General features: G+C 36.7%; 49 protein-coding genes, 1 tRNA gene and 5 pseudogenes (1 of these 55 running past the window's edge). 26 read left to right on the top strand and 29 right to left on the bottom strand.

Annotation, left to right across the window (positions count from 1 at the left end; genetic code table 11):
* The 3 genes from H6G44_RS10945 to hisB all read right to left on the bottom strand — a co-directional run.
* On the bottom strand, window positions 1-1,034 hold the 5' portion of the coding sequence (locus H6G44_RS10945; RefSeq protein WP_190386540.1) for a polysaccharide biosynthesis/export family protein. The gene continues 400 nt to the left of window position 1, outside the view; 1,034 of the gene's 1,434 nt are visible here — the first part of the coding sequence; its start codon is at window positions 1,032-1,034; its stop codon lies off the left edge, out of view.
* Window positions 1,035-1,412: 378 nt separating this feature from the next.
* Complete coding sequence (locus H6G44_RS10940; protein WP_190588979.1) at window positions 1,413-2,396, bottom strand: ABC transporter ATP-binding protein; 984 nt, start codon at window positions 2,394-2,396, stop codon at window positions 1,413-1,415.
* Between the two features lie 66 nt (window positions 2,397-2,462).
* Complete coding sequence (gene hisB, locus H6G44_RS10935) at window positions 2,463-3,065, bottom strand: imidazoleglycerol-phosphate dehydratase HisB (RefSeq protein WP_190386542.1); 603 nt, start codon at window positions 3,063-3,065, stop codon at window positions 2,463-2,465.
* Between hisB and H6G44_RS20065 the strand changes: the two genes are divergently transcribed.
* Window positions 3,056-3,199: a hypothetical protein gene (locus tag H6G44_RS20065; RefSeq protein WP_190386543.1), complete on the top strand. Its 144-nt coding sequence runs from the start codon at window positions 3,056-3,058 to the stop codon at window positions 3,197-3,199. The two genes, hisB and H6G44_RS20065, sit on opposite strands and share 10 nt — an antisense overlap.
* 116 nt (window positions 3,200-3,315) lie before the next feature.
* Here the strand turns inward: H6G44_RS20065 and fabI are convergent, their stop codons facing one another.
* Window positions 3,316-4,092 carry an enoyl-ACP reductase FabI gene (fabI, locus tag H6G44_RS10930; protein ID WP_190386544.1) on the bottom strand — a complete coding sequence of 259 codons (777 nt, stop codon included), beginning with the start codon at window positions 4,090-4,092 and terminating at the stop codon, window positions 3,316-3,318.
* Window positions 4,093-4,468: 376 nt separating this feature from the next.
* Between fabI and ntcA the strand changes: the two genes are divergently transcribed.
* The 3 genes from ntcA to H6G44_RS10915 all read left to right on the top strand — a co-directional run bounded on the left by ntcA (window position 4,469) and on the right by H6G44_RS10915 (window position 7,515).
* On the top strand, window positions 4,469-5,140 hold the full coding sequence (gene ntcA, locus H6G44_RS10925; RefSeq protein ID WP_190386545.1) for a global nitrogen regulator NtcA: 672 nt from the start codon (window positions 4,469-4,471) through the stop codon (window positions 5,138-5,140).
* A gap of 327 nt (window positions 5,141-5,467) precedes the next feature.
* The gene (locus H6G44_RS10920) at window positions 5,468-6,916 is read left to right on the top strand and encodes a DUF3084 domain-containing protein (RefSeq protein ID WP_190386546.1); all 1,449 of its coding nucleotides are present in this window, start codon (window positions 5,468-5,470) and stop codon (window positions 6,914-6,916) included.
* A 176-nt stretch (window positions 6,917-7,092) separates the two neighbouring features.
* Window positions 7,093-7,515, top strand: a complete 423-nt coding sequence (locus H6G44_RS10915) for a pre-16S rRNA-processing nuclease YqgF (RefSeq protein WP_190386547.1) — start codon at window positions 7,093-7,095, stop codon at window positions 7,513-7,515.
* A gap of 1 nt (window position 7,516) precedes the next feature.
* On the opposite strand, the gene H6G44_RS10910 is transcribed toward H6G44_RS10915, so the two are convergent.
* A complete protein-coding gene (locus tag H6G44_RS10910) occupies window positions 7,517-7,780 on the bottom strand; it encodes a DUF3146 family protein (protein WP_190386548.1) in 264 nt (87 codons plus the stop codon).
* Between the two features lie 305 nt (window positions 7,781-8,085).
* Here H6G44_RS10910 and H6G44_RS10905 point away from each other — a divergent pair, with 305 nt between their 5' ends.
* The 3 genes from H6G44_RS10905 to H6G44_RS10895 all read left to right on the top strand — a co-directional run bounded on the left by H6G44_RS10905 (window position 8,086) and on the right by H6G44_RS10895 (window position 10,809).
* Window positions 8,086-8,337: a hypothetical protein gene (locus H6G44_RS10905; protein WP_190386549.1), complete on the top strand. Its 252-nt coding sequence runs from the start codon at window positions 8,086-8,088 to the stop codon at window positions 8,335-8,337.
* A gap of 48 nt (window positions 8,338-8,385) precedes the next feature.
* The gene (locus tag H6G44_RS10900; RefSeq protein WP_190386550.1) at window positions 8,386-9,300 is read left to right on the top strand and encodes a tetratricopeptide repeat protein; all 915 of its coding nucleotides are present in this window, start codon (window positions 8,386-8,388) and stop codon (window positions 9,298-9,300) included.
* A gap of 141 nt (window positions 9,301-9,441) precedes the next feature.
* Window positions 9,442-10,809 carry a DNA cytosine methyltransferase gene (locus tag H6G44_RS10895; protein WP_190386551.1) on the top strand — a complete coding sequence of 456 codons (1,368 nt, stop codon included), beginning with the start codon at window positions 9,442-9,444 and terminating at the stop codon, window positions 10,807-10,809.
* A gap of 76 nt (window positions 10,810-10,885) precedes the next feature.
* Here H6G44_RS10895 and H6G44_RS10890 read toward each other — a convergent pair.
* Window positions 10,886-11,051, bottom strand: a pseudogene (locus tag H6G44_RS10890) (sigma-70 domain-containing protein); the annotation flags it as partial.
* A 346-nt stretch (window positions 11,052-11,397) separates the two neighbouring features.
* Here H6G44_RS10890 and H6G44_RS10885 point away from each other — a divergent pair.
* A complete protein-coding gene (locus tag H6G44_RS10885; RefSeq protein ID WP_190386552.1) occupies window positions 11,398-11,631 on the top strand; it encodes a hypothetical protein in 234 nt (77 codons plus the stop codon).
* A gap of 52 nt (window positions 11,632-11,683) precedes the next feature.
* Here H6G44_RS10885 and rpoD read toward each other — a convergent pair whose 3' ends face one another.
* Together rpoD and gyrB are read right to left on the bottom strand one after the other, a co-directional pair.
* The gene (gene rpoD / locus H6G44_RS10880) at window positions 11,684-12,856 is read right to left on the bottom strand and encodes an RNA polymerase sigma factor RpoD (RefSeq protein WP_190386553.1); all 1,173 of its coding nucleotides are present in this window, start codon (window positions 12,854-12,856) and stop codon (window positions 11,684-11,686) included.
* A gap of 1,196 nt (window positions 12,857-14,052) precedes the next feature.
* Entirely contained in the window at window positions 14,053-15,990 is a 1,938-nt protein-coding gene (gyrB, locus tag H6G44_RS10875; RefSeq protein ID WP_190386554.1) for a DNA topoisomerase (ATP-hydrolyzing) subunit B, read from the bottom strand.
* Window positions 15,991-16,200: 210 nt separating this feature from the next.
* On the opposite strand from gyrB, the gene miaA reads away from it, so the two are divergent.
* Window positions 16,201-17,091 (top strand): tRNA (adenosine(37)-N6)-dimethylallyltransferase MiaA, encoded by an 891-nt coding sequence (gene miaA, locus H6G44_RS10870; protein ID WP_190386555.1) that lies wholly within the window; start codon window positions 16,201-16,203, stop codon window positions 17,089-17,091.
* A gap of 53 nt (window positions 17,092-17,144) precedes the next feature.
* Here the strand turns inward: miaA and H6G44_RS10865 are convergent, their stop codons facing one another.
* The 8 genes from H6G44_RS10865 to rpmH form a co-directional block, all read right to left on the bottom strand.
* Entirely contained in the window at window positions 17,145-17,546 is a 402-nt protein-coding gene (locus tag H6G44_RS10865) for a helix-turn-helix domain-containing protein (RefSeq protein WP_190386556.1), read from the bottom strand.
* Complete coding sequence (locus tag H6G44_RS10860) at window positions 17,530-17,829, bottom strand: type II toxin-antitoxin system HigB family toxin (RefSeq protein ID WP_190386557.1); 300 nt, start codon at window positions 17,827-17,829, stop codon at window positions 17,530-17,532. The genes H6G44_RS10865 and H6G44_RS10860 overlap by 17 nt, the downstream gene beginning before the upstream one ends.
* Before the next feature lie 334 nt (window positions 17,830-18,163).
* Window positions 18,164-18,667: a YceD family protein gene (locus H6G44_RS10855; RefSeq protein ID WP_190386558.1), complete on the bottom strand. Its 504-nt coding sequence runs from the start codon at window positions 18,665-18,667 to the stop codon at window positions 18,164-18,166.
* A 200-nt stretch (window positions 18,668-18,867) separates the two neighbouring features.
* Window positions 18,868-19,383, bottom strand: coding sequence for a Jag family protein (locus tag H6G44_RS10850; protein WP_190386559.1), 516 nt, complete (start codon window positions 19,381-19,383; stop codon window positions 18,868-18,870).
* 2 nt (window positions 19,384-19,385) lie between these two features.
* Entirely contained in the window at window positions 19,386-20,537 is a 1,152-nt protein-coding gene (gene yidC / locus H6G44_RS10845; protein WP_190386560.1) for a membrane protein insertase YidC, read from the bottom strand.
* Window positions 20,538-20,759: 222 nt separating this feature from the next.
* A complete protein-coding gene (locus tag H6G44_RS10840) occupies window positions 20,760-21,146 on the bottom strand; it encodes a PH domain-containing protein (RefSeq protein WP_190386561.1) in 387 nt (128 codons plus the stop codon).
* Window positions 21,133-21,522 carry a ribonuclease P protein component gene (gene rnpA, locus H6G44_RS10835; protein WP_190386562.1) on the bottom strand — a complete coding sequence of 130 codons (390 nt, stop codon included), beginning with the start codon at window positions 21,520-21,522 and terminating at the stop codon, window positions 21,133-21,135. The genes H6G44_RS10840 and rnpA overlap by 14 nt, the downstream gene beginning before the upstream one ends.
* A gap of 27 nt (window positions 21,523-21,549) precedes the next feature.
* Window positions 21,550-21,684, bottom strand: a complete 135-nt coding sequence (gene rpmH, locus H6G44_RS10830; RefSeq protein ID WP_015209090.1) for a 50S ribosomal protein L34 — start codon at window positions 21,682-21,684, stop codon at window positions 21,550-21,552.
* A gap of 1,780 nt (window positions 21,685-23,464) precedes the next feature.
* Between rpmH and hetF the strand changes: the two genes are divergently transcribed.
* Both hetF and H6G44_RS10820 read left to right on the top strand, forming a co-directional pair.
* On the top strand, window positions 23,465-25,960 hold the full coding sequence (hetF, locus tag H6G44_RS10825) for a cell division protein HetF (RefSeq protein WP_190386586.1): 2,496 nt from the start codon (window positions 23,465-23,467) through the stop codon (window positions 25,958-25,960).
* 133 nt (window positions 25,961-26,093) lie between these two features.
* Window positions 26,094-26,432 (top strand): P-II family nitrogen regulator, encoded by a 339-nt coding sequence (locus H6G44_RS10820; RefSeq protein WP_190386563.1) that lies wholly within the window; start codon window positions 26,094-26,096, stop codon window positions 26,430-26,432.
* A gap of 117 nt (window positions 26,433-26,549) precedes the next feature.
* Here the strand turns inward: H6G44_RS10820 and H6G44_RS10815 are convergent, their stop codons facing one another.
* Window positions 26,550-27,017, bottom strand: coding sequence for a hypothetical protein (locus H6G44_RS10815; RefSeq protein WP_190386564.1), 468 nt, complete (start codon window positions 27,015-27,017; stop codon window positions 26,550-26,552).
* Window positions 27,018-27,145: 128 nt separating this feature from the next.
* Here H6G44_RS10815 and H6G44_RS10810 point away from each other — a divergent pair.
* The 6 genes and pseudogenes from H6G44_RS10810 to darG all read left to right on the top strand — a co-directional run bounded on the left by H6G44_RS10810 (window position 27,146) and on the right by darG (window position 32,521).
* A tRNA-Arg gene (locus H6G44_RS10810) sits at window positions 27,146-27,218 on the top strand.
* A gap of 362 nt (window positions 27,219-27,580) precedes the next feature.
* Entirely contained in the window at window positions 27,581-29,254 is a 1,674-nt protein-coding gene (gene ribBA / locus H6G44_RS10805; protein ID WP_190386565.1) for a bifunctional 3,4-dihydroxy-2-butanone-4-phosphate synthase/GTP cyclohydrolase II, read from the top strand.
* Between the two features lie 194 nt (window positions 29,255-29,448).
* A pseudogene (locus H6G44_RS10800) lies at window positions 29,449-29,960 on the top strand (transposase); the annotation flags it as partial.
* 104 nt (window positions 29,961-30,064) lie between these two features.
* Entirely contained in the window at window positions 30,065-30,418 is a 354-nt protein-coding gene (locus tag H6G44_RS10795) for a hypothetical protein (protein WP_190386566.1), read from the top strand.
* 192 nt (window positions 30,419-30,610) lie between these two features.
* A pseudogene (gene darT, locus H6G44_RS10790) lies at window positions 30,611-31,240 on the top strand (type II toxin-antitoxin system toxin DNA ADP-ribosyl transferase DarT).
* Window positions 31,241-31,447: 207 nt separating this feature from the next.
* Entirely contained in the window at window positions 31,448-32,521 is a 1,074-nt protein-coding gene (darG, locus tag H6G44_RS10785) for a type II toxin-antitoxin system antitoxin DNA ADP-ribosyl glycohydrolase DarG (protein ID WP_190386567.1), read from the top strand.
* A gap of 331 nt (window positions 32,522-32,852) precedes the next feature.
* On the opposite strand, the gene H6G44_RS10780 is transcribed toward darG, so the two are convergent.
* The 3 genes from H6G44_RS10780 to H6G44_RS10770 all read right to left on the bottom strand — a co-directional run bounded on the left by H6G44_RS10780 (window position 32,853) and on the right by H6G44_RS10770 (window position 35,619).
* Window positions 32,853-33,800 (bottom strand): polysaccharide deacetylase family protein, encoded by a 948-nt coding sequence (locus tag H6G44_RS10780; RefSeq protein ID WP_190386568.1) that lies wholly within the window; start codon window positions 33,798-33,800, stop codon window positions 32,853-32,855.
* 362 nt (window positions 33,801-34,162) lie between these two features.
* Window positions 34,163-34,531, bottom strand: a complete 369-nt coding sequence (locus H6G44_RS10775; protein ID WP_190386569.1) for an EamA family transporter — start codon at window positions 34,529-34,531, stop codon at window positions 34,163-34,165.
* A gap of 143 nt (window positions 34,532-34,674) precedes the next feature.
* Window positions 34,675-35,619, bottom strand: coding sequence for a glycosyltransferase family 2 protein (locus H6G44_RS10770; protein WP_190386570.1), 945 nt, complete (start codon window positions 35,617-35,619; stop codon window positions 34,675-34,677).
* A 117-nt stretch (window positions 35,620-35,736) separates the two neighbouring features.
* Between H6G44_RS10770 and H6G44_RS10765 the strand changes: the two genes are divergently transcribed.
* Together H6G44_RS10765 and H6G44_RS10760 are read left to right on the top strand one after the other, a co-directional pair.
* On the top strand, window positions 35,737-36,009 hold the full coding sequence (locus H6G44_RS10765) for a type II toxin-antitoxin system Phd/YefM family antitoxin (protein WP_390802821.1): 273 nt from the start codon (window positions 35,737-35,739) through the stop codon (window positions 36,007-36,009).
* A 239-nt stretch (window positions 36,010-36,248) separates the two neighbouring features.
* Complete coding sequence (locus H6G44_RS10760) at window positions 36,249-36,557, top strand: PIN domain-containing protein (RefSeq protein ID WP_190386587.1); 309 nt, start codon at window positions 36,249-36,251, stop codon at window positions 36,555-36,557.
* Window positions 36,558-36,620: 63 nt separating this feature from the next.
* Here the strand turns inward: H6G44_RS10760 and H6G44_RS10755 are convergent.
* Window positions 36,621-36,767, bottom strand: a pseudogene (locus tag H6G44_RS10755) (glycosyltransferase); the annotation flags it as partial.
* A gap of 56 nt (window positions 36,768-36,823) precedes the next feature.
* Between H6G44_RS10755 and H6G44_RS10750 the strand changes: the two are divergent.
* Window positions 36,824-39,283, top strand: coding sequence for a hypothetical protein (locus tag H6G44_RS10750; RefSeq protein ID WP_190386572.1), 2,460 nt, complete (start codon window positions 36,824-36,826; stop codon window positions 39,281-39,283).
* Between the two features lie 3 nt (window positions 39,284-39,286).
* On the top strand, window positions 39,287-40,813 hold the full coding sequence (locus H6G44_RS10745; protein WP_190386573.1) for an ArnT family glycosyltransferase: 1,527 nt from the start codon (window positions 39,287-39,289) through the stop codon (window positions 40,811-40,813).
* 82 nt (window positions 40,814-40,895) lie between these two features.
* On the opposite strand, the gene H6G44_RS10740 is transcribed toward H6G44_RS10745, so the two are convergent.
* A complete protein-coding gene (locus H6G44_RS10740; protein ID WP_311138791.1) occupies window positions 40,896-42,278 on the bottom strand; it encodes a DUF2079 domain-containing protein in 1,383 nt (460 codons plus the stop codon).
* A 6-nt stretch (window positions 42,279-42,284) separates the two neighbouring features.
* On the bottom strand, window positions 42,285-43,490 hold the full coding sequence (locus H6G44_RS10735) for a hypothetical protein (RefSeq protein ID WP_190386574.1): 1,206 nt from the start codon (window positions 43,488-43,490) through the stop codon (window positions 42,285-42,287).
* A 237-nt stretch (window positions 43,491-43,727) separates the two neighbouring features.
* On the opposite strand from H6G44_RS10735, the pseudogene H6G44_RS10730 reads away from it, so the two are divergent.
* Window positions 43,728-44,171, top strand: a pseudogene (locus tag H6G44_RS10730) (Uma2 family endonuclease); the annotation flags it as partial.
* A 95-nt stretch (window positions 44,172-44,266) separates the two neighbouring features.
* Here H6G44_RS10730 and H6G44_RS10725 read toward each other — a convergent pair.
* Together H6G44_RS10725 and H6G44_RS10720 are read right to left on the bottom strand one after the other, a co-directional pair.
* Window positions 44,267-45,487, bottom strand: a complete 1,221-nt coding sequence (locus H6G44_RS10725) for a HetZ-related protein (RefSeq protein WP_190386576.1) — start codon at window positions 45,485-45,487, stop codon at window positions 44,267-44,269.
* Between the two features lie 387 nt (window positions 45,488-45,874).
* Complete coding sequence (locus H6G44_RS10720) at window positions 45,875-46,534, bottom strand: L-threonylcarbamoyladenylate synthase (protein ID WP_190386589.1); 660 nt, start codon at window positions 46,532-46,534, stop codon at window positions 45,875-45,877.
* 85 nt (window positions 46,535-46,619) lie between these two features.
* Between H6G44_RS10720 and larC the strand changes: the two genes are divergently transcribed.
* Together larC and H6G44_RS10710 are read left to right on the top strand one after the other, a co-directional pair.
* Window positions 46,620-47,888: a nickel pincer cofactor biosynthesis protein LarC gene (larC, locus tag H6G44_RS10715; RefSeq protein WP_190386577.1), complete on the top strand. Its 1,269-nt coding sequence runs from the start codon at window positions 46,620-46,622 to the stop codon at window positions 47,886-47,888.
* Window positions 47,889-48,091: 203 nt separating this feature from the next.
* Window positions 48,092-49,024 (top strand): lysylphosphatidylglycerol synthase domain-containing protein, encoded by a 933-nt coding sequence (locus tag H6G44_RS10710; protein WP_190386578.1) that lies wholly within the window; start codon window positions 48,092-48,094, stop codon window positions 49,022-49,024.
* 72 nt (window positions 49,025-49,096) lie between these two features.
* On the opposite strand, the gene H6G44_RS10705 is transcribed toward H6G44_RS10710, so the two are convergent.
* A complete protein-coding gene (locus H6G44_RS10705) occupies window positions 49,097-50,437 on the bottom strand; it encodes a TldD/PmbA family protein (protein ID WP_190386579.1) in 1,341 nt (446 codons plus the stop codon).
* Between the two features lie 102 nt (window positions 50,438-50,539).
* Window positions 50,540-52,012 (bottom strand): TldD/PmbA family protein, encoded by a 1,473-nt coding sequence (locus tag H6G44_RS10700; RefSeq protein WP_190386580.1) that lies wholly within the window; start codon window positions 52,010-52,012, stop codon window positions 50,540-50,542.
* A 299-nt stretch (window positions 52,013-52,311) separates the two neighbouring features.
* Here H6G44_RS10700 and H6G44_RS10695 point away from each other — a divergent pair, with 299 nt between their 5' ends.
* Both H6G44_RS10695 and H6G44_RS10690 read left to right on the top strand, forming a co-directional pair.
* Complete coding sequence (locus H6G44_RS10695) at window positions 52,312-53,499, top strand: AAA family ATPase (protein WP_190386581.1); 1,188 nt, start codon at window positions 52,312-52,314, stop codon at window positions 53,497-53,499.
* 1 nt (window position 53,500) lies between these two features.
* A complete protein-coding gene (locus H6G44_RS10690) occupies window positions 53,501-54,235 on the top strand; it encodes a hypothetical protein (protein ID WP_190386582.1) in 735 nt (244 codons plus the stop codon).
* On the opposite strand, the gene H6G44_RS10685 is transcribed toward H6G44_RS10690, so the two are convergent.
* Both H6G44_RS10685 and H6G44_RS10680 read right to left on the bottom strand, forming a co-directional pair.
* On the bottom strand, window positions 54,203-54,559 hold the full coding sequence (locus tag H6G44_RS10685; protein WP_242031718.1) for a hypothetical protein: 357 nt from the start codon (window positions 54,557-54,559) through the stop codon (window positions 54,203-54,205). The two genes, H6G44_RS10690 and H6G44_RS10685, sit on opposite strands and share 33 nt — an antisense overlap.
* 350 nt (window positions 54,560-54,909) lie before the next feature.
* Complete coding sequence (locus tag H6G44_RS10680; RefSeq protein WP_190386583.1) at window positions 54,910-57,126, bottom strand: hypothetical protein; 2,217 nt, start codon at window positions 57,124-57,126, stop codon at window positions 54,910-54,912.
* Window positions 57,127-57,671 lie beyond the last annotated feature (545 nt).

Genomic DNA, 57,671 nt, shown 5'->3' with positions numbered 1-57,671 from the left:
ATGTCAGTAGCCGTAGGCACAATGATAGTATCGCCATCTTGTACCACTACGTCTTGATTGAGATCACCACTTTGTAGTAGTTGCCATAGGTTAATATCTATATTTTGTTCTGTACCAATGCGGGTAGGACGGCGTAATTTAATCTTCCGAACATCGGCAATGGACGTAATTCCCCCGGCTAGTTGTAAACTCCGCATCACAGTAGGTAAACCACCACCGGCACCACCACCCTCTGCGCCTCCTGCATTTCCAGCGGTGACAAGATAAGAACCTGGACGGTAAACTTGGCCAATTACTACCACCGTACGGGGTGAAGTTTGAGTAGCGGCAAAGTTAGCTGCAAATAAGTTCCGGGCTTCAGCCACATTCAGACTGGCAGCAGTGGGAACAATGATGGTATCTCCATCTCGTAAGGTAATTTCCTGAGATATTCTGCCTGTTTGAGTCAATTCCTTTAAATTTAGGGAAACTGTCTGCTCTCGAGAACCTCCTATCTTGCGGCGTAATTGCACTTGAGTTACATCTGCTGCTAGGGTTACACCTTGGGCACTAGTTAGCGCGGCTAATACCGTTGGGTATTGGACACCAGGGTTATTTCCTGCTCCCCCTTCCAAGCTGAGGGTATAAGCACCTGGTCTTGTTACTTCCCCAGCAACAAAGACATTGATGGGACGAGATGATACTAAGTTAACAGAAATCAGTGGACGTTTGAGAAAGCGAGCATATTCTTTGGCAATAGTATCAGCAGCCTGTTCAGTGGTTAAGCCCGAAATAGAGATACTGCCAATTAAAGGCATATTAATTGAACCACCAGGAGGAACTTGATATTCACCCGTATATTCTGGTACTTCAAATACATTAACACGGATGCGATCTCCGCCTCCTAATAAGTAATCTGTGGCAATACTGGATGTTGATTTTCCTGGCTGTTTTTGCGCCAAACTCACAGAGGGAAGCGTGATATTTACTGTTGTTAATAGTGCTAAACCCATGGTTAAATTGGTGAGAAATTTACGCAAATCTTTATTAAGCATATTTACCTGAGAATTGGAAATGACGATATTTACAGTTATTCTGAAACGTTTTAACATCGAGTATACTGAAGAATCGTGGTGACTCAACAATCTTATTTTCTAATAAATCCTTTGTTTTCCGGACATAAATAATTTGTTGCGTAAAGATATTGATTTTATATTTTGTCTAAAGTTAGGAAACATTTTACATAATTTTCACCAGTTGTGATAACAATTTTTAATTCTATATTTTCCTGACATATAGAATTCATAATTTGATTTAAAACTCAGTTATACTGCCTACAAATAAGTAAGCAACTGAGTTTTAGTATTCCCAAGTAATTTTATATAATTACTACTTATGGGCAATTTATTATTCTTGTATTCTTGTAGTTTGTACTAATTAAGGGGATGATTGAGGATTTGAATTTGATGGATGAAAAACTCTTCTAGGGATTGACGTGATAGATTCATAGTGATAATTTTCCCTCCCATTAACTGGAGACTAGAGAGAAAATCATAATAATCTTCTTGGAGTGTACCTTGCCAAGAACCATCCGCCCCAAATTCCAAATTACTTATCCATTTTTTCAAAATTTCCCCATCTCCTCCTTGACCTTTCACATGATATGTATTTTGGTTACCTAAAAGTTGATTGAGAGAACCACAACAGATTAATTCTCCTTGAGCAAGAATAGCCACACGGTCGCAAATTTGTTCCACTTCACTTAATACATGACTATTAAAAAATATGGTTTTACCAGATGCTTTCAGAGAGAGAATAATTTCTCGCATTTGGTAACGTCCCAGAGGATCAAGCCCAGACATAGGTTCATCTAAAAAAACCAAATTGGGATCATTAATTAATGCTTGAGCCATGCACACACGCTGAAGCATCCCCTTAGAATAACGTCGCAGTTGCTTTTTGCGAGCATCAGCTTGAGATAATCCGACTAATTCCAATAATTGGGGAATGCGTTGACGTTGTAACTTTTGGGGAATTTGAAATAAACCCGCTGTCAACTGCAAAAATTCCCAACCGCTCAGATATTCATATAAATAGGAATTTTCTGGGAGGTAGCCAATATGCTGCTTGACAGAGCGATCGCCTATGGGTTTACCTAGTAATAATCCTCGTCCAGATGTAGGACGAATAATACCCAATAACAATTTTAACAGCGTGGTTTTACCCGCACCATTTGGACCCAACAGACCAAAGGTTTCTCCTGGGTACACTTGTAAAGAGCAGTTTTTGAGAGATACAACTTTTTGATTGAGCCAAAATCCCGTACGATAGACCTTTCGCAATTCAGAAGTCAGGACTACAGGTTGTTTATCTAGGGGATTTTGTTGAGAATTAGAGTTGTCTACAACAGAATTCATGGCAATGAAACTACCAACTACTGACCATTTAGAACTAACTAATAGATTAACCGATGCTGATAATTTTTATAACACACCTTTAGAACTAGGAATTGTTGTCCCCCGACGTGGATCAATTTCCACGGCTATTCGCATGGCTCTAGCAAAGGCTTTAAATGTGGCCTCAATAATATGATGGGAATTAATTCCATCTAATTGGCGAATATGTAAAGTCATTTGGCTATGATTTACCAAGGCCACAAAAAACTCCCGCACTAATTGTGTATCATAAGTTCCCACCCGTTGAGTAGGAATTTCTAAACTATAACTGAGATGAGGTCTACCAGAGAAGTCTAAGGCCACTTGCACTAAGGCTTCATCTAAAGGAGCGAGAAAATTACCAAAACGCACAATTCCTTTTTTGTTACCCAAAGCTTGGCCTAAAGCTTGTCCTAAAGTAATCCCCACATCTTCGTTTGTATGGTGGTCATCAATTTCCCAATCACCTTTAGCTTGAATATCCAAGTCAAACAACCCATGGGAGGCGATTTGATGGAGCATATGATCTAAAAAGGGAATACCTGTAGATACTTTACATACACCCGTACCATCCAGGTTAATGGTGACATAAACATTTGTTTCACCAGTGGTGCGTTGAACTGAGGCTATCCGAGGAGTTTGTGTTGTCATTTGTCGGTTGTCAGTTGTCAGTTGTCATTTGTCGGTTGTCGGTTGTCAGTTGTCATTTGTCGGTTGTCGGTTGTCAGTTGTCGGTTGTCAGTTGTCGGTTGTCGGTTTTCAGTTTGTTACTTCTGACTTCTTAATTGTGCCGTATTACCAAAAGCTTGGGTCTAAAGCCTACTAGATTAGACACTGCAAGATATCTAGTTTAAGTGATATCGTTGAACCAAGAATCCTCGCGCCTTTAGGACCAGGAGTGTTACATTCCCATAATTTCATATCCCCCATCGACATACAGGATTTGTCCAGTAATACCGCTTGCCAAATCACTACACAAGAAAGCCGCAGTATTACCTACCTCCAATTGAGTAACAGTGCGACGGAGGGGGGCTACCTGCTCAACATGATGAATCATATCTAAAATACCACCAACTGCGGAAGATGCTAAAGTGCGGATTGGACCTGCGGAAATACCATTAACACGAATATTTTCCGGACCGAGTTCTGCGGCCAAATAACGAACACTAGCTTCTAAGCCAGCTTTAGCTACACCCATGACATTATAATTAGGAATTGCCCGAACTGCGCCCAAATATGTAAGAGTAATAATACTTCCACCTTCAGTCATTAAAGGTCTGGCTGCACCGCTTAACTGTATAAGTGAATAAGTGCTAACTTCTAACGCCGTATTGAAACCAGAACGAGAAGTTTGACTAAAACCCCCGGTCAAATCTTCTTTTTTGGCAAAAGCCAAACAATGCACTAAAATATCTATTTTCCCCCATTCCTGCCGGATGGTTTCAAAAGTAGATTGAATTTGCTCCTCATTTTCAACATTACAGGGCAAAAACAGGCTCGGAGCAAGAGGTTCTACCAATTCAGAAACTTTTTTTTCCATTTTACCCTTGTCATCTGGCAAGTAGGTAATGCCCAAATTGGCCCCGGCTTTATGGAGTTGTTGGGCAATTCCCCAAGCGATAGAACGGTTATTGGCAATACCTGTAACTAGAGCATTTTTTCCAGATAGATTCAGCATAAAAATTGCTAATGTAATTCATCATTAGGAGCATACTAGAATCCGAGCCTAGTTGGACTATGTTGGACTAGGAATTTTTTCAAATACTCCCAGACCAGTCAGCAAGGATCAAAAAATTATGACCATATTTATAAAAATTCTCAAGAAACAGAAAATTTCTAGAGGCAAAACCTTTGACTCTAATTAGTGAAATTACTTATGAATAATAATTAACTAAACTGAACAACAATTGTGTATCATTATAAACGAAGAACTAACAATTTTACCTTTGAGTATAGAAAAAAACAGCAAAGTCCATGGTGATTTATTGATTTTTCAGGTGTATTCTTAGGTAATTAGTTTTTGTTTTTCTGGCATTGGGTAGGGGAAGGGAGAAATGATAGTGACACAAGATAAAGCCCTAGCAAGTGTTTTTCGTCAAATGGCGACGGGGGCATTTCCTCCGGTTGTGGAAACATTTGAGCGGAATAAGACGATCTTTTTTCCGGGAGATCCTGCTGAACGAGTTTATTTTCTTCTCAAGGGTGCTGTGAAACTGTCAAGGGTATACGAAGCAGGAGAAGAAATAACGGTAGCACTACTGCGGGAAAACAGCGTCTTTGGTGTACTGTCACTGCTGACAGGAAATAAGTCTGATCGATTTTATCATGCAGTGGCCTTTACTACTGTAGAATTGCTTTCAGCCCCAATTGAACAGGTAGAGCAAGCACTGAAGGAAAATCCAGAATTATCAATGTTGATGTTGCGAGGTCTTGCTTCACGGATTCTTCAAACGGAGATGATGATTGAAACTCTTGCTCACCGTGATATGGGTTCTAGGTTAATTAGTTTCTTATTAATTCTTTGTCGAGATTTTGGCGTTCCTTGTGCTGATGGCATTACCATTGATCTGAAGTTATCCCATCAGGCGATCGCTGAAGCAATTGGCTCTACTCGTGTTACAGTCACTAGACTACTGGGAGATCTCCGCGAGAAGAAAATGATTTCTATTCATAAAAAGAAGATTACTGTACATAAACCTGTTGCTTTAAGTAAACAATTTACCTAAGCATCAGCCGTCAGCAGGTTGCCAAAAAGTAGATCTAAACCCCACTTCCACAAAATTCTGTCTGTGGAGGTAGGGAAGTTAAACTCAAATTTAGCTAAATGCTAACAATTTATTCAAGTTATAGGTAAATGGAGTTGGCAGGACTTCTATTTTTGAAGTGCTGTGTTTTTGGAGACTCTGTCAATAGCATCACTATGATCACGATTAAACTATTAATTTGGAGGAAGGTCTTTAATTGTCTAATTCTTTCTTTAGCCTCACTCTCTTTACCCACAGACAATGGTTAAACGTGATAGGCTGTATTGATCACTATTGCATTAGTTAAAAATGGCCACCGGGTACATCCTGATTGCAGCAATTCTCATTTTGGGAGGCGTAATTGCTACCGTGGGTGACCGCATCGGCACTCGGGTGGGCAAGGCCCGTCTCTCACTCTTTAATTTGCGTCCGAAAAAAACTGCTGTCATTGTCACTATCTTTACGGGTGGTCTGATTTCTGCTTCAACTTTAGCAATTCTCTTTGCTACTGACGGTGGACTACGGAAGGGTGTATTTGAATTGGAGGATATTCAAAGAGATCTAACCAATAAGCGGGAACAACTAAAAACCGCAGAAGCTCAAAAAAGCCAGGTGGAGGTTGAGCTAAATCAGGCTAAACAAGAAAAGGTTCAGGTACAACAAGAATTACAAGCAATTAATAAGTCATTACAGGCAGTAAATACTAAACAAAAGGCAACACAAGCTCAACTTAATCGTACTCTTAATCAGCAAGCTAAAACTCAAGCACGACTAAAGGAAACTCAAAGTCGTCTTGGTGGCATCATGATTCAGTATCAACAAGCTAGAGGTGAATTACAAACTCTTTATCATCAGCGACAGACTCTCCAAACTGCTGTAGAAGATTTAAAGGCAGAACGTGAGAAGTTGTATACTCAAGCTAAAGAGGCTATTGATGAAGCAAAGACGGCAATTGAAAAACGCGATCGCAAAATTGCTAAATTAGATAAACTTATTCAAAATCGTAATCTAGAAATTAAACAGCGAGAGGAAGTCATTATCACTAGAGAATCTCGCTTGAAGGAATTAGAGGAACAACAACAATTTTTAGATCGGGAAGTGGCTAGACTAGAAAAATATTATCAGTCCTATCGTGACCTCCGCTTGGGTAAATTAGCTTTGGTCAAAGGTCAAGTAATAGCGGCAGGATTAATTACTGTTAATAAAACTAATACCTCACGTCAGGCTATTATGAAAATTCTCGAAGCAGCTAATCATAATGCCAATGTTCAGTTAACTGAACCTGGTGAGATATCAATGAATAAAAAAATACTTCGTCTCACGAAAGATCAGGTTGAATCCCTAATCGCACAAATTAAAGATAGTCGAGAATATGTTGTTAGAATTTTCTCGGCAGGTAATTATGTCAGAGGCGAAAAGCAAATAGAATTTTTTGCAGACGCAGCCCGAAATCAACTTGTATTTTCATTAGGGGAAATTCTGGCTACTACTACGGCAGATTTAAAAAATATGACTCCTGAACAAATGCGTCAACGCTTAGATTTACTAATTTCTGCTTCTCAATTTCGCGCTCGAAATGCAGGAATTGTGGAAAGTGTAGAAGTAGATGGGACTTTTGTTCGCTTTGTGACTCAATTACAGCAAATGGAGCAGGAGGTGGAAATTAAAGCTATAGCGGCAGAAAATACTTATACTGTCGGTCCGTTAAGAATTAAATTAGTAGTTATATCAAATGGAGAAGTTCTTTTTAGTACGTAAGCAAGAAAGTTTAATTGTAAGATGTTCTATTGGTAAAGTAGATAGTTACAAAGTTACTGAATTACCTAACAATAACAAAAGATTGCCTAACAATATTAATTGATAATTAACAACTGACAACCGACAACTGACAACTGACAACCGACAACTAACAACTAACAACCGACAACCAACCAATGACAAATACACAACCTGCAATTTTAGGATTTGATCCTGGCCGTGATAAATGTGGTATTGCAGTAATGGGATTAGATAGACAACTGTATTATCATCAAGTTATCTTAGCAGAAGAAGCGATCGCTAATATTGAAGTACAATTGCAAAAATTTCCTGTATCCTTAATAGTGATGGGAGATCAAACAACAGCGAAAAAGTGGAAACAGCAACTTAGTCAAGAATTAAGTAAACTCACAAATATCATTTTAGTTGATGAACGTTATTCTACCCTAGAAGCACGCGATCGCTATTGGCAAATGTATCCACCCCAGGGTATAATTAAGTTATTACCCAAAGGAATGCGTCAACCTCCCAGGGCAATAGATGATATTGTGGCAGTGCTTCTGATTGAAAGATACCTCAATAGATTAACTGACAAATAATTTACAGTTCAGCCCGAATTGTGAAAGCATAATCTCCCCCAGGTTCTAATTGATAATCTTGTTGTTCTAGAAACCGCCCTAGAGGTTCTTTGATTAAAGCACGACCTTGAGAAGGCTTTACAGAAAGTTCCCCCCGACGAAAATGCCACTGGAAATGCCATTGAAAATTACCAGCGCTGACTTCACCTTCGAGAAAGCCCTGTTGCCAAGATTGGCGGATAATCTTAACATGGGCAGTAGTTTCTGGCAGACGTTTTGCACTCACGCTTATTTCATGTTAGATATAGGATAAAAGCCAATTATTTATGTAGGCTATTTATTTTATGTACTAAAAATAGCTTAAGTCAACAAACTAATAAAGACAACATAAGTTAGTAAAGTCTAGGTTCTTAACTACTGATTTGTGGTGAAATAACAATAAATGCGAGATAATAATGTAATAACTGCATTAAAGAATTAATTTTGTTACGAAAATAACAGATAATAAGAACGACATTGTTTATTACTGTTATTTCCCACTACAAAATATACAAGGTAGTGGGTTTTATCTCAATTTGAGGATTATTAACCATGTCAGTCTCTATTGACTTACAGCCAATATTACATAAAACTATTTGTCAAGACTGTGCTTTTTATGTTAAATTAGATTGTACTCACCCTGATGAGTTAGATGTTAATTGTGTTACCGTGAATTTTTGTAGTTCATTTACTCCAGCGGTAGAAATTGATAGTCCTTGTGTTTCTTTTGGTAATGATGATAAAGTGGGTTGGGTTGATACAAAGAAACCCAACAATAACCAGAACAACATTGATTTTTCCTGATCTTCCTTTGCGTCTTTGCTCCTTTGTGCCTTTGCGCGAAATAAATCTATGAAATTATCATTATTAATTAAATATCCTATTTTAGGGATAATCAATTTTTTATTATTAAGTATTAATATTCAACCCGTATTTTCCAGTTCTCCCCCGACTCTAATACTGGCACAAAATAGAAATACTAAAGCAGCTACAGAGGCTTTAAATCAAGGATTACAGGCGATTCAGTCGGGAAGAATAGAAGTAGCAATTACCGCTTTTCGTGAAGCTATTAAACTAGATCCTAAATTAGCAGCAGCGCACTATAATTTAGGTTTATCACTACGACAATTAGGAAAATTACAACCTGCTGCGGATGCTTTTTATCAAGCTACTCAAGCGGATTCTCAATTTGCTTTAGCTTTTGCAAATTTAGGTGGGGCTTTATTAGAAGGAAATAATTTAAAATTGGCTCAAGATTACTTAAATAAGGCCTTAGAATTAAATCCCAATTTAGGTTTTGCCCATTATAACATGGGGTTAGTTAAAGAGCAAGAAAAAAATTGGCAAAGTGCGATCGCTTCTTTTGAAAAAGCTAGAACCTATAGTAAAAATGCTCCAGAACCAGCTTATCATTTAGGGATATGTTATTTACAACTAGGGAAAATTGAACAAGCAAAAGCTGCTTTTAACCAAGCAATTAAAATCAATCCCAAATATGCGGAAGCCCACTATAATATTGGCTCAATTTTATTTAATCAGGGGAAATTAAATGAAGCTTTAGCAGCTTTTAGAAAATCAGCCGCAGCCAACCCTAATTATGCTAATGCTTATTATGGTGCGGGATTAGTTTTTATGCAGTTAAAGCAGTATAAAGAAGCTTTACAAGTCTTCCAATATGCACACGATTTATATAATATTCAAGGTAATTTACAGTGGGTAAAAAATTCCCAGGAGTTATTACAAAAAGCAGAAAAACAGCAAAAATAAACTCCCACTTTCTAGTAGTATACAAGTTCAAGACCTATTGAATTTATGTAAAAAGCTGTAAAATCTGATAGCTAATGACTTCTATAGTGTTATATTTAAAATTTGCGTCTTAATGTTATTCAGTCCAATAGATTAACAGTGATGGAAACTGTAGTTTTACAAGTACCAAAGCATATAGAATTACCTACACAATTAGTAAATTCTCCAAAAAAATTCACATTTATCGATCTATTTGCGGGTATTGGAGGGTTTAGAATTGCTTTAGAAAAATTAGGTGGTCAATGTTTAGGTTACTCTGAAATAGATAAACAAGCTATTAAAGTGTATCAGCAAAATTTTATCAATTACCGAAATCAAGATGAAATTGAATTAGGAGATATTACTAAAGTTACAAAACTTCCATCTAATATTGATGTAATTGTAGGTGGTGTCCCTTGTCAACCTTGGTCAGTCGCAGGTTGTTTAAAGGGTTTTGATGATCAGAGAGGAAAATTATGGTTTGATGTGATTCGGTTGGTCAATAAAAGTCAACCTAAAGCGTTTATTTTTGAAAATGTTAGTGGTTTAGCAAGTCCAAAAAACAGAGATAATTTAGAACTGATTTTGCAGAATTTTCATGATATAGGATATTGTGCGAAATGGCAAATATTAAATGCTTACGATTTTGGTTTACCTCAAAATAGAGATAGAGTTTTTATTGTAGGAATTCAAAATGGTATAGAGAAATGCCAAGAATATAGATTTCCTCGTTCTTTAAATATTCACCCCAAAGTTTTAGATATTTTAGATGAATTAAAAAATATTGAATTTATAGAAAAAGTTAAATTAGATGCAAATACCTTATTTAAAGGTGTAATACCACCTTCAAGAACTCGATTTCAAAAAGATGATGAATTAAATGATTTCTTTATTTTCTCAGATTTAAGAAATGGACATACAACAATTCACTCTTGGAATATTATTAAAACTACTGATAGAGAAAAAATGATTTGTTTAGCTCTTTTAAAGAATAGAAGAAGTAAAAAGTATGGTAATAAGGATGGAAACCCTTTATCTTTTGAAAACTTCCAGAGAATAATACCTAATATAGAAATTAGAGAATTAAATATATTAGTTGATAAAGGAATATTTCGCTGGACTGATAATAGAAAGTATGAATTTGTTAATTCTAAGAATATGACAGGAATTAATGATATCTATAGAATTATTTTACCTACTGCTGATATTTTTCCAACTTTAACTGCTACTGGTGGTAAAGATTATATAGCAACTGTATCTATTCATGGTAGTAATCCAGAAGAGTATAAGCAGTTGTTTTTAGAAAAAATTTATCACTCTAAAAAATATATACCAATCACTGCAAAACACGCTTGCAAGTTACAAGGATTTCCTGCTAATTTTATATATCATCAAAAAGATGATACTGCTAAAAAACATTTTGGTAATGCTGTTCCTATTCCTGTTGTTGAGTATGTAGCTAAAGAGTTATTAAGGATTATTGATATTTAACTGATTTTGGTAAAAAATATCACGAAATTCTGCCGCAAAGTTTTCTTGTCCTAGTTCAAAAAACAGTGATTTTAACTGCTTCTATGAAATTACTTGAACGGGAGTCTTATTTTTACCAATAGGTGTTTCCAGGGAAATTGGTAATTGGGCAAATTTGGCAATAAACCGTTTCTCGATATTCCATAGACCGTAGCAATTTCTTTCTCCGTGGGTTTGCGTCCCATTTCTTGAGATAGGAGTTTGGGTCATTCCAGGAGTGACGTTTTCCGCTGAAGATGAGGTACAAACTTGAATCATGAAACTCTTGTGGTGCGGGCATCTTACCCGCTAGATATGTACCCCATAACACCTGAAGATGAGGTACAAACTTGAATCATGAAACTCTTGTGGTGCGGGCATCTTGCCCGCTAGATATGTACCCCATAACACCGGGAAATGCTGTATTACAAAAAGCGCGAAAACTAGATAACTAAAAACATTTTAGCAAAATATCCCTATTCACAACAGGGGATTTTATCAGCTTTAAGACAGATGAATAAATCTCCAGAAATAAGTAGAAATTAACTAAACAACTAACGGATTAGAAAAATGAGTAAAACCAAAACTCAAGAACCCATTAGTAACTTAGAGTATGATTTTATTAGTGTGTTGCATACTAAAGCAGTAGCCGTTCAATCCTACGAAAATTATATCAAAGATGCAAAAGAGGCTAATTCTATACCTTGTGTAGAACTGTTCCAAAAATTACGCCAGTCAGAAATTGAACAAGTACACGAAATTCGCCAGCATCTCCAAGAGGTTATGCAGCAAGGTAAAATGTAATTAATGCTGGAGCGGGTTTAAAAAATTGATGATTTAAACCCGCCCCTACTCATTAACGAATATACTCTTTCAGTACGCTGTTACGATTAGGGTGGCGTAACTTACGGAGTGCTTTGGCTTCAATTTGGCGAATACGTTCGCGGGTGACGTTAAAAATTTGGCCGATTTCTTCTAGGGTTTTCATGCGACCATCGTCTAAACCATAGCGTAATCGGAGAACGTCCCGTTCACGAGGTCCGAGACTATCTAGGACTTTTTCTAGGTCTTCCCGCAGCAAGTTTTTAGAAACTTGGTCTTCTGGGGTTTCACCGTCAGATTCTATGAAATCACCTAAACGGGAGTCTTCTTCTTTCCCTATCGGTGTTTCCAGAGAAATTGGTAATTGAGCGGATTTGGCAATAAACCGCAGTTTCTCGATGGTCATTTCCATGCGAGTCGCAATTTCTTCCTCCGTGGGTTTACGTCCCATTTCTTGAGACAGGAGTTTCGTAGTTTTCTTAATTCGGGAAATGGTCTCGTAAAGATGAACCGGTAGACGGATAGTGCGGGACTGGTCAGCGATCGCTCTGGTAATTGCTTGACGTATCCACCATGTAGCGTAGGTAGAAAACTTATAGCCTTTTTCGTGATCAAACTTTTCAGCCGCACGAATCAACCCCAAACTACCCTCTTGAATCAAGTCTTGGAAAGACAAGCCCCGATTCATGTACTTCTTGGCAATGGAAACTACCAGCCGCAGGTTAGATTGTACCATCTTGTCCTTCGCCCTGCGGCCAATGTGTAGGCGATAACGAAAGGTTGGTAATGGTAATGATACTTCTGCCGCCCATTCACTGTCTCTAGGCTCTCGTTCCAGGCGTTCACAAAGCCTTTCCCTTGCCCGTTCTAGTTCCAGTAACTCAGCAATTTTCCGCGCCAGTTCAATTTCTTCATCTGCGCGTAATAGACGAATCCTCCCAATCTCTTGCAAGTACAGACGAATGGAATCTTCGGTGTAATGCTTTTTCTTGGTTACTTGTGTCCGACGACGCGATTTAGCGGCTTTTCCAGACTCTGCGTCGTCCTCATCAGACTGAGGCTCTAAAAAATCATTAATTTCGCCGTCATCAGTCAGCAATAAGTCCTCTTCTTCTATTAAGAGCGCTTGTAATTCGATCTCAGGCGGATTTATCATTTCTAGGTCAGGCTGATAAATATTATCGAGTACGTTGTTAGCCTGGTTCATGCCGCGTTCCTCATGCTCCTTCCAGAATCAGTTACTCAAGACATTTTGATTACTTTTGGCATTAAGTAATCTATGCACCGAAAATTGGGTTCTGGCTAATTACCCTAAGATATTTTCGATGATTTTCTTCCTGTTTTAGCCAGAATTTGTGCTTAAAAGTGGCAAATATCACTTTTTAGTGTATCGCTCGCTTTTTAAATTGTCATACCCATTACTTCCACACATCACTTTCTATTGACCAAATCTACAGATCAAGATCGGTTTTTTTTAAAAAGCTTTCTGATGCGGACATAAGTGAATGACATTAGACAGATTTAACTATAAATACCTTTCTGATTGTAGCCTGTTTCACAAAAATTGCCCTCTTTTTGTCCCTTATTTAGAACTCATTTACTAAGATTAAGCCACCTTTATCAAAAAGACATTAAAAATGGCGGTGATTCCATTAGATCTTATTGAAAACTTGTTGGTTTGGTAGGGGCATTCTCATTAAATTAAAAGGTAGGCACACTTTTATCAACCTTACACAAATTGTTCCTAACTGAACAAGTAGTATTTATGTTCTGCCTTAATTAACCCGAAGGCGGGTATTTATTTACAGAGATTAGTTCAACTAGAACTAATTGTCCATATCTACTGTTAGCTAGTGATTGGTGTTTGTTTCCAGGCACTAGCCCTTGTATATGCTATACCAAGAACTTGAACTAAGGAGTTAAATTTATGGCATTTTTTTGGCGGGTTAAGAGATCAATTAAAAACTCTCTCAATTTGCCCTTATTCACACATTAGCGCAGAGTTGAGATTTCTACCCTGTGCAACTTGACAAACTGTTCTTATTGTATACAACGATATTTTAATCAGGCGATAAATAATATTGTTGTTAAAGTTTCCCCAATCATAATACTTGGGTAAGTCAAGGGATGCCATCTGTAATTATGAATACTTCATTTTTTAAGCAGTTGGCTGTGACCCGAATTATGAAAAGTTTTGTTTATGCTTACTAAGCCTTGCTTTGTAGATAATATTTAGTTGACCTTTCTAACCATAGCAAATGCTTTCCCTTTTTGTGGAGAAAAATTTATGATTCTTAGCAAATAATTTATGGGGATTGGAAATTGGGATTGGGAAGATAAATATTCAAGCTGATTTTGATTCATTACCCATTACCAATTAATAATTACCAATCACCCATGACCTTAGATATCTAAGTCCGTCATATTCAGCTTAGAACCATAAGTTTCAATGAACTCGCGTCTAGGCGCAACCCGATCACCCATTAAAATGGTAAAAATCCGATCAGCTTCGGCTGCGTCTTCAATTTCCACTCGTTTGAGGGTACGGGTTTCTGGATTCATTGTGGTTGTCCACAGTTGTTCTGGCATCATTTCCCCCAAACCTTTAAACCGCTGAATGGTATAATTAGCATTACTGGGAAGAGTGCCTAGATGTTGTTGTAATTCCCGTTCGCTGTAACAATACTGGTAATTTTTACCCCGTTCTACTTTGTACAGTGGCGGACAAGCAATATAAATGAACCCCTGTTCAATTAACGCCCGTTGATAACGATAAAAGAAAGTTAACAACAAGGTGCGGATGTGCGCTCCATCTACGTCAGCATCAGTCATTAATACTATATGATGATATCGTAATTGTGAGGAGTTAAATTCTTCACCTTTGACACCTAAACCCAGGGCTGTAATTAAGGCTTGAATTTCGTTATTTTTATAGATTTTGGCATCGTCGGTTTTTTCAATGTTAAGAATTTTACCACGCAGAGGGAGAATTGCTTGGGTTCTGCGATCGCGTCCTTGCTTCGCACTTCCACCCGCTGAATCGCCTTCTACGATGTATATTTCAGATTCAGCCGGATCACGAGAGCTACAATCTGCTAATTTACCAGGAAGAGGCGAAGATTCTAATACTGATTTGCGACGGACTAGTTCCCGCGCATGACGGGCAGCTTCAGCAGCTTTAAACGCTTGGATAGCTTTATCTAAAATAGCATCAGCTATAGCGGGATGAAAATCTAGATACTCCGTGAGAACTTCACCGACAAAAGAATCAACAATCCCGCGAACCTCTGTATTTCCCAGTTTAGTTTTAGTTTGTCCTTCAAATTCAGGATCAGGGACTTTCACAGAAATGACAGCAGTTAGACCTTCGCGGACGTGCTCACCACTGAGATTAGATTCATTCTCTTTAATTTTATTGCGTTTGCGAGCAGTTGCATTTAATGTCCGAGTTAGAACCGCTTTTAAACCTTCTAAGTGTGTACCACCATCAATAGTGCGAATATTATTAGCAAAGCCCAGGACATTATCCGTATAAGCATCAGTACACCATTGTAAAGACACTTCTACCTGGACATTATTGCGTTCCCCTTGGACATAGATAATTTCTTCATGAAGCGGCTGCTTGTCACGATTCATGTAGGCGATATACTCTTTAATACCACCCCTGTATTCGTAGGTTTCTATTCTTGGTGTGTCACTTTTGAGGATATCTAAACGATGATCGGTAAAAATGATTCTGACACCTGCATTTAGATATGCTAACTCGCGTAAGCGTCCTGATAAAGTAATGTAATCAAATTCTATGCTGGTGGTAAAAATTTGTGTATCTGGCTTAAAGGTAATAGAAGTCCCAGTTTTATCTTCTTCCGAAGGTGTTGCTACCAATTCAGTAACCGGGAAACTCCGTTCATATCTCTGTTTATGTACCTTATGGTCTCGCCAAACCGTAACTTCTACAAACTCAGATAAAGCATTAACCACAGAAATTCCCACACCGTGTAAACCGCCAGAGACCTTGTAGCCACCACCACCAAACTTACCACCAGCATGAAGAACAGTTAAAACGGTTTCTAAAGCTGATTTTCCGGTTTTTGGGTGAATATCGGTAGGAATACCCCGACCATCATCTGTTACGGTGACAGAACCATCAGCATTGATATCTACTTCAACATGGGTACAGTAACCCGCCAAAGCTTCATCAACAGAGTTGTCAACTACCTCGTAAACTAAATGGTGAAGTCCTCGCGGACCTGTAGTACCAATGTACATCCCTGGTCGTTTGCGGACGGCTTCCAGACCTTCCAGAACCTGAATCTGATCGGCGCTGTAACTGCTCGTCATGAAAATTCTCCTGATACTTGGGGTTAAAATTGCCGAAAGGCGGAAAAAGTCAAATCACCCCAACATTATAACATAAAAGCCTTCCTGCCGTCTGTAGCCCAATTTTATGAGAAGTTTATATAAGGGTTGTAACCCTGATGAGAATTGGGTAGAAAATTCCCTATTTTGCGTTTTTCTTCCCACTGACCACTGACAACGAACATTTGACTAATGACTAAATTAATTGTAATTTGTGGGGCGACGGCGACGGGTAAATCTGGTTTAGCTTTAAGTTTAGCACAAAGATTAAATTCTGTAATTCTCAGTGCTGATTCTCGTCAAGTATATCGTGAGTTTGATATTGGGACAGCGAAACCAAATCTAGCTGAAAAAAAATTAGTTTCCCATTACTTAATAGATATCTGTGAACCAACTGAAATCATGACATTAGCAGATTATCAACAACAAGCACAAGCTTTAATTGCTAGTTTGGGAGTTGAAACACTGTTGTTAGTGGGTGGAACAGGTTTATATATTCGTTCCATTGTTCAAGGAATGAAGATTCCCAGAGTTGCACCCCAGCCCGAATTGCGATCGCAATTAGAATCTTTGGGTCAAATCCGACTCTATCCCATGTTACAACAAGTTGACCCCATTGCTGCCCAAAAAATTCACGCTAACGATTTGGTGCGGACTTTAAGAGCTTTGGAGGTTTATTATACAACTGGTATTCCTATTTCTGAACAGCAAGGAGAAAATCCACCGAATTATCCAATTTTACAAATTTGTTTAGATGCTTATGCAGAACATTTAGATGTGAGAATTGGTAAACGAACTGAACAAATGATAGCAGATGGTTTAGTTGCTGAAGTTGAATATCTTTGTCGAAAATATGGTATTGATTTACCCTTATTAAATACTTTGGGATATCAAGAAATAAAGCAATATTTAACTGGTGAAATTTCTTTAAATGCAGCCAAAGAATTAATTGCTTTACATACCCGACAATTTGCAAAACGTCAACGAACTTGGTTTAGACAATCTCCTAATCTTGAATATTTTGATATGAATAATCCTGATTTATTAGAAAGTGTTTGGCAAAGAATTACCGACTTTGTCTGAATCAGGATATCCAGTATTCAGACAAAAATCCTGCAATTGTTAAAAACTGAACTCTAAATAAATAAACTAGGAGAAACTTTAAAATATTCTCCCAAGGCTTTAGCTTGTGCTTTACTAATTGAACGTTTACCGTTAACAACTTCTGAGACTACACCACTGCTAGAACCTAGAATACGTACTAAGTCAGCTTGACGAATGCCGCTAGATTCCATGATATGTAGCAATATATCATGAGGTGTAGATTCATCCATTGGATAATTTTCTTCCTCATAATCTTCAATTAGTCTGACAAGCAATTTGTGTAAAGCTCGCTCCTCTGGACTACGATTTTTTTTAAAAGTTAGATATTCTGCAACTTTTAAAAGACGTTCATAGTCTTCCTCTGTGTCAATTACTTGAGGAGCGATTTCTGCTAGTAATTGACTATAAGTATTTCGGTCAAAAGTAAGGGTCATTTTTCCATTTATTTTTACTATATTCGGCGTGAGTTAGCAAGTATTTGTAGTACACCGTTTGATCTTCATAATCCATTCCTACAATTAAACGATAATCATTACCTTTGATATTGAAAACAGTAAAATTACCAACAGCTTCAGCATCTCGGTGAAATTTTTGAACATCATTTAAACTTTGCCATTCGGATTTTTTAACTGTTTTATACCAATCTTCAATTTGTTTTTTGATATCAGGGTACTTTGCTGCTTCTTCGCGGAGGGTGCGAATTGAAATTAGGTGCATAATATACTTTGGATTTGAAATAATAGTGATTGGTGTACATAGCTTAATTCCTTGTTTGTGCTTGGTTGTTCTTGTGTTTGTGCTTGGTTGTTCTTGTGTTTGTGCTTGGTTATTCTTGTGTTTGTGCTTGGTTATTCTTGTGTTTGTGCTTGCCACCTACTTTATTCTCGCAAAATGAGAGTAACTTGTCAAGTCCTAATTAGGACTTATACAAAATTTTTCTGTAATTAAAAACTCCACAAAGATAAAAAATCCTTGAGGAGCTTAAGAGAGTATTAACAGCTTTTGCCGAGCCATAAAGAATTAAGCCATAACGCACCAAATAGTAAATTTACTAATTATCTGGAAGTTGCTTTTTCAAAGCATTTAATAACGCCCAACGGCTATCAGTAGGTTTTTCGGAAACAGCAGTATTCAAAATACCCGGACAATTAAGATTACATAATTGACGCTGAGGTAACGCTAAACACATCTGTTGATATAACCATTCACCGGGATCAAAGTGACCATCAGGTGCTAAAGTTTCCAGTAAATCCTCTACAGCAACTTCCATTTCTAAAGGTAAATCTTCCGTTTGATTAGCGGTTTCATCCAACCAAATGACTTCCTGAGTATCAAGAACCAGACGGTGGTTATACTGCTGTAAACAGCGGTTGCAGGTACAGGTAATAATTGTTTCTGCCTGAGATGAAACTTCCAAGTAATTACCCTGATGTTTAACTTGGATAAGTCCGCGAACTGGTGTCAATGTTTCTAGTCCAGGTAGAAACTCTTGAACTTGAATTTCCTCTGTCCGCTCCGGGGCTTTACTTAGCTGCGGAATAAAAATAGCGTCCATAGGATTTGTAATACCCTGAAAATTGATCCATTTAGCTTGTATAATTATAGCGGGCAAGATGCCCGCACCACAAAGTTCAAGTAAATTGTGGTTATCAAATTTAGCTGCGTAACAGCTTAATAGGTAATAGGTAATAGGTAATTAATTGGTAATTGGTAATATTCTTGACTGTTCCCTGTTCCCCATTCCCTACTACCTAATTATTGTGTAACTGCTTGACGAACAACTAAATGACGATTAGGTTCTTTTCCGCGACTGAAAGTTTCTAAATCCGAAAATTCCTGCAATAAAGTATGGATTTGACGACGTTCCGAAGAACTGAGAGATTGAAGTTCTACCTCCCTTCCAGAAAAGCGAACTTCTGCGGCAGCAGTTTCCGCTAAAGTGCGGATTTCGGCCTCTCGTCTCACACGATAACCATTCAATTCAACCGTGTAGGCCTGTTGATTTTCTTCTGGTTGATTCAAATTGAGAACCGAATTTGCTAGATATTGAATTCCGTCCAGCACAGAAGCACCAGTACCAATTAAAATCCTAATTTGTTCTGATGTTAAATTAGTTTGATCTATTGTCAACCAGTAGCTTTCTTCTGCTGGTACATCTTCCTCAGAAGAGGGCTTAATTTCTAAATTAGCCCGTACTTGAGTAGATACACCAACAAGAAGTAGCAAATTTTGTAACCATTGTTCACCACTTTGCATAGAAATGTCGCTCATAATCAACCATTAGCCTTTTTCTTAGAACTTTTGGGTTCAAATGGCAACGCTTTCACTTCAATGGTTTGGGTTTGGGCTTCTTTCTCCTGTAAATCTACGATTTTTTGAATTTCTTCTGGTAGAGGTTCACGGGAAAGGATATAGGTTTGGATAGTTTGGAAAACATTACCAATTACCATATACATAAGTACCCCAGCCGGGAGGGGAAAAAATAAGAACATTCCAGAAAAGATCACAGGAGTAATTTTATTGACCGTATCTTGCTGAGGGTTGCCACCGCTGGAATTTTGTCCAGAGAGCATTTGGCTCACATAAAGACTGATACCAAAGAAGACAATCATTGCCACAATATCCCAATGAATTGTATTATCAGGATCAATAGCGCCTACTCGACCCAAAGCATCAATAAAGAGAAATCCTTTTTCTGCTGCCAGTCCAGGGATTGTGCCTTGAATGGTCACGTCTCCGGGTTCTAGAGCCTCTATATTGCCTTCGGCATCAATTTTCACCCTTTCTGAGCCTTTAGTGATTTTCCATTCAGGTTTTAAATTAGTTTCTGGGTGTTCTACCAAGAGCAAATCAAATGGTTTACCTTCTACAGTTTGATATTGAATCTTAGTTTTTTCTCCCACTGCTAACTTACTACCTCCTGGGAGAATGGCAGAGATTTGAGTGTGTTCCCCATCAGCAATATAAATATTTTGTGGGGGAGTGGCAAAAGCTTGGGGTTGAACGTTCTCAATTTGTTGTTCAGGGAAGACTTGCAGATTAACGGTATAATTCACACCAGAAAAAGGCGATCCCCGCAAAGTCGCAAACAGTGCTAGTAATACAGGCATTTGCAACAATAGAGGTAGACATCCTGCCAAGGGATTACCAAATTCACTTTGGACTTTGAGCATTTCCTCTTGTTGCTTTTGCTGATCATCTTTATAACGTTCTTTGATTTCTGCCATACGCTTCTGCATCACGGGTTGCACGACTCGCATTCGTCGCATACTACGAATAGAACCGGCACTCAAGGGATAGAGTGCAAAGCGGATAATCAATGTTAAGGCTACTATTGCCAACCCATAGCTAGGGACAAAACCATAGAAAAGGTCTATGATTGGCAACATCACGTTGTTCGAGAGAAACCCGATACCAAAATCCATTATTCTGAATTCAACCTGCGGTACTTTGACACTCCCACCCCGGTTGGGAGTGGGATACTCAGTTGAGCCTATCCTCTGACTAGAGGTGGTTATCTCCTAAGCTTTTGCTCTATATTGTAGAGGTTTTTGTTAAGCATTGCTGTGACTATCCACAAGCTACGGAAGTTAGGGATAGTCGCTCATTATTTAAAAATGTGAATGTTAACTCCCTGGACAAACTAATTATTTAGAACTGCTATATTGGGGATTTTTAGCAGTAATTTTTTCATTAATGTAGTCATAGACTTCCCGAAAATTAGGAACAGCCCGCATTTCGATGAGAGTACCATTTTTGAGAGTGATTGCCATATCTCCCCATAAGCTGATGGCACGGGGAACTTTGACAATTTTCACTACTTCTGAATAAATTACATCATAGCGATCGCGTCCCATCCAACCACCAGTGACACATATCCGTCTATCTGTGATCCGGAAACGCAGCCAGATAGATCTGACTATTGCCCCCACAGCCAAGGGAATACCCACCACTGTTAGCCCAATAAGCAGGTTAAGAATTAAATCCCCCAAGTGGGGACCACCTTCATAATAAACTTCTTCACGAATGCCCATTTAATACCTCTGCTTGTGCCAATAACTCCTCTAATTCTTGCAGAAATTTATGGGTTTGGTGCTCAGATTCTGCGGTTTTTGGTTTGACAATTAATACTAACCGCCATCCTGGGACTAATTTGGGCAATATTTGATACAATGCTGCTGTAATTTGCCTTTTGATTTTGTTGCGAACAACGGCGCGTTTACTAACTTTTGTACTAATAGCAATACCAATTTTTGTGGCAGGAGGGGCAGTATCCAAAGAAGGTTCTATGGCCAAAGCAGGTTTTAAAGCTCTCAAAGTAAAATGAGAACTATGTCGCCGAATTCCTTCCCGGAAAACTGCCTGAAAATCCTGACGGGATTTGAGACGATATGCTTTGGGCAAAGCCACAACAGTTCTTAATTGCTGAATTTTACCCTAAACACTCAAACGATGCCGTCCTTTTCTTCTTCTAGCACTAATCACGTTTCTGCCGTCTGGTGTCCGCATTCTGGCACGAAATCCAGAGGTTCTTTTTCTCTTGCGGCAAGTGCCTCCCAATGTCCTTTGCATATCTTTCTCCTTTTACCGGATTTTTATAAAAAGTCACAATCTGATATTTTACCATTTTACAGGCAATAAAAACATATTTCTAGATGGAGTTTTCACCAGAAACAAGCCAGAGGCAAAAATCAAAAGTAATCATTTTTCTCTTCTGGGTTAAACTAAGTATGGAAAAGTCCCTTCTATTGACTATCTAAACCGAGAAGTTGAGAGCAGGGAACAGGGAACGGGGGATTATTAAATATTTTGCCATAATATTCCAACATAAGGCTTATTTTTTATACATCGTAAACCTATTAATCCCAAATATTATAAAGAAATAATTAAAAGTGGTATTATCTATCGCGGTGATCATTCTGGAATTAGAGCCAAGGATGACAATAGAATGAAAGCGATGCAGAGAAGTTTGTCAGGTTAGCTCATCCGAAAGTCTGATATTTAGGCTATATTTTACACAAAAACGGTAAAACTGTCCATTGATTAAGTTAGTATGGTAGTGTGTGAATACAGCCAGTCAAAGCAGATAAAAAACTTATTGACTAAGGATATTGCCAGAGACTTGTTTTGATGATATTGTAAGTTGAGTTTCTGATTTTCAGAAAAAACCCCCAGTGGAAGTTAGCCAGCTAGGGGAGTTTAGTTATCAGGGTGCATCTACCAATTTAGTATTCTGGTGTTAACTAGCAAGTTCCGGATAGGTAGTAGATATTTTCTATAAAATCTGTAAGGATAAGGATACTAAAAACAAAAAATCCCCAACCAGAAGTTAGCCGGCTAGGGAAGTTAGTTATCAGGGTGCATCTACTTGTTAAGTGTTCATCGTTTTTAATTTCTGTTCCGGAAAAAATGGGTATATGTCCATAATTGTGTAATGATAACCGTAAACAAGAAAAAACCCCCAGTGGTGTTGGCCAGCTAGGGGAAGTTAGTTATCAGGGTGCATCTACTTGTTAAGTGTTCATCGTTTTTAATTTCTGTTCCGGAAAAAATGGGTATATGTCCATAATTGTGTAATGACAACCATAAACAAGAAAAAACCCCCAGTGGTGTTAGCCAGCTAGGGGAAGTTAGTTATCAGGGTGCATCTACTTGTTAACTGTTCATTGTTTTTAATTTATGCTCCGGAAAAAATTACCCAAAGATTGCTGTTTGTCAACTACGGAAAAAATTCCTGTGGTTATGTGGTTGGGTAGGGGAGTTAGTTCTTAGGATTTTATCTACTTAATACTTTATCTACAAATTTTTACAAACGCTCTTGGTTGTCAAGAGTGTTTTTTATTTGCCAAAATCACAAAAGAAAACCCCCAGTGAGTTTTAGCCAACTAGGGGAATTGAAGATCAAGGTGCATCTACCAATAAACAGTTCTCCATGGGGATCAGTCAATCCGGATCAGAACAGGCACAAAACCTGTAAACAAGCCTTCTTAAAACTAGATTAAGATCAATATCCGAAACATTAGAATGGCAAAATACATCTATATGTATGAGCAGGATTAGCAACTTGTAATCTTATTCCCAAAAGCAATACTGCTAATTCTTCTAAATTTCCTTGTATGGGGTAAACAGAATCATGTTTATCGATGCCAGAACAGTTCATGTTTAGGGCATATAATCATAATGGATAGAGATTAAAATGTGGCTTATAACCTGCTGAATGCAATAAGGGAATTTGTACGGTTGGCTCATCCGAAAGTTACGCCCGTGGACAAGAAGTAGTTTTATACCTTGGTGGAAGCGGGAAATAAACAGCGTGCTATTAGCATTGTCTAAGTTTTATGGAGCAGAAATTGTGACCCAGGAATTTCACCTTTCGGCAACGCTAGTGGGGCAAAATGATTATCTGGTGCGGACGGAACAAGTAGCGCCTGGGGTGCCGGTGGCGGAAGAACTGGTACATTGGCCTGTGGCTAAGTGGTTGACTGCTGCGGGAGATTTGATGGATGATCCTTTGCAGTCGGTTTTGCAGGGGCATAAGAGCATCAGAAATTCTGTTAACTTGGTGTCCTTGGGTCAAGAGTTATATAAGGCACTGTTCCAAGGAACGCTCCGGGATAGTTGGATTACTGCCCAAGGTATTGCCCAAAATCATCAGCAGGTACTGCGGCTAAGATTAGGAATCAAGGATACAAGATTGGCGAGGGTGCCGTGGGAAATTATGCACGCAGGTGATCGCCCTTTAGTTACTGGTCATTATCTTACCTTTTCCCGTTACCAAAGTGGCATTGCCCCATCATCGCAGTTAGCAACTCATAATCCAGCGGCAGATCGAAGGGTAAGAGTGTTAATGGTGATTTCCTCACCTACTGATTTAGCGCAACTAGATTTACTTAAACAAGAAGCTATAAATCTGAAGGCAGAACTGCATCGTCAAGCATCAAGAGTTGCTGATAGTAACTACCATTTACCAGAAATTAAATTGACTGTTCTTGACCAACCGGGTAGGGAGGAACTCACCCAAGCTTTAGAGCAGGGACATTATCATATTCTCCACTATTCTGGTCATAGCAACTTGGGGGCGAATGGTGGGCAAATTTACTTAGTAAGTAAAAAAACTGGTTTAACAGAAACTCTGAATGGAGATGATTTAGCGGGGCTGCTGGTTAATAATAATATTCAAATGGCAGTGTTTAATTCCTGTTTAGGGGCATATCGGGCTAGGTCTGGGGTGGAGGAAGATTCAGGAGAACGGAATTTAACGGAAAGTTTGGTAAAACGGGGAATTAGAAGTGTTTTGGCGATGTCAGAACGTATACCTGATGAGGTGGCGCTAACGTTGACCCAATTGTTTTACCGTAACTTAAGTCAGGGCTATGCTTTAGATTTATGTGTGAGTCGGGTACGTCAAGGGTTAATTTCTGCCTATGGTTCTCAACAGATGTACTGGGCTTTACCAATTTTGTATCTTCAGCGAGAATTTGATGGTTATTTGATACCACAAGTTGACTCTAGCTACATGACTACTCCAGGGGGGGCAGCGGAGTTATTGAACAAAGGTCAGCCTCCCTTGCAGACGAATAATTATAACTATTCTGCGGCCTTAGGCAATGCAGAAATGTCTTTAGCTATTGATGATCCTAATTTAACGGGGGGAACAACGGAGGTAGACTGGCTGGAGGAAGATACTTGGGGTGATATTGCTGATGAAATTGAGCATGATGAACCTAGTTATGACGAGGATTCGGCAATAGTTTCGGATGTGTTTCGTCAGCTTAATACCCCGACTAAAACAGAAGAACCTAGTATGAAGGTGGAAATAGTACAACAGGATCATCCTTATCCGTCGGAAATGCAGATTACTGATACTAAAAATGTAGACTGGGGAAATGTCCCAACTCAAATTACTCCCACTTCCTCGAATATTCAAAAGCATCAGGTAAATCCTCGGTTATCACCGTCACCTTTACGAACCCAAGTTAATCCGATTCCCCAGAGAAGATTACCTATGTTTTTGTATGGTCTTGTGGGGGCAAGTGCAATTACTGTTGTTGCTGGTGTGGGTTGGTTGTGGTATCAACAACAAGTGCGGAATTATGCCGAAATTCCACCAATCCCTGGACAAAATTTCCCAGATGATCAGCATCAGAGTATGGATTTACCTAATTTAGCTACGGGAATTGTCACGGCTATAGCTACGTCGCAGTTGAGTCAAGGCAATATTAAGGCTGGATTGGATGCTGTTAATGAATTAATGAATCGTGGTGCTTTTGCGGCTGCGGAAACGGCTTTAAATTTGATTCCTCCTCAGTATGCTGAAAATTCAGATGTGAACTTTTTTCGGGGGCGTTTAGCTTGGCAGTCGGTACAAACGAGAAATAATAAATACAGTATTGATGATGCTCGTCGTTATTGGGCGAGGGCGGTGCAAAATCAGCCAAATTCTGTTTTGTATCATAATTCTTTAGGATTTGCTTATTATGCGGAGAATAATCTTAATTATGCCAATGATGCTTGGTTCAAGGCTCTGAATTTAGCATTAACTCCTCAGCCCAATCAACTTTCTCTGGAGAAGAAACAGTTGGAAATGAGTGAACAACCAGAGGCTTTAATGGCTTATGCTGGATTGGCTTTGGGTTTATATAAGTCCGCTGGAAGTCAATCCCTTCCTAAAGGGCAGCAATATTTACGGGAAGCCATTAAACTTCGACAAAAGGTAATCCGAAGTGCGCCCCTAGACTTTAGTATGGAAAGGTTATCACAAAATTGGCTGTGGACAGAACAAGCGATCGCAGATTGGCAACGGTTGGGGGAAGCAAAGTTATCGCCTTCGCCCAAAAATAGTCCATAATTTCATGGGAGAAAAAATTGTGGAATCCAATACATCAAGCTAAAATTAGATAACCATTGCTATATTTACAACATAAGCAAATAATCTGCTTAGATATATAAACGGCATTATTGAGAAGTCAGGAGTCAAAAAAATGAAAAAGGTAGAAGCCATTATTCGTCCATTTAAGCTGGATGAAGTGAAAATAGCTCTGGTTAATGCGGGTATTGTCGGGATGACAGTTTCTGAAGTCCGAGGTTTCGGTCGTCAAAAGGGGCAAACTGAACGCTATCGGGGCTCGGAATATACTGTAGAGTTTCTCCAAAAACTCAAGGTAGAAATTGTCGTTGAAGATACCCAAGTTGATATGGTTGTGGATAAAATTATCTCTGCAGCCCGGACTGGTGAAATCGGTGATGGTAAAATTTTCATCTCCTCTGTTGATCAAATTATCCGCATACGGACAGGGGAAAGGAATACGGAAGCCGTATAAATATTGAGTATTTGCTGTTGCGTATTCAATAAACGGGCGTTGCTGAGTCTGTAAATCTGAAAACAGGAAATCAGCAGCGCCTTTTATTAATTTTTTTAACTGGCTTTGAGTTTTCACTTATTCACTTGGTAGCTTCTTTATACCATAACCTAACTGCCAATTATTTATTTGTTTGAGGTCATTTATTTGACCCGCAAAAATAAATTTGAGTGCGAGCCGCGTTTGTAAATACCCCCTAACTAAATAATGTCCTGGTTTGGCATTAATTTCATCTATAGTTTGAGTAGGATTGGTAATAACTCCGCAGTAGGTTCTATTCACTGGTAAATTAATTGTCATTAATTGATCATATACGTGATTATTCGGTAGCATAAACACAGCATATACATAATGCTCACCAAGCCAAGGACGAACGACAATTTTCTGAGGGTGGATATAAGATTTTGTAGTTTGACTGACGGTAAAACCTGATTTTTGACAGGGAAGGGTTGGTAATTGGTCCAAAAACTGAAAAAAGCCAATAATCACAACTAAGGTCAAGGAAAATAAGAAATAAGGGAGTTGACGGTTTCGCACTGTTGGCATCAATAATTATGTTTTATGGGGAGTTTCTATTTTACTTTTGCAGTCCGTCGCTAGGGTACACCGTGCAAATTACTAATAATTAAATTCTGTTGAAATTCAAAAAGTATGTTATAGTGTTAAATGTATAAGGGCGCGTGGCTCAGTGGATAGAGCAACAGGTTCCGGTCCTGTGGGTCGGGGGTTCAAATCCCTCCGCGCTCATTTTTGGTATTGCTAAATTATTTGATTTTCTGAAAAATTTATTTTTTCGGTATTTTATTACTAAACTTTTGTATAAGTTTAGAGACTTCCAAATAAAAAAAATATCCCAAAATTTCTTGTGATGCAAGCATCTTGCGTGCTAATAATACAAGGACGGGCAGGAGACCCATCCCACAAGATTGGATAGCGTGTGATTGAAAAACTAAAAACGCATAATTAGACAAATTATGGGTATTAAAGTCTACAGACTACCTCTTCAGATATCATGAGTTATTTCACAAAAGCTCTAATGCTGAGAAACAAGCTACAATTTAGAATAAGAAATTGTTAAAAAAATTTACGTTGGTAGCTAGAAATTTTCTGTGTCACAGCCTAAGACTACTCAAACCTTTAATTTTGATTCTATTGATGCCGCTTTGGCAGATCTCAAAGCCGGTCGTGTTATTGTTGTTGTAGATGACGAAAATCGAGAAAATGAGGGCGATTTAATTTGTGCTGCCCAATTTGCGACCCCTGATATGATTAATTTCATGGCTGTAGAAGCGAGGGGGCTGATTTGTCTGTCCATGACAGGCGATCGCTTGGATGAGCTAGACTTACCATTAATGGTCAGTAAACTAACGGATACTAACCAAACCGCTTTTACCGTTAGTATTGATGCCGGACCCCATTTAGGCGTTAGCACTGGTATTTCTGCTGAAGACCGAGCCCGGACTATCCAAGTCGCTATCAACCCAACTACAAAACCGGAAGAGTTACGCCGTCCAGGTCATATTTTCCCCCTACGAGCTAGACCGGGAGGTGTACTCAAACGAGCCGGACATACAGAAGCGGCTGTAGACCTATCCAGACTAGCGGGACTGTATCCAGCGGGGGTAATTTGCGAAATTCAAAACCCTGATGGTTCAATGGCTCGGTTAAATCAGTTAGTGGAATATGCTAAAAATCATCACCTCAAAATTATCAGTATTGCGGATTTAATTAGTTATCGTCTCAAAAATGACCGTCTTATCTATCGAGAAGTTATTACTAAGCTACCCAGCCAATTTGGTCAATTTGATATTTACGGCTACCGTCATACTCTAGATAATACGGAACACGTGGCTATTGTCAAGGGAAATCCGGCCAATTTCGGAGATGAAGCTGTGATGGTGCGAATGCACTCGGAATGCTTGACAGGTGATGCTTTAGGCTCTCTGCGCTGTGACTGTCGGATGCAGTTACAAGCCGCATTAAAAATGATTGAAAATGCTAGTCAAGGTGTCGTTGTTTACCTACGTCAGGAGGGACGGGGTATAGGCTTAGTTAACAAGCTCAAGGCCTATTCTTTACAAGATATGGGACTGGATACGGTGGAAGCAAATGAGCGTTTAGGGTTTCCTGCTGATTTGCGTGATTATGGTATGGGAGCGCAAATTCTCATGGATTTGGGTATTAAAAAAATTCGTTTGATTACTAATAATCCCCGTAAAATTGCTGGTGTTAAAGGTTATGGTTTGGAAGTTATAGATCGTGTTCCCCTGTTAATTGAGTCTAATGATTTCAATTCCTATTACTTAGCTACTAAGGCCAAGAAATTGGGGCATATGCTGTTACAAACTTATCTTGTAACAATTGCTATACATTGGCAAGATGAACCAGAATCGGTTACTGAACGTTATGAGCGTCTAGAGAAATTACGGTATTTATCAAAAAATCAGCATTTATTGTTACAAGAGGAAGCCCGTCCCTTGGGAATCGCTTTATTTGATCAACCATCTTTAACTGTACATTTAGGTTTTGACCAAGCGAATATTGCTGAATCCAATTGGTATCAACAAAAGGGTCATCCTTATTTACAAGCAATCTGTCAGATTCTGGACGAAATCACCATTTTACCCTATATTCAGAAAATAGAATTTCTGATTGCAACGGGTAGTGATCCGCTGAGTAATTTACAAGTACAGTTGGATAGACAGAGTTTTTCTAATGGTGTACTACCTTCGTCTTTAAAAGGTATTTTGCAAACACAGCACATTTACAGTTTTAGTAAGTAGGGTTTGCTGAATTTCCATAGATTAATCATAGCTTTAGTTTGATAACTAGAGCTATTTGTTCATTATTTATGTATGCTTGAATAACCCCACAAATAAAAGTTGCTATTAACTAGACATTAGCAATTAGAAAAAGTATAATTTTTAACAGAAGTGTTGAATGTTAAGAAAAGCCTGATAAAAATAGCCAAAAATATGTTGGGGTAATGGATAGAGGATTTGCGGGTCTAAATTTTATGCAAGAGTTAGTGCAAAAAGACAAATATTTTGTAGTGCGAATTAAAAATAATTGGAAACTAGAATTTGGATCAGAAACTGGATTAATCAAAATCGGTTCATCGAAGGATGCTCCCGCTTACAGAATGATTAATTTTTGTGATTTAGAAACGAAAACTGAATTTAGGTTAGTGACGAATTTACCTGCCAATGGAGAGGTAGCAGTTACAGATAATATCGTTTACGATGGGGAGTTGAACTGTTATGGAAATTTTTAAAGATGCACCTAAAACTGGATAGATTAATCACTAAAAATGTTAATGGTATTGCTATTCAAATTTATGCTAGTCTTATCGCTTATCTGATTTTACAACTTGTATCTGTTCCGAAAGAATGGGGTGAAAAGATGTTAGATAAATTCCGCTATCTTCAAGCTTGTATGTGTCAACAAATCAGTTATGTTCATTGGATGGAAGATATTATGAAATGTTGACATTTTTACCCTTGATAATACTAGTATACTTAAATATGTAAAGTTTTGTAACGACATTCAACATTTCTGGTAGAAATACTCAAGATAGAGAAGCTTTAATTAACATGATAGGCTTGGATTCAGAGTATGTAAATAAAATAGTTATAGATAATTCATTTTATAACTCAGTCAATCCATTTGTACAAGTGGAAAAAATAGATACCGTTATCAATTTAAGTATTAAACAGTTAAAAGATAAGGTATTAACTGGAAAAATTCGTTTATTTTCATCTCAAGGATATCTATACTTAAAATCTATTTCCTCTACTACTCAAGATTTTATAGATATAAACCTAGATAAAAAATTAATTGTAGAGGTAAAAACTAATATTCGCTTAGAATTTGACCAGATTGAACCTTTTTATGTATATTTTGTGGAAGATGGAAAAGATTGGTTAATTTATCAATATGGTTCTTGAAATAATTAAGTTAACATTTTAAAATCTTAGTTTTCAATTCTAGCAAATACTATTAACTTTACTGGAGTGATGTTTGCTGGTCTTACCTTCATTCAAATAGCGACATAGTTATTTTGTAGACAATAGTTTAAAATCTAGAGAATAGGTTTGTTTGTACCTGAAACCTCCAAGAGTATAATTTAAAAGCACTAGATGTCTACACCGATTTATCACATCACCCACATTGATAACTTAACCTCCATAATCACCAGTGGGGGATTGATAGCAAACAGTAGACTCAAGATACAACAAACCAATTATCTTGACATCGCACACTGACACATTCAAGATAGACGTGCCACCACAAAAGTCCCCTGTAGTGCTGGGGGATATTTACATGATTATGTCCCCTTTTATTTTGCTCCGCGTTCACCCATGCTCTATGCCATTCATAAACAAAACGTAGATAGTTATAGCGGTGGACAACAACCAATTATCCATCTAGTTTCAGAAGCTTATACCATCAATTCTTTAAAACTAAAATTTGCTTTTACTGATGGACACGCTATCATGGCATATAGCGAATTTTATGATGATATGTCTGATTTACAATCAGTCATAGATTGGGAATTAATGAAATCAAAATATTGGGCTAATACTCCAGATGACCCCAACCGCAAGTGGAGAAGACAAGCAGAATTTTTAGTTTATGAAAATTGTCCTTGGAGTTTAATACAAGAAATAGGTGTAATCAATAAAACTATTGCTGAACAAGTACAACTAATACTTACCGCCTTTAATATCCAAATTCCAGTAAAGATTTACCATGGTTGGTATTATTAAAATCATCAATTAAGTAGCTAAATAATATTTCAAATTATTATTAATATTATTCAAAAATTCCATTACGTAGTAAAATAATATTTAAAATCAGTTTCTAGTTTATCCAGTGATAGATAATATTGATAATAATTGATTATCAACCAGCAACTAACATAGAGAATACAATAGTATAAACAGCGATTAAAATTATTTAATCCCTTAAAAACAATGATTGAAATTAAGCAAGGCAACTTATTAACAGAACCAGCCCAAGCCCTAGTAAACACAGTAAACTGTGTCGGTGTTATGGGTAAAGGCATTGCTTTGCAATTTAAACAAGCCTATCCAGAAAATTTCCGCCAATACGAAAAAGCCTGTCGTGCTGGACAGGTGCAACCGGGGCAGATGTTTACCGTCGCTACAGGTAACTTATTTAACCCCCTGTACATTATTAACTTCCCCACCAAACGCCACTGGAAGGGCAAATCTAAATTAGAAGATATCAAAACTGGACTGGTAGCATTAGTCGCCCAAGTACAGCAATTAAACATTACTTCCATTGCTATACCTCCATTGGGGTGCGGTAACGGTGGCTTAGGCTGGAGTGAGGTAAAACCCTTAATAGAATCAGCTTTTGCTGCACTTCCAGATGTCCAAGTCATTATTTTTGAACCCAGTGGCGCACCTGCTGTGGAAACAATGCCCGTAGCCAGCAAAAAGCCAAATATGACTCGCGCCCGTGCCTTGTTTATTCGCTTACTGGAATTATACGGTATTCCTGGTTATGAATTAACCAAACTAGAAATTCAAAAACTCGCCTATTTTTTACAAGTAGCAGGTGAACCCCTACGCCTTGAGTATGTAAAACACAAATATGGACCTTATGCCCATAATCTAAATCATGTTTTAAAACACATAGAAGGGCATTACATTCGCGGTTATGGGCATGGAACAGCCAAGGCAGAAAGCGCGGAAATTTACGTTTTACCCGCAGGTAGAGAAGCTGCACAGTCCTTTTTAGCCAATGATCCATCAGCACAGGAACGGTTAGAACGAGTTAGCAACCTCATAAATGGCTTTGAAACCCCTTATGGCATGGAATTATTGGCTACAGTTCATTGGGTAGGAACTCAAGAAACCAACTCAGCCCACGATAGTGAACAGGCCATAGAGTTAGTTTATTCCTGGAGCGATGGGCTGCGCCCCATCGTAGATGAACGCAAACGTACCATCTTAAAACCACGACATATACGTAAAGCTTGGCAGCGATTAGGACAGCAGAATTGGTTGGCTGCAAAATAAAAATATAAGGCGATCGCCCTCATCACCAGTATAATTCCCCACTCATTGCGTATTTAGAGATGTCTACTTTATCTGTATTTATTCTGTTCATGCTTTCATCTTTTTTGTCTGAATCAGGATGTCCAGGATTTACAGGATTTAATTACGATTATGTGCATCTTCATACAGAATTGGTATAAGCTGAAAAACATTTAATTTGCATAATTAAAACAGGCAGGATGCCTGTTCCACAAGAGTTTTAGTTGTGAGCAATATACAATCTAAATGTCCAACAGCTTATTCATCCTGTTCATCCTTTAATCCTGGGTATCCTGATTCTGACTTTATTTATTTAAGGTTTCTTGGGTTTTTGCAATTGTGGAGATTTCGATTTATTCTTAGCAGTTAACTGTGGATGTTGATCTTGCATTTCCAACAGTTCGGGAACAGTGACAAATTCATAACCCTGTTTACGAAAGCGATTAATGATTTCTGGCAAGGCCTTGACAGTATTAGATCGATCACCGCCACCATCGTGCATTAATACAATACCACCTGGTTTAGCTTCTCTAAATATATTATTCATTAACCGGGGTACAGCGGGACGAGAGTAGTCCATGGAATCAGCCGACCACATAATAACAGCATATTTATTGTTTTTAGCATAAGCTGCGACTCCGTTATTCATGATTCCTCCTGGAGGACGGAACAGACTGGTTTTCACCCCTGTGGTTTGATAAATTATGTCTGTCGTATTAGCAACTTCGTAAGCTGCCGCTTGTGCGTTCATCTGATGATACCAGTGATGCCAGGTATGGTTAGCAATAATATGACCATCTGCAACTATTTGTTTTGTTAAGTCGGGATAATTTTTGACATTTTGTCCAACTACAAAAAATGTGCTTTTAATTCGATTTTTTTTGAGAATATCTAACACTTTGGCGGTAGTATTAGGCCAAGGTCCATCATCAAAGGTTAGGGCGATAACTTTTTTTTCTGGGGGAAGTTTAGCTTCACTAATTACAATCCCTTGAAAATTAGATGGTACATCAGTAGAGAACCCTTTGGCTTGTGCTTGTTGTTGCCAACTGGTGAGCATTTCTGTTTTTAATTCTTCTAACCGCTGCTGAGTTTTGACATTAGCACTAGTATTATTAATTTCAACGCTGATGCTTTGATTTTGGGCATCAGAGGTTTTATTTTTAAATAGAATCATTAAAGCAATACTTAGGGTACCAGTTAGGCCAACTAATGCGATTAATATTCCCTGTGTCCCAAAAAATGACTTATTATTTTCCACAGTGTGACTCCTTCAAGGAATGAACAATCAATGATAGCAATGATGGCTCTGAGGGTAGGTTATAACACATTTTTCTAAAGATTGAGATTTTTTGCCATACTGTGAAGTATGAGTTACTTGGGCATTCATGTATGTTTTACTACTTAGATTATGGTTTGATCTTCAAGAAAAAATGATTTTTTCCTTAATGCCACCAGTAGTTATATGATAATTAACTGAATATAGTTTCTCATTTGTGAATGATATTTAGTAGTCACGTTAGCTACTATTCTAATCTTGGGTGGAGATATTTTGATCACTGATTGACAACTTCTCAATGATAGTGGATTTAGTCGAGAAAATTAGGGTCTGTTGTCTTAATTTTACTTTTTCCAAACCACTAATATTACCCCAGTAACAATCAAACCTAATCCAAAAACACGGGTAGGAGAAATAGGTTCTTTTAAAATAAAATACCCTAAGAATACGGAAAATATATAACCAACCGATACCGCAGGAGCAGCGACACTCAGATTAACTCTTGTTAGTAGTAGAATATAGGCTACAGCACCAATACCATAACAGGTTAATCCTAGTAAAAGTTCTGGTATGGTGATCATGGTGAGAATGAGATTAATAATGTTCCCTCCATGCACTTTACCTAATTTGATTGCTCCCATTTTCAAAAAGAACTGTCCAGCAACACTAATGAGGACTGACATTAACAGTAAACTAAATTCTGGTATTGACACTGATATTATCTTGATTTTATTAATAACGGTTATTGATGGTATTTCATGTGAAATATAATTGAGAATTGAGGGACTAGAGCTTGCACCTCTAGATTTTGGTGATTTAAAATTATTAAATGGTATGGTTTTTTTAGTTTAATATTTCAGTTTTTTGTAAAACCTCTAGTTTCTTTTAATGTATAAAGAGGACGACCTTTTACTTCTTCGTATATTCGGCCAATATATTCACCTAAAATACCAATACAAATTAATTGAACTGAACCAAGAAAAAACATGGAAATTGTAATTAATGTGTAACCAATTATGGGGGAGAATGGTTCGGATAAACGCCAATACAAAACTAATAATATCATAAACAAGGCAATAAAAGCTGATAATATGCCTATATAAGTTGCCAGCCTTAAAGGAACTGTGGAAAAGGAGATAATACCATCAATTGCTAAAGCCCAAGATTTACCAAATGTATATTTTACTGTACCAGCAAAGCGGGGATCTCGTGCAAAAGGTACAGAAGTTTGTCGAAAACCTACCCAAGCACGTAAACCGCGAATGTAGCGATTACGTTCTGGCATAGAATTAAGGATATTTACGACCTGTCTATCCATTAAACAAAAGTCTCCTGTATCTTCGGGAATATCAACTTTAGCCAAGCGTCGGAGAATGCGATAAAAAAGATATGCAGTCAAGCGTTTGAGCCAGGTTTCTTGTTGACGGGATGTCCGTTGGGCATAAACTACTTGATATCCTTGATGCCATTTGTCAATCATGGTTAAGATTAATTCTGGTGGATCTTGAAGATCAGCATCCATAACAATGATACATTTACCTTGGACAAAGTTCAAGCCCGCAGTAACGGCAATTTGATGTCCAAAATTTCGAGCCAAACTGAGATAATGTACTCGGTTGTCAAGATGGTGTAATTCGCGCATCATACTTAAAGAGCGATCGCGGCTACCATCATCTATTAAAATTAATTCAGCATCACCGTCTAATTTTTCCATGACATGATGTAATCGGCGATACATCTCGGTGATGTTTTCTGATTCGTTATAAATGGGGATAACTAGGGAGTAGATAGGTTGGTTCACAGTTATAATTGACTGGCTGTAAAGTTGGTAATCAAGGCTTGATAAACAAAATCAATTTAAACTATCGTAAAATTAAAGTACAAGCTCAAGAATTGACATTAATGTTACCACTAAGTAATGATAGCAATGTATAATGAAGAACTTCCAGACAACTTAGGTGATTTTGGAGAATTACTCCGTCGAGTTTTGTCAGGAGAAGAAGTTATTCTTTCTCAAGCTGGTACTCCTGTTGCTCGTATCATACCTTTTTCTCACCGGCCATTAGCGCGAATACCGGGTTTAGACCGTGGTAAGGTGGTTATTGCCCCTGATTTTAACTCACCTTTACCAGAAGATATTTTAAAAGATTTTCTTAATCCCCTAGACATTCAGAATGAGAGTATTACTTGATACCCACGTCTTTATTTAGTGGGTTACAGATGATTCACAACTTTCATCTATCGCTGACCGAAAAGACGGGACACAAGCCCCGTCCTTCTAGGACGGCTTTATGTTAAAATTCGGTCATAGTCGCCATAGGGCATTGGGAGACTTTAAACGGACATGGAGGGACGATAAGACCACTTGTGGCGTGTTTCATTGAAGTGTCAAGAATCACCGCACCTTCAGGTCGGTGAGTATGTCAAAAAATCATTACCGACCCTAGTAATGAGTTATTCTTAAGTTCTGCAAGTGCGTGGGAAATTGTGATTAAGGTACGTTTAGGAAAACTAAGTTTACCTGAACCTCCAGAAACATATATTCCCAGTCGGTTAAAAATAAATCGTTTCCAGAGTTTACCAATTCAAATAGTTCATGCTTTACAAGTAGCAAATTTACCTGATTTACACCGTGATCCATTTGATAGGATTATTATTGCCCAGAGTCAGGTGGAAAACATGGCAATTTTAACTGTAGATAGTCAAATTATTCAATATCCTGTTGATGTAATTTGGTAGTTATTGCATATTTTATCATTGAATTTAACCTAACCATTTATCCTGTCCATAATTAACCCACTAGCGATCGCGGCTACCATCATCTATTAAAATTAATTCAGCGTCACCGTCTAATTGTTCCATGACATGATGTAATCGGCGATACATCTCTGTGATGTTTTCTGATTCGTTATAAATGGGAATAACTAGGGAGTAAATAGGCTGGTTCATAATGATAAAATTGCTTGAATATCTTTAAAATTTAATTACCTGAAAATCAAAACATAATGAATGATTACCGTTATCTGAAAGTCAATAAAGACTATATCATACTATTAACAATTTGGTTGATAGGATTACTGATAGATAGAACATGGTTTTTCTTAGATGAATCTATTCCATCTTATGATCAAAGCGCCCATTTAACAGGAGCATTGCACCATTATCGAATTTTTCAAAACCTGAATATTTTATCAGGTAATTGGTGGTTATCTCTGTGGGAATTAACCCCCAGTTATCGCGCTCCTTTTGTGTATATTTGTACTGTACCATTTTTGGTATTATTTGGTAGAGGTTATGATCAAGCGAGTTTAGTCAATTTATTATATACAGCTATAATTATTTTATCAGTATATCATTTAGGGAATTATTTATTTAAAAACCGAAAAATTGGCATCACAGCCAGCATATTTTGCTTATTATTTCCCATAATGGGAATTATGCGAACTGATTATTTATTAGATTATGGTTTAACGTCTATTGTCATAGCTACTTTCACCATTTTAACAATTTGGAAAGATAGTTATACTGGTTTTGTATCATGGATATTAACTTTGATATTGGGGGTAGGAATAGGGTTAATTATGTTAGCAAAACCCACAGGTTTTATTTTTATTCTTATTCCTAGTATCTACACATTAATTATTTTTATCAGCAACCGTAAATTTATTAAACTAATTCAAACAGGGTTATCTTTAATTTTAGCTTGGTTAATTTGTGGTTCTTGGTATAGTTTAAATTGGTTAACTATTATTACCTCTGCATTAAATGCTAATAATGTGGGAAAAGGAGAAGGTGATCCTGCTGCGACAACTATTGCTGGTTGGTTATATTATCCGCAAACTATCCCAGAAACTGTTGGTTTTCCGATATTATTTGTGAGTATTGGTATTTTGTTAATTTATCTTTTTAAATCTAGATTTAGTCAAAATGCAGTTAAAGATAATTTGGCTAAATCCGCTTTAAATTGGTTATTTATTTTTCTAATTGGTAGCTATGTAATTTGTTCTCTGGGGACAAACAAAGACATTAGATTTATTCTTCCTTGTTTTCCGGTAATTAGTTTAATTTTAGCTTACTTTTTTAATTTAATTGAAAATATCTGGTTTAATAAATTAAGATTAGCAACTTTTATAGTAAGTGGTATAATTTTACTAAATAATTTATTTCCTTTACCTCTAATTCAAGCTTATGGAGGAAAACATTTACCAAATAATGAAAGTAAAAAATATCCTCTTGCTGAATTAATCGAGAAAATTCATCAAACTACCCCATATTTAAAAACAACTTTAGGAGTAGTTCCCGTTTCTACACCCCAAGTTAATGAGTTTACCTTAGATTATTTCGGTACATTGGCTGATTTTCGCGTCTATGGGAGAAAATTAACCATGAAATTATCGCAAGTAGACCAAGATTTACAGTATTTATCTTGGTATGTCACCAAAGATAATGAACCAGAAGAACCGGGAGAAAAGGGAGAAACTAAACGCAAATTAAAATCTTTGATAGAAACTTCTCCTGATTTAAAATTACAAAGTGATTGGGTATTACCTCATGGTGATAAATTAAGATTATATCATCGGAAAAATCCTCAGATAGTTGTTGAAAAATTAATTAAAAAATTAAATAATGATCAGCATGATCAGAAATCAGTTACTTTAGAAAAAGTTATAACTGCTAATCAATTTATAATAGGTAAAAATAACTCCGTTACTTATCAAATAACTGGTTCATGGGATGAATTACAAAATGGTTTGTTACTATTAAAATGGCAAAATGGTCAATCAGCTTGGTATCATGATCATGGAATTGGTTTAGGTAATTTATATTGTGGTATAAAATGTCATCCCCAGGGAAATTTTCGAGTCATTGAGAATCTAGCTACATTTATTCCCCAGGAATTACCACTAGGAAAATATCAACTATCAGCATTATATTTAGATAGAATTACTGGTAAAATCACACCTTTAAATAGTTCTGATATAACTGTAAATGTTACAGACACAGGAAAATTAACAAAAACACCACCTTTAGATTTAGTTTCTCGAATGTCACAATTAGCAGTAGAATTACAAAATGGCAAGTTAGATAATATCTTTGTCCAGATAGATAATTTTAATCAATATGACGCGACTCAAGACTATTTAAAACAAATTGAATTTGCTGCTAATTATTACTTAAAAAATCAACCAAATAACTTAAATTGGCGTTATACTCTAGTGCTATCACAACTTTTACAGCGCGAAGCACCAGAATTAATTCAGAATTTAACAGAATTAACTAAATATGATGCAAAAAATCCTTATACTTGGCTTTATTTAGGAGTTGTTTATTTATATGACTTTCAACCCAGACAAGCCGAAAAGCAGTTAATAATGGTAGAAAAAATAAAACCAGATATCCCAGAATTAAAAACTTTAAAAACAGTGACAAATATTATGAAATTTCTCCCCTTAATTCACTTATAAAATATGAACAATAAACAATGGTTATTAGGGTTATTGGTAGCGTCTTTGGTTTTATGGTTAATGTTTCTGGGAAATTTACCTTTACGAGATTGGGATGAAGGTACTTATGCTATAGTTGCTAGAGAAATTTATCGTACTGGTAACTGGGTTTATCCTACTATTCAAGGAGATCCTTTTTTATTAAAACCACCTTTAATGCAGTGGTTAATTGCTATTTGCTATCATGGAGGAGGAATACAAGAATTTACTACTAGATTTCCGGGAGCATTTTTAACTGCGCTAGGAGTTCCTTTACTTTACTTAATTGGAAGGTTAATTTTTGCAGAAACTTTACCAGCTTTATTTTCGGCTTTGGTTTATTTAACATTATTGCCTGTAGTCCGTCATGGTAGACTAGCAATGTTAGATGGAATGACTATTTCCTTTTTCTTATTATTATTATTTTGTGTTCTTAAAGCGCGTCATGATAGAAAATATGCTGTTGGTATCGGATTTTGTTTGGGTTTAATTACTCTGACAAAGGGAATGTTAGTAGTAGTTTTAGCAGGAATAGCAGGTTTATTTATCATTGCTAATAAACAATTAGCTATATTTAAAAATCCATTTCTATGGATAGGAATGTTTTTAGGAAATTTCCCTGCTATTGCTTGGTATTTTGCCCAATGGCAACATTATGGTAATATTTTCTTAGAAGTGCATTTTCAGTCCCAAGCTTTTGATAGACTGGGAAAAGCTGTAGAAGGTAATACCGGTCCGATTTGGTATTATTTACTGGAAGTGATAAAATATGGTTTTCCCTGGTTGTTATTTTGGCCAGGAGGTTTATATTTAAGTTGGAAAAATCGTCATACTGCTTGGGGTTGTTTAACTCTCATTGGAACAATTGTTTATTTTGCCATAGTTTCTTTAATGAGTACCAAATTACCCTGGTATATTATGCCCATATACCCATTTTTAGCTTTAGCAATTGGGGCTAATTTAAGTTATATTTGGCAGGAAGAGAAGTTTAAAACTAGATTTTTGACGGGATTTTTTGCATTTTTAGTTATTATCGGTTTAGCAGGTTGTATTTATTTTAGTTTAGTTGATAAACAGCCATTGTTAATTGTTATGAGCATTATTTTAGCAGTGACTATGGGAATCACATCATGGTTTATTAATCAGCATAACCGTCAATTTATCCCGGTTTTATTTGCGGGAATGTATTTAGTTTTAGCAATGTTAATGAGTTCTCAATCATGGATATGGGAGTTAAATGAAAAATTCCCCGTTTTACCAGTTGCAGCATTAATTAGGGATAATATTCCACCAGGAACAGAAATTTATACTTCTTTTCCTGATAGTCGTCCTAGTTTAGACTTTTATAGTGATTGTAAAGTTATTCCTACATCTCTTGCAGATTTACAAGATAAGTTTGTTCATAAATTTTATTTGTTGGTGGATAATGACACCTTGCAGAAAATGAATTTAAGGGGGAGTAAAATTATCGGGGAATCAGAAGGTTTTAAATTGATTTCACCACTAAGCTAAAATGCACCTAATTTATATATTAGAGCGGGCAGGGATGCCCACCCCACAAGAATTAGACAGATATATAATGCAGAAATTCTATTTATTCTTGCACAAAGAGATACACATCATCGCGTTGATATTGTAAATTAAAATCAGAACGCTTTTTTAGTTCATTCCTCAAATTATGATAATCTTTCCTAGTCCCTCCCCAACCAGGATGACGAGTATTCAGCAGTATATAATGAAACTTATTTAATTCATTAATACTATATTTAAAATTAATCTCTTGTCTATGGGTTAAATGGGGAGTAATTACATCTGTAGTTAGAACACTATCTTGAGTTTTAATTAAAGATATTGCTTGTCTTGTAGCTTGCCAATTGTCTACAAAGTTAAGATATTTTGACATAAAAAACCCCCATTTGCCTAAAAATAAAAACCAAAATAAAGACCACAAAATAATTATTCTTCCTTGCTTTATCCATGCTTTATTGGCTGCTATACTGGCAATTAATGCTAAGATTAAAAATGGAATTGTTGGTAAAGAATAATGTAAAATTACATTTTTCTGTGAAGCATGATCAGCAAGTATATTTAATGCTATACAAGGAATTGCACCTATCAATGATGTCATATATTTGGGTATTAAACCCCAGATTATAGGTGCTAATAAGAAAAATAAATATTCTAGATTTATCAGAGTAAAAATGTGACCAAAAACAATTTGCGGTTGAGATAGGACAATTTGTAATGTTTCAGAAAATGACTTTCCTAAATAGCTATAGCGGTAAAAATGTCGGTTGACCAATGTTGCTTCGCTGCCGAAAAAAGGAATAATAATTTTGTTAGCAATTAAAAACCATGCTATACCACTAATGATAGCAATTACACCATACAAACGCCGCTTTTCAAAAAATAGTAACCAAACACCCATAGCTACTACTGTTAAGGAAAGTACCGCTTTACATCCTAATACTATCAGAACACTTATACAAAACCAAATTAATTTTCCTTTTCTCGCAGCTAAAACTGCTGTTAAAATTGCAGGAACAGCTATTGTATCTGGGTGAAAATCACACAAGTTGCTGTTATATAGGACTGGATATAGTAAGTAAACAATTACTATTGCTATTGCTTGATTTTCTTTCAAACCCGCTTGTATTGCCAGTAAATATGTAGGAAAAGCACCTAAAGACAAAGCAATAGACTGGACTGCAAACAACCAATAGACATGAGGATAAATTTTATATAGTAAAGCTATAGGATACAATATCCAAGCAGCATGATCAGCTAAAATGTGAAAACCAAGTACGGAGGAAATTGGCGGTTTTCCCTGACTAACTAAGTAAACTGTTTGATCAAAAAATGCTAAATCTCCAGATGAATTAAATAATTCATGTCTGATAATACTAGATATAAATAAAATTAAGGCACTAATACCGATAATTTTAATAATATTATTTTTGGTTAGTAATTTTTCCACAGTTGTTTATTTTTTATTATTAATGTTTAAGGCAAAATCCGTTTTTGATTTGGGGTAAATCATGTCACAATTCCGCACCACAAACCAAAGTGTAAAACCTAAAGGAATAGAAAACAACTGGATATATATAGGAGTTCCCAAATAACTAAAAAATGATGCCATTTGTACTGATATTGCTACCCAACGATATTCAGGAAAGTAAAAAGCAAAGATAATAGATAAAATATCTGTAGGATAAAAATATCTTTCGTGCATTTTGGGTAATAAATACGGCATAAAAAATACCGATATTGTCGCTAAATGTATGAGTCTATCTTGAGTTATTTCTAATTTACTTCTATAGACAAGATATGCTAACAAAAATATCGCAGTTACAGTTAATAGTAAACCTATTGGTACTACAATATTATAATAATCGTTAGGAATCCATTGATAGAGATTCGGTACACCTTTAGCTAGTTCTTTATATTTATGAGATTGTTCAAAATATACTAATAGTAATTCCTTTATTGGTCTACCAGCAATCCAAGCGGGTAACATTGCTGTTGTATATACTAAAGGAATTATTGGTAAATAAAACCAAGATATTCTTTTTTTAATCAATAAGATTAATAATAAAGGTGCTAAAAACATCGCTTGTAATTTAAACGAAAGTGCTACACCAAAACTTATTAATGCGGGAATTTGTTTGTGAATAGATAAAAAGTAAATACAGGCAATTAATCCAGTAGTATAAATAACATCACATTGTCCCCAAAGAGAACTATTATAAATTACGGTGGGACTTAATATAACGGCTAAAAATGCCCAATTTGCCATTCTACCTATAGGATATTTAAGCTTGACAATTTTATAAGTTAAAAATGCACAAATAAAGTCAACAGTCATGGCAAAAAGCTTGATTGCCAAAATTTTCGGTAATCCTGAAAGCAGGGTAGAAGCAATTAAAAGCCAGTAAAGATAGGATGGTGTATAATCGGCAAAACCATATTTTAAGGCACTAAATCCGCCATGAGATGCGATAAAATCATACCAAGGATCTAAAAAATATTTATAATCTACTGATTTATTAGGAACACAAATTAATCTGATTACTACAGCGAATATAATTCCAATTAACAAATATCCTAGAATTGGTAATTGGCAAGAGTTTAATATATGATCAAACTTATCTTTTATTGACTTCAATAATGTTTTGTGTGAATTATTCATGATTATTAATTATGATCCTTTTATCTTTGTAAATTGTATTCTAATAGAAATAGTAAATGCTGTACTATTATTGATTATTTACAAGTTTGACTATTATTGACATATTAAAATTTACCATATTTTGGTTGAATCTCTGATGCAACAGATGAAAAGTATTAGAAACTTAATAGATAAAAACTTAATCAATAATTATTACTGATATGTTAAACTAACAAACATCGCTTTCTGATCAAAAATATGCAATTAATAGCAAAGCAATATTACACTCCAGAGGAATATCTGGAATTAGAAGCAACTGCTGACTACAAAAGCGAATACATTGGCGGACAAATCATTGCTATGGCTGGTCTATCTATAAATCATAACCGCATCTCTTTGAATTTAAGTTCTGGGCTGAATTTTGCCTTTAGAAATCAGAATTACGAAGTTTTCATGGGTGATATGCGTCTATGGATACCTCAAAAACTAATATACACTTATCCAGATGTAATTATTATTGCAGATGAACCAGAATTTTTCAATAATCGGACAGATACAATCACAAATCCCCAGGTAGTTATTGAAGTTTTATCTCAATCTACCAAAGGTTACGACAGAGAAGATAAATTTGCAGCTTACAGGACAATTCCCACTTTTCAAGAATATCTGTTAATTGATCAAAACCGAATTAAAGTATCTAAGAGACAAAATTGTAGGCTGGGTAGAATAAAGTAAAATCGAACAAAGTGATGAAAATGTTCGGATTCCTTGCGTCAACCCAACCTACTGAATTAAATTTAATTGCTCTTAGATTCAGCATGACCATTACGAATAGACCATGCTAGTTCTAACATTTGAGTCCAGCGTTTTTGGAGTTGTTTAGGAGTACATTGAACAGATTTAGAGATAAGTAAATCACTTTGACAAGCAGTTTTCAACTCAAAAATTTGTTGTTGCTGTGGTGTAAGTTGATTCCAAAAAATATCCCATTGCTGAGAAGATAAACCTAGCTTATGTTCTAAACCAGCGCCTAACCATTGGTGAACTAATTGCCATTGGTGCTGTTTAGCAAACTTCTCAACGTGATATTTAAATCTTTGTTGTAAATAATCGCGTTGACGACTGGTTAAACCCAGAATTTGGTCAATTTCCGGTGCAGAGAGATCCTGAAGTTTAAGAGTCAGATAATCCATACAATCAGACTGTCCTTGAGACTCCAGATATTTCATTAATTCCGTAATTACCCGATTGCGTTCCGACTCCTCAGAAGGGTCAAAACCAGGTTTAGCAATCATTTGTGAGCGAATTTGCTGCACAGCCACATTCCGCTGATAAGATTCCGCTTCTTCAGTTTTCGCAGAATCTACAGCCATTTCAATATCTACAGTAGTTTCTTGAGGTTGACGACGGGCAAAACCTTGAGCGCGTAAAACAATTAACTGTTGATTAGCGCCACCGGGTAAATTAATCCGACGTTTGGCATACTGTTCTGTAAACGCCATATACTCGGCTACTTGTAGCTGCGTTCGCGGGGTGTAATCTTCAGGTAATTCAGTTTCCCGACGAAAAGCTTTAATAGCTTCGATATAAAAAGCTTGTAAAAAATCCTCAATGAGATTGTAACGAGCCTCAAACCCTAAATCTGAGCCACTAACAGCAACATGACGATAAACAATTGCACCTAAACTGCTATGTAATTCTATTCGTCCTTGTTTAGAACCAAGCTGATAGTAACGTAGGCATTTTTGTAAACGATGTCTTCCTAATGTAATCTGCCAAGACTGAATTTGTCCTGAGTTCTGAATACGGGAGCTTTTATCACATATCCGTTCTACTTCTTTGGCTATGCGCCCGACAACATCTTGTACACCAGAAGTGGCAACTTTAACTTGAGATTGCATCTCATGGGATAAAAGTTGTACTAATGTATTGCTGGTGGGAAGAGACAATTCTTCAAGAGAAATATAGCTATCAAGAGCAGATGTAGAATTAGGCAGATTGGCGATGTTAGCTTTCATGACTTTTCTATAAAATTGGTATTGCACCTTAACTCAAATGCAAATACAGTATTTAATATCACTCTCGTCTGTAAAAATCCTTTGAGGTTGATTCCTCAAACTTCACCAACTAGACGGTTGATATGTAAACACTGCGGTAAATTTCCAAAGTTAAGGGCTATGTTTTATCTGTCGCTTTGTTTTTAGCAACTAAATCAAAGATGGCATAATAGATATTCACTCTGGTGACAAATCGCCGAAAGCTTAGTCATGGCAGGATTGACTGATAGCCCGTGTGGCGTAGCCGTAATTTTAGGACTGGGGAGACAATTTTAGAATTGGAGACAGGTAATCTCAATGGGTGCTGCTGAGTCCAAAACAAGGGGTTGCATTTGTCAAGCTTTGTTGTTAAACCCAAGTAGCTGCGGCTTCCCAACCTAAACCTCTCCGAATAATAACTGGTTCTTCATTGGTCAAATCTAAAATGGTAGATACTTGATATGTAGGTTCTTCAGCCGTGTCAATAATGATATCTACCAATTTATCCAAATGGTCATATAAATCTATCCGTGACAAAATTGTTTGTTTTCCGTTCTCAGCTATTTCCTGATTTTCATCATTTGCTGTGACATGAGCCGAAGTAGAAATAATTGGGTTTCCTAAGGCTTGCATTAATGCCAAGCAAACCTTATGATTTGGCACTCGGATTCCTGTAGTTTTGCGTTTGGGACTTTGCACCAGTCGTGGTACTAGTTTGGTAGCAGGAAGCAAAAATGTGTAGGGACCTGGTATTAACCTCTTCATTATCCTGTAGGCTGGATCACTTACGAAGGCATAAGTCGCTACATTGGAAAGTGAAGGACACAAAAATGTCAGTGGTTTATCATTTGCTAACTGTTTGATTTGCCGCACTCGTTCCACCGCCGACTTGGCATTTAAATCACAACCAATTGCATAAACTGTATCAGTAGGGTAGAGCATGATAGCGCCACCTAATAGCGCTAACTTTATTTCCTCTATTCGGCGGCTTTGAGGATTATCAGGATGAATGGTAAATATTTTGGACATAATAGGGTTAGTAATGGGTAATTGGTAATTGGTAATTGGTAATTCACGTTCTACAACTGACAACTGACCACCGACAAATAAATTTATGAATAAAATTGCTTATTTTCAATGTCCAACAGGGGTTTCTGGTGATATGTGTTTAGGGGCGTTAGTTAGTCTAGGTGTGCCTGTGGAGTATTTGGTAGAAAAACTCCATAGTTTAGGAATTGAGCAAGAATATCGACTGTGGGCGGAATTTGTCCACCGTCAAACTCAACAAGCAACTAAGGTTCATGTGGATTTGCTTGATCATCACCATGAACATGATCACCACCATATCCGCCATTTACCGGAAATAGAGGAGATGATTCTCAATGGCAAATTACCAGGGCAGGTAGAAGCTTGGAGTTTAGCTGTTTTCCGACGCTTGGCAGAGGCAGAGGGGGCTGTTCATGGCATTGCACCGGAAAAAGTTCATTTTCATGAAGTAGGTGCTGTAGATGCGATTGTGGATGTTGTTGGTACTTGCTTAGGTTTGGATTGGTTGGGTATTGACAGCAATCAGCAGGGCTTTCCTTTGCTATACTGTTCGGCCTTTCCTACAGGGGGTGGTACTGTTCATGCAGCCCATGGACGAATGGCAGTACCAGTACCAGCGGTGTTAAAATTGTGGGAAATGCGGGGTTGTCCAGTTTATAGCAATGGTATTGACAGAGAATTGGTAACACCAACGGGGGCGGCGATTACTACTACCCTAGTGCAGGACTTTGGTTCACCACCGCCAATGACTATCAAACAGGTAGGATTAGGAGCGGGTTCTCTAGATTTACCCATTCCTAATATACTACGGCTTTGGTTTGGTGAAAGTGAATCTTTACAGACTGATAACTCCGATTTTACGGAATATTCCCCAAATTTAGAAACGATTACTGTTCTAGAAACTCAAATAGATGACTTAAATCCTCAAGTATTCGGTTATGTATTTGAGGCTTTATTTGCTGTTGGAGCATTGGATGTTTTCACTCAAACCATAGGAATGAAAAAGTCACGGACTGGAATTTTATTAACTGTGATTTGTCATTCCGAGAAATTAGCTAGTTGTGAGGCGGTGTTATTTGGAGAAACTAGCACTTTGGGGATTCGTCGTACTACTCAACAAAGGTCAATTTTACAAAGAGAAATGCAAAAAGTGGAAACTATTTATGGGACAATATCAGTAAAAGTGGCATGGACAGGAAAAGCTAGAGAAAAGGTAATTACTAATGTGCAGCCAGAATATGAAGATTGTGCAGTTTTAGCACGACAAAATAATATTCCTTGGCGGGAAATTCATCGTTTGGCTTTAGAAAGTTGGTATTTAAAATATCAAAATTAACAAGGTATATAGAATTAAATACAAAATGGGCGGGCTAGAAGCCTAACCCACAAGAGTAATATATATATTATTGTGTATTGTTCCTTAAATACAAAATGGGCGGGCTAGAAGCCCACCCCACAATAGTAATATATATTATTGTGTATTGTTCCTAATTTTTAAAATACGGAATTCTACATATTTCCAATATTCACAAATAAAAAATGAAAAAAATTGTCCGGTGGTTGATTCTAGGGGGAACGCTGTTTTTTTTATTAAAAGCCTTCAAAGATAATTGGTCAGGAGTTAGTTCTATTCGGATTAATATAACTGGTTGGTTAATATTAGGAAGTGCTACGGCTGTAACTTTATTAGCACATATTTGGGCGGGTTGGGTTTGGACTTGGGTACTAAAGGAGTTAAATCAATCTGTATCGTCCATTGAGTTTATTCAAGTTTATTTAAAAACGAATATTGCTAAATATTTACCTGGGAATGTCTGGCATTATTATGGGCGAATCATGGCGGCTAAAAATGCTAATATCCCTACAAATATTGCGACTTTAAGTGTTTTGTTAGAACCACTATTAATGTTAGCAGCAGCTTTAATTATTATTGTTTTGTTTGGTGGTCAAATTGTTCTTGATCATCTGAAATTTAATTTAATTATTCTGCAATTATTGGGTTTAATAATTGTTTTGTGTATACTTCACCCCCGATTTTTAAATCCAGTTATTCAACTTTTAGACAGGTGGAAAAATAAAAAATCTCCCGAAAAGAATCAGTTAATAGATAGTTTTATAATTAAAAATTATCCTCTAAAAGCCTTATTAGGGGAAATAGTTTTTTTAGGGTTGCGTGCTTCTGGATTTATTTTAACTATCATAGCGTTAACTTCTGTAAATTGGGAGCAAATACCCTTATTAGTGGGGGCTTTTAGTTGTGCGTGGGTATTGGGGTTAGTTGTTCCGGGTGCACCAGGTGGTTTAGGAGTATTTGAAACCATAGCCATATTACTATTACAATATCATTTTCCAGCGGCTTTAGTGATTAGTGCGATCGCTATTTATCGTCTCATTAGTATCTTAGCAGAAACCACCGGAGCAGCCATAGCTTGGTTATATCAAAGAATTAACCATAAAAAAATTCATTCTTAACCTCCGTCCTCCGTGCCTCTGTGGTTCGATAAAATATCTTTAAACCGCAGACGCACAGAGTGAAAAAAGATATTAATCTCCAGTAATAGAAAGTTCACTCACCCAAACTCTGGGAGCAACTCCTCCGGGTGTTAATTCGACCTCTTTCTCCACATAAACAATAGATTTCAGAAGTTCCAAAAAATCACCAGCTACCGTTGCAGACTCAATACTAATTTTCTCACCTTTATTAACTAACCAACCATCAAAAGGTAAAGAAAAAGAACCTTGTAAAGATTTAACACCCGCATGAAGAGCTTGTAAATCATCAATTAAAATCACATTTTCTGCAGTTTCTAAACTCAATTCTTGTTGAGGAGTTCCTGCTGCAAAAACATGATAAAAATTAGGACTGACACTGACTTTCGCGCCAATACTAGCATTACCTGTAGGCTGAGAATTTAACCGTTTAGCAGTTCCCGCACTATGTAAAAAGCTAGTTAAAATACCCTTTTCTATTAACTTAATTTGTCGAGTAGGAGTACCTTCACCATCAAAACTTTCTGCACCAACATTAGCAGGGTGTAGAGCATCATCATAAACTGAAAGTAAAGGTGAAGAAATTTCTTTACCAATATCATCAGTTTTCGATAAACTTTGATTATCAAGAATACTTTGGGCATTAAATAAATTAGAAAAAGCACCCAACAAACTTAAAAAAGCTTCAGCAGAGAAAACTACTTGATATTTACCAGTTTTGATTTTTTCATAATGCAAATGACTGATAGTTTTCTGGGCAGTTTCCTGAATACAACCAGCAATATCTAAATCAGCTACACTTTCCTTAACTCGATAAGCTCCAGCGCTGCGAGGTTTCTTATTTTCCTCTTCAGTTTTGCTGTACAAATAAATAGAAGCTAAAGAATGAGATTCAGTTCTTAACGCACCTTCACTATTGAGATAGAATCTGTCAATATCTCTTTGTGCTAACCCATTATAAGGCACACTGGTAATAGCTGGATGAATTGCCATTAATTCTTTTTCTGCTACTAATAGTTTTTCTATTAATTCAGAAACAGGTGCTTGCAGGGCTTTTTCTTGATGTTTATTAGGAATAGGAATTGTTGCTTCTGGACTAAAATCAGGAACATTTTCTTTAACTCCAAAAAAACTGGCTTCATAAGCTGTTTTTAAAGCTAATTCTAATCCCTTATAATCTACATCTGTGGTGCTGGTAACACCCATTGTATTTTCTTCATTCCAAACCCGAACTGTTACCCCAGAACGATTAGAAGCTTTGACTTGTTTGGGTTCACCTTGGTCAACTTGAACGCTGGTATCATCTACGGTAGAGCCGTAAATATCGAATTTTTTAATACCGAGTTTGGCGGCATTTTCTTGAGCGTAGGTGGCGATTTCTTGGATCTTTGTCATGATGAATTAATTTGTGAATTTTGACCGCAGATGAACGCAGATAAACGCGGATGATATGGATGGTTTATCTGTTTTTCATCTGATGATTTTTATCTGTTGTTTTTATCTTCCGCCAACGGTAATAGAATCAACCTTAATATGGGGTTGTCCAACTGTGGTGTAAATGCTGCCGCTAACTGAACCACAAAAGCCGGGAGCTAGTTCTAAATCTTGGGAACATAGGGAGATTTTATTCATGATTTCCTTAGCTTCACCGATGAGGGTAGCACCTTTTAATGGTTTGGTAATTTTGCCATTTTCTATTAGGTAAGCTTCATCAACACTAAAGTTAAATTGACCTGTTGCTCCTACACTTCCGCCTCCCATTTTCTTGCAATAAATGCCTTTATCAACGGAGGAAAATAGGTCTTCTGTTGTGTGTTCACCACAATCAATGTATGTATTTCGCATCCGACTAGCGGCTGCAAAAGTGTAATTTTGACGGCGGCCACTGCCTGTTCTGGGGTGTCCGGTACGTACTGAACCGGTTCTATCAGCTAGGAAGTTTTTGAGGATGCCTTTTTCAATTAATAATGTTCTTTGAGCGGGCATTCCTTCATCGTCCATGTCAATAGTTCCAAAGGCATTATCAGAACGTCCTTCGTCCCAAGCAGTCAGGCTTTCATGGGCGATTTTTTCACCTTTTTTATCAGCAAATGGTGTGGTTTTGTGTTCAATTTGGGTGGTTTCTAAAAGGTGTCCACAGGCTTCATGGAAAATTACGCCGCCAAAATGATTGGCCATGATAATGGGGTAAGTTCCTGATTCTACGTAATCTGCGTACAGCATTTTACCAGCAGATTCCGCGATTTGTTCGGAGGCTTGTTGATAATCCCAGGTTCTCAGGAAGTTAGCGTCACTGGTATTACCCGCCCGTTCAGCAATGGAGGAACGGTTAGCACCGTCAGCACAAAGCAGGTTAAAGCCCACGGACTGAGTGAGGCGGATATCACGGGCAAATGTACCATCACTGGCAGCAACTAATACTTCTTGCCAATCACGGAAGTAGGAAGCGCGGCGAGATTGGACGTGGGTAGCTTTTTTGTTCAGTTGGGCTGTACCATCAAGGAGAACTTCTCCCATTTCGCGGATAGAACTACATAAGGGTAGCCAAGCGTCTTTACCGCGTTTGCTGGCGTAGTCCCTGAGTAATTCCAGGTTGATTTCGGGAATGAAGCCACTAGGACCTGGTAATTGTAGTCCTAAAATAGAAAGTGCTTTTTCTAAAGCTGCTTTTAAACCCGCAAATGTGAGGTTATTGGTGCTAACGTAGCAGTCAGCTTTGCCGCGAAATACACGCACTCCTGCACCGGTGGCTAAACTGGGGGAAATGCTGGTAATGGTGTCATCTTCGGCTAAACAACTGATGTAGTTGCGACGTTCTAGGAAGTATTCCACAAAGTCTGCCCCGGCTGCGCGTCCTAGTCCTAAAAGGGTTGCCAGGGGGGCTTCCCAAGTGTCATCGAAGCGTTCTGTGGTGGATGAATATTGTAAAGTGGGGAGTTGATTCGAGAGAAGTAGGGTGTTTGTAAGCATGAAGTGCCTCGTCTGCTGGCGTTATCTACAGATGTAACTGAAATAATCCTGGTATGTTCAGTCTAACAAATCTGTGAAAGTCTTTGTTGGCAGTTAGGCTGTAGGGTTTTCCGCCATATTGTCTTTTAAGATGTGATCAGTGGACATTCTAAGCCAGATAATGATGTGATCTAATTCCGATTTTATGTTAATGTTGGGTTGGAGTATTGCTGTAAAACATAGTTAATTCTCACTTTTTGTAACTTTTTATTTAAAATAATTGCGTAGTTACTAGACTGACTAATATACTGGAGATATTTATGACCCTTAAACTAATATCCGCAAAAATTAAAAATTTTAAAAGCTTAGGAGATGTAGATTTAAATTTCAGGGATCTAACGATTTTGGTAGGACCTAATGCTAGTGGTAAATCAAATTGTTTAGAAGCACTAGGTTTTCTCAGTACACTTTTAAAAGCTCAAACACTACCTCCTGTAGAATATATGGACAGAATATTAAGATTGGAAGAAAAAAAAATAGATTATGAAATTTCTATAGAAGATGATGAAAGTAATAAAGCAGAATATAATGTTGTAGTTAGTCTCAGCGAAAATAATACTTTTATTGATAAAGAGTATCTCTTAGTTAATAAAATTGAAGTAATTAATATTATTAATGGCAAAGGAGAAGTCAAGGACGAAAATGGCGAAAATTGTCAGCAATACCAATCTTCTGAGGGTGATGGACTCGCATTAACAGATGCAGGTAAATATGGTCATAAACCTTTTACAAAAAAGTTAGCAAGCGATATAAAAGATTGGAAATTTTATGATGTAGATCCTGATAGTGTCAGAGCAAATTCTAGAAGCCCAAAGAGAAATATTATAATCTACGAATATGTACAAAGTGATGAAATAATACCCAGCCTTAATTCTAATGCTAGTAAAGCCCAAACAATTTTACAATATTGGGCTAGACATGATAAAAATAAGTTTGATGAAGTGAGTCAAGAACTCTATAATTGTCTAAAAATCAGGTTGGATATCTTAGAAGATGTAGAGCCAACTATTACAGTTACAGTTATTGAAGAAGACGGTAAAAAAATAGCTTTATCTAATATGTCAGATGGGACTCTGAGATTGATAGCTTATTTTATCATGCTTTATGAGTCTGATGTTCCAACTCTCATTAGTATTGAAGAACCTGAGAGAAATTTTCATCCTGGTATTTTACAAGATATTGCTAGCATGATCAAAAAGTTATCCAAGAGAACACAGGTGATTTTTACAACCCATAGTTCTCAATTATTGGATTGTTTTTCTCCTGAAGAAATATCATCTGACATTTCGGTAATTCTTTTGAGTCAAAAAGGAGAAATTGGAACACAAGCTTGTTTATTGGATAAATTAGCAGAAAACCGAGATGATCTTTCCGATTGGATGAATGATTTTGGAATAGGTAGCGCGATTTATCATAGTCACTTAATTGAAGGAGTTTTTGCTGGTTAATATGCCTAGTGTTCGTCTTTGGGTGCCGGAATCTGATCATGATAGTAAAGCAGTTGGCTATATTGCTAACAAAATAGTCGCGCTTTATGGTGGTAATATAACGATCCAACTTGCCACTAAACAGGGTTTTAATACAGCTACAAATCCAAAAATTCAAGATGGTTTAAAGAAGGCAGTTGATAATTATTTAAAAAATGATGATTTAGTTATCTTTTTACTAGATTCCGATGGGACACAATCGCAAAACCAAAGACGTAGGGAAAGAAATTCTCTGGTTAATCGAATTGAAGAAGTTGTTAAATTGTTTGAAGGTGAAGGAAGAGTAAAATTTTTTCCGATGGTTCAAGAACTTGAAGCTTGGTTATTAGTTGATTATTTGGGTATATGCTGCTTTTTTACCGAAAATACTGATCATCGAAATAATAGAAAATGGACAGACTTTGCTAATAGTAAACAGCGTGGACTAACAGATTTGATAGCAGAAGCTGAGTCAGGTGGAAGGGGTGCAAAAGAATGTTTAGTAAAGGCATCACGGGAAATATTAATTAAGCATAATCCTAATCTCACAGATAAACATAAAAATTTGAAAGCAAGTCAATATGAAGAAAGTCAATCATCTAAAATAGCAGAATATCTTGAAATTGATTATCAAACTCTGAGAAGAAATAAATCCTTGTTAGATTTTGCAACCTGTTTACACCAGTTAGATGCCTATTTTTTTATCTTTATTTTTTAATCCTTCCGCTTCCCATAGTACAATTTGTTCACGAAAAGCAGCCCAAGGACTTTTTTCGTCGGCCGCATAAATCATAATTTCGGCGAATTTTTCTGATGTTATTCTTTTACTATCTGAATTTGTAGTTTTAGCTTGAGCAATATGATTTCCTGTTTCTATCACTGTGGCTAATGGAAGTACCAAGGTTGTTCCTTTTTCAATTTCTGTGAGAATTTTCTCATTAACAAGTTCAAAGTCCCATTTATTATTACCAGCAGTTTCTTTACCTGGAACTTTTAACCAGACGCACAATAAAGATGTATCTATTAATAAAACTTTTCTCATATTTTTAATTATTCCCCATGAGACTCGTTTGCTGGCGTTATCTACAGATGTAACTGAAATAATCCTGGTGTATTCAGTGTTGGTATTTAGTAGGGTTTTCCGCGATATTGTCTTTTCAGATGGGATAACTGAGCATTCTAATTAAGATAATGATGTGATCTAATTCTGATTTTATGTTAATGTTCCGTTGGAATATTGCTGTGAAACTATAGTTAATTCTGACTTTTTATGACTTTTTATTTAAAATATGAGACAAAAAATTAATTTATAAAAATATAAAAACGTAAATACCCAAATTATTAAATAAATTGGGTATTTCAGAATTTACAAATTATTAAACCTCCTAGATATCAAATAGGAAATTGATAGATAAGCACCTTTCCTTGCCAATTTTCCTCTACAAATACAAGATAATCATCATTATTCCGACGGAAAGCCCGGATACCATAGGGAATATCAACCCAGCCACTTTCTTTACCAACTTCTGCACCTGGAGTCATCTTTTTCACGAGTTCTCCTGTAGCAGTTTTGTAAACATATACTTCTGCGGTTTTCACACCCACTGCAAATACATAATCACCTGCTATACTCATGGCTGCAGTAGCAACTAGTTCATTGCCTGTAGTGTCGTAAGGAACGACAGTTCGCCATTTGGGCGTGCGATTTCCTTGACTCCAATTATCGAAGCGAGCAATTTCTGATCCTATGACTTTAGCATCATCAGCAAATGCTGGATGTTCAAGGGTAAAACCTGACAAATACATAGTATCTGTTTCGGGAAAATATTCAATTCTTCGCAAGTCCTTAAAAATATTAGGAGTCTTGATTTTTTCCATCGAATTATAGGTATAAATGGGATTTCCTTTAGTATCTAATCCCTGTAAAGGATAATGCCGAATACCATCTTCAATTCGCAAAGTTTTCCACACATCTCCTTTGTTATCTACCCACCAACCACCGATATAAGGATAATCTTCCGTACTATCATATTCATTTTTATCAAATGCACCATTACCATTAATATCGCGCCAAATCCATTCACCTTTTGCGGGTTGATAGGGTGGCCAATTACCATGAACAGATTGTTTTCCCTGATCATTAGTACCAACAAACATCCCCGATGGAATTGCAATTTTACCATCTGTATTTGGTTGAAAACGATAAATTTGCAAAAAGCTATTGAACATATTTGTTAGGAATAAAAAAGGTTTTCCTTGAATACGTCTCACAAAAGTTCCATCTGGTGATGTATGTAGCCGTGGATCTTGAGCATATTTAAAGGGATTGACTGTGTAAGCTTTATAAGTCCACTGTTTACCAGCAGGTTTGTTATAATCCATTGCATATTGTTCTTGTTTCGTAAATATATTTACGCCATCTGTTTGTGGATCAACATCTGCATTATCTACAAATATTAATCCTAGTAATTGCCATTCTATTTTTCCTGATGGAGAAAATTTTCTTAAATCTGTTCCTGATTTATTAAAACCATTATTATTCACATAAATATTACCTTGATTATCTGCACCAACTCCTGTAATACCATACAACTTTGATGTTTTTACTTCTCCAGGTACACCACCAAAAATACCTTTTTTATCACCAAGGCTATCTACACGAACTGGCTGATTATTAATATTATAAATTACCAGTTGTTGATTAATACCATTTTCTGCTACTAATAATCTACCAAAATTATCAATGGCTAATGCTGATGGTTGATCAACATCTATAATTTCTTGAGGTAGTTTTTTACCGGTTTGAGAATAATTGACTATTTTTCCAAATGTAGTACCTTTCTTATGTTGAATAATCCACAAACTACCTTTTTTATCAATGGTAATTTGTCCGGGACTATTAAGGCTAAATTTATTGATTTCTGCCATAGTTTCGGTATTATAAACCCGAACAATATTTTCCCCAGCATTGCTAACAAATAGCTTGTTATCTATCGTTGCTATTCCTGTAACTTCATTTTTTTTGCTGGTAATTAACATACTTTTATCCCAGCCATTTCCTTTTTTAAAAGGTACAGGTTTTCCTTTTAAATCATAACGTCTAACACAGTACCAAGTTTCTCCTGGATCAGGATAATCTTCTTTAATTTGATCCATTCCTCCTTGAGTCATGGAAATATAAATATATTTGCTATTTACTGTTATAGCTTTACCACCTAAACGATTCCAACCATGTGTATCTTCAAGAATAAAAATTGGTTTACCATCTTTATATACTCCCGCTTCGCTACCAGCTTCATCCCAAACACTATTTGTATAAATTGTCCCGTCATCTTTGACATACATTCCTTCAATATTATTTTGTACTCGTAATTTACCATTACCAATCGTATTTCCTAACCAAGAAGTAATATATGTAATTTCAGGAGTTCTGATGGTTTTGGATTTTTTACTTGTAGCTAAATCCATTGTCATTCCCCAAAATGTCACGACTAGTGCACAGGTTAAACCAAGTAAAATATTAAAAGTTATTTTCTTTCGCCAATATCTACTGTAAAATAAATTATGAAGATATTGATAAAGTTTTTGGCAAGTTTTACTAATCTGCATAAATAATTTGTTGTGGAAGTGTTTGTTTCAATTAATAAGCAATAGATTGTTATTCATTTTGATCTATTCTTTACAAAAATCTTGCTGTAATCTGCCTTTTTAATTTTTGATTTGTCCTCTCTAACTGGCTTTTAAGTTATTACTCATAAGTTAACAAGGAAATTTTATTCCGCATCTGATTTTATGAAAACTTTATTAATAAAATATACTTTCAAAACAAATAAATTATACTTAATATTGTTAATAATGCTAATTTCTAGATAAAATTGTTACTTTTTTATAAATAAGATAATCCTGAGAAGTGTTGAATGTTAAGAAAAGCCTGATAAAAATAGCCCAAAATATGTTAAATTTTGGGCGAAGGATTAAAATATTTTGATTAACCATGATCATAAACTCATTTCCCAAGATTGTCAAAAATATCCTGGAAGGCAGAAATGTTGAATGTCGTTACAAAACTTTACATATTTAAGTATACTAGTATTATCAAGGGTAAAAATGTCAACATTTCATAATATCTTCCATCCAATGAACATAACTGATTT

The organism is Aphanizomenon flos-aquae FACHB-1287 (assembly GCF_014698755.1).
Classification (GTDB): domain Bacteria; phylum Cyanobacteriota; class Cyanobacteriia; order Cyanobacteriales; family Nostocaceae; genus Dolichospermum; species Dolichospermum flosaquae.
The sequence above is the reverse complement of the archived record's forward strand: the minus strand, read 5'-3'. Positions and strand labels throughout refer to the sequence as shown.

Excerpts from the sequence above, each read along its gene's own strand:
- H6G44_RS10940 (WP_190588979.1), bottom strand. The coding sequence starts at position 2,396 with ATGAATTCTGTTGTAGACAACTCTAATTCTCAACAAAATCCCCTAGAT.
- hisB (WP_190386542.1), bottom strand. The coding sequence starts at position 3,065 with ATGACAACACAAACTCCTCGGATAGCCTCAGTTCAACGCACCACTGGT.
- fabI (WP_190386544.1), bottom strand. The coding sequence starts at position 4,092 with ATGCTGAATCTATCTGGAAAAAATGCTCTAGTTACAGGTATTGCCAAT.
- ntcA (WP_190386545.1), top strand. The coding sequence starts at position 4,469 with ATGATAGTGACACAAGATAAAGCCCTAGCAAGTGTTTTTCGTCAAATG.
- H6G44_RS10920 (WP_190386546.1), top strand. The coding sequence starts at position 5,468 with ATGGCCACCGGGTACATCCTGATTGCAGCAATTCTCATTTTGGGAGGC.
- H6G44_RS10915 (WP_190386547.1), top strand. The coding sequence starts at position 7,093 with ATGACAAATACACAACCTGCAATTTTAGGATTTGATCCTGGCCGTGAT.
- H6G44_RS10905 (WP_190386549.1), top strand. The coding sequence starts at position 8,086 with ATGTCAGTCTCTATTGACTTACAGCCAATATTACATAAAACTATTTGT.
- H6G44_RS10900 (WP_190386550.1), top strand. The coding sequence starts at position 8,386 with ATGAAATTATCATTATTAATTAAATATCCTATTTTAGGGATAATCAAT.
- H6G44_RS10895 (WP_190386551.1), top strand. The coding sequence starts at position 9,442 with ATGGAAACTGTAGTTTTACAAGTACCAAAGCATATAGAATTACCTACA.
- H6G44_RS10885 (WP_190386552.1), top strand. The coding sequence starts at position 11,398 with ATGAGTAAAACCAAAACTCAAGAACCCATTAGTAACTTAGAGTATGAT.
- rpoD (WP_190386553.1), bottom strand. The coding sequence starts at position 12,856 with ATGAACCAGGCTAACAACGTACTCGATAATATTTATCAGCCTGACCTA.
- gyrB (WP_190386554.1), bottom strand. The coding sequence starts at position 15,990 with ATGACGAGCAGTTACAGCGCCGATCAGATTCAGGTTCTGGAAGGTCTG.
- miaA (WP_190386555.1), top strand. The coding sequence starts at position 16,201 with ATGACTAAATTAATTGTAATTTGTGGGGCGACGGCGACGGGTAAATCT.
- H6G44_RS10865 (WP_190386556.1), bottom strand. The coding sequence starts at position 17,546 with ATGACCCTTACTTTTGACCGAAATACTTATAGTCAATTACTAGCAGAA.
- H6G44_RS10860 (WP_190386557.1), bottom strand. The coding sequence starts at position 17,829 with ATGCACCTAATTTCAATTCGCACCCTCCGCGAAGAAGCAGCAAAGTAC.
- H6G44_RS10855 (WP_190386558.1), bottom strand. The coding sequence starts at position 18,667 with ATGGACGCTATTTTTATTCCGCAGCTAAGTAAAGCCCCGGAGCGGACA.
- H6G44_RS10850 (WP_190386559.1), bottom strand. The coding sequence starts at position 19,383 with ATGAGCGACATTTCTATGCAAAGTGGTGAACAATGGTTACAAAATTTG.
- yidC (WP_190386560.1), bottom strand. The coding sequence starts at position 20,537 with ATGGATTTTGGTATCGGGTTTCTCTCGAACAACGTGATGTTGCCAATC.
- H6G44_RS10840 (WP_190386561.1), bottom strand. The coding sequence starts at position 21,146 with ATGGGCATTCGTGAAGAAGTTTATTATGAAGGTGGTCCCCACTTGGGG.
- rpmH (WP_015209090.1), bottom strand. The coding sequence starts at position 21,684 with ATGCAAAGGACATTGGGAGGCACTTGCCGCAAGAGAAAAAGAACCTCT.
- H6G44_RS10820 (WP_190386563.1), top strand. The coding sequence starts at position 26,094 with ATGAAAAAGGTAGAAGCCATTATTCGTCCATTTAAGCTGGATGAAGTG.
- H6G44_RS10815 (WP_190386564.1), bottom strand. The coding sequence starts at position 27,017 with ATGCCAACAGTGCGAAACCGTCAACTCCCTTATTTCTTATTTTCCTTG.
- H6G44_RS10795 (WP_190386566.1), top strand. The coding sequence starts at position 30,065 with ATGATAGGCTTGGATTCAGAGTATGTAAATAAAATAGTTATAGATAAT.
- darG (WP_190386567.1), top strand. The coding sequence starts at position 31,448 with ATGATTGAAATTAAGCAAGGCAACTTATTAACAGAACCAGCCCAAGCC.
- H6G44_RS10765 (WP_390802821.1), top strand. The coding sequence starts at position 35,737 with ATGATAGCAATGTATAATGAAGAACTTCCAGACAACTTAGGTGATTTT.
- H6G44_RS10750 (WP_190386572.1), top strand. The coding sequence starts at position 36,824 with ATGAATGATTACCGTTATCTGAAAGTCAATAAAGACTATATCATACTA.
- H6G44_RS10745 (WP_190386573.1), top strand. The coding sequence starts at position 39,287 with ATGAACAATAAACAATGGTTATTAGGGTTATTGGTAGCGTCTTTGGTT.
- H6G44_RS10735 (WP_190386574.1), bottom strand. The coding sequence starts at position 43,490 with ATGAATAATTCACACAAAACATTATTGAAGTCAATAAAAGATAAGTTT.
- H6G44_RS10725 (WP_190386576.1), bottom strand. The coding sequence starts at position 45,487 with ATGAAAGCTAACATCGCCAATCTGCCTAATTCTACATCTGCTCTTGAT.
- H6G44_RS10720 (WP_190386589.1), bottom strand. The coding sequence starts at position 46,534 with ATGTCCAAAATATTTACCATTCATCCTGATAATCCTCAAAGCCGCCGA.
- larC (WP_190386577.1), top strand. The coding sequence starts at position 46,620 with ATGAATAAAATTGCTTATTTTCAATGTCCAACAGGGGTTTCTGGTGAT.
- H6G44_RS10710 (WP_190386578.1), top strand. The coding sequence starts at position 48,092 with ATGAAAAAAATTGTCCGGTGGTTGATTCTAGGGGGAACGCTGTTTTTT.
- H6G44_RS10705 (WP_190386579.1), bottom strand. The coding sequence starts at position 50,437 with ATGACAAAGATCCAAGAAATCGCCACCTACGCTCAAGAAAATGCCGCC.
- H6G44_RS10700 (WP_190386580.1), bottom strand. The coding sequence starts at position 52,012 with ATGCTTACAAACACCCTACTTCTCTCGAATCAACTCCCCACTTTACAA.
- H6G44_RS10695 (WP_190386581.1), top strand. The coding sequence starts at position 52,312 with ATGACCCTTAAACTAATATCCGCAAAAATTAAAAATTTTAAAAGCTTA.
- H6G44_RS10690 (WP_190386582.1), top strand. The coding sequence starts at position 53,501 with ATGCCTAGTGTTCGTCTTTGGGTGCCGGAATCTGATCATGATAGTAAA.
- H6G44_RS10685 (WP_242031718.1), bottom strand. The coding sequence starts at position 54,559 with ATGAGAAAAGTTTTATTAATAGATACATCTTTATTGTGCGTCTGGTTA.
- H6G44_RS10680 (WP_190386583.1), bottom strand. The coding sequence starts at position 57,126 with ATGCAGATTAGTAAAACTTGCCAAAAACTTTATCAATATCTTCATAAT.